We start from the raw sequence: 57,671 nt of genomic DNA, 5'->3' as shown, positions 1-57,671 counted from the left end.
TCTACTCTCTCTTGAGAAGCTTCTAAGGAATCAGAAGCTTTTTCTGTCGCCATCGCATTTATTGGCAGCGCCGATAATGTTAAATGACTGATCAACAATAAACCTGTGACTTTTTTACTAAATTTGTTATTCATAAGTAACTCCTTTTTCTCTATTCTTTCTCTTGTACTTTAAAGATTCATTTCACGTTTTTACCAGTCACCCTTTCTTACTCCCTCGAAAAATATCAGTCTTAGTCCTTATTGGAACAACCTATTCGAAGCAAACTCTCTAAATACCTAAATAAGAACTAAAATATGATGTTTTTTTGACGAAAGTTTATTGCTTTTGACGAGGTTAAATTTAACATGGTTGAACATCAATAGATAAATCAAGATTTGCAAACCTGTATGAATAAATTGATTTTCATTTTCTTTTCAAATAAGGCATTTTGAAAGTTTGTGCAAAAAAAAGCGTTATAAAAAAAGACGATTCCTTATTCTTTAAAAAGGATCGTCCATTTTTGTTATTACCTGAAACCACTTAACTCATTAAGATGGATACAAGGTTTCTGCCTACTAATTCTTCTTAGTATCAGAAACATTGTTAACAACAGTTCTCTTCAACAGAATGCTTCTTTTCTATAAAAAATGTCCCAAAAAAAGCAAAATAAAAGAAATTCGTTGTAATTTTACACATCTTCTAAAAAAATTCATTTTTCCTTGGTATAATAAGTAGAGATCTGCGTATCATTAGATTTACGTTGCCCGTTAGTGAAGTTTCAGGCAACGTTTCTTTTTGGGGGATAGCTATATGGAAGATAAGCAAATTTTTGAGAAGCGGTGGCTATTAGCTACCAGTGAACAACGGGAGAAATACCATGCCTTAATTGCCTCTTACCCTTCAATAGAGTGGACTTTTAAAGAAAAAAGCTACCTTTTGTGGCTTTGCCAACTAGATAATGACACATTCAAATCCTTTAAAGCGATTTTTGCTAAACTGGCAAATGAACAGTAAGAGTTTTCGTGGATCAAGCTACTTCATCTCATAAGCGTCCATCTTTTTTTTAAGAGGAGTGAAGGAAATTCCTTCCTTGCTTATTAAGAGAAAAAAGCCACAACCATTTTTCTCAACGGTTGTGGCTTTTTAGCTTAATAGGTATTCTGCTTTCATGAGCATTTCTGCTAGCAATAGCTTCACTGATTGCATTCAAAGTATACACTTGACTTAACTTGGGGTTGCACTTAATGCTTGCCCCAACTGAGGATCGATTTTTTCAATCACTCTTAGCCAATCTTGATGATCCGGGATTGTTTTAAGTAAGAGATAGTCCGTGGATAAGATGAACTCTGATAGGTATTCACTATAATTCGTTACCACGAGATCGATAGCATTTTCCTTCAAATAGGCAGTCGTCAATTCATTGATTTTTGGGAAAAACACGTAATGATCATTGCCAACATAGCGCAAAAAGCGTGCGCGGATAGCGTGACAGGTGTAAAGGTCGCCTTCTAATGTCAATGCGATTCGGTTGACCTTTTGATAATAGAGTTCCTTGAGCGCCTCACTATACAAGGTAAGCGCTGCACAGATATCAGACAGGTACTCCTTACTGACCCCAAGAATTGCTTGATTCTGCTTCAAAAATACAAGATTTTTTTGATAGGCGACGTAGCTATGCTTTAGGGGCTCATTTTTTACTTCCGTCAGCAAGCGATTCAAAATGGGCGCTAGTTGATCATTGATTTTCTTAGATAACAAAAAGGCGTGAATCATCGTCTCGATTAGTTGGGGATCATTAAATGGGATGCCCCATTCTTGAACAAAGTGTTGACTTAGCGCCTCTAGTTCAGGATAAAGTGCAAACGATGCAATGAACTGCTGTTCTTTTACGGGCTCAGTCAATGTACGCTTCATCACCGTGACTAGATAAAGCCACACCAATTCTTCTTGTGGTAGTCTTACCTGGTAAAGGGCTTCGATTTTAGGTGCTAAGTCTTTCATTACGGTAAATGCCGTGTGGTCTTTGACTATCTCAGCCAAATGAGTAGGAAGTTGGATGGTCTTTCCAGACTGATAACGCTTGATTGTAATATACAAACTATAATAAAAATCACTAGGAGCAACACCCGTGTTCACCACATCAGTTGGCACTTCTGAAAACGTCTCACTGACTACCGCAATCAGCTCTTTAGGTGGAAGCAGAGTATGAGGAGTAACATCTGATTCATAATAAAAATCTTTGAAAAATTTACGAATATTCGCTTCTGCTCCACTCAAATTAACTGGTTGTAGCACCAACTCTAAACCATACTTTCTCAACGTGAGGGAAGCACTATTCAAATAACGCCGCATCGTGCTTTCTGATACATACAAGCGCTGTGCCCACTCTTCAACAGAACAAAGTTCACCATGAAAGATTGCTTCTAAAATTTGATACATACCTTCTTTTGCAACCAGCGCTCTTTTTTTGGTCAAGTATACTTTTGGGTTCGTTTCCATAAAATGATAACCATTAGCCACATGCACAAACTTGGCTGCATCCTGCAAATAGGCTTTCAGTTCCTTGATATCAGAGCTGATCGTCCGTTGAGTTACATCAAGTTTGTTCGCAAAGCTTGCGATTGAACAAGTACGTTCACGCTCAAACGCATTTAAAATTTGAAGCCAGCGAACGGTCGTTTTGTTCAGCATAAAACTTAACTGCAATTCTCTCATGTTCCCCTCCTTGTAAGCGATAGTTTGTCTAACGATTTTCTTTCAAAATGTCTTAACTCTAAAAATGATTGGCTAACACATGCCTCGAAAAAGGTGTTGCACCAGTGTGTAACTTTCAGAATCTGTTGCATCGAAAGGAGTCAAACGGAGCTCTTATAGGTTTATCTACCTCATTCAGATGATTTCCTGAATCACTGTGTTTCCTAACATCTCAAGCGTTGTTTCCATAGCGACTGAGAACTGCCTCGTTCAACGCCGCAGGTTTCCTCTCTATAGTACATTATTTGCTTACAGAAAAAAACTACCCTTTTTCTTTTATTCATAATACGTTGGTTTTAGGTTGTATACTTAAGTGAACAAACGAGGTATTCTCTAGGTAGACTTATTTTTAAATGGAGGAAATTGTATGTCAAATATGGTTTATGGATACGCTCGCGTATCTACAAGACAGCAGGATCTTTCTCGTCAACTAGACTTGCTTGAACGATATGAATGCCACAAAATTTATACTGAAAAAATTAGCGGCATTCGCACAAATCGACCGGAATTAAACAAACTAAAAAAGCGAGTGAAAGAAAATGACAAAATTATTATTGAAAGCTTTTCACGGCTTGGTCGGAGCACCAAAGACTTGATTGATCTCGTCTATTTTTTCGAAAGAAAAGGAGTAAAAGTGATTAGTATCAAAGAAAATTTTGATACACAGACCCCTCAAGGAAAACTGATGATGACGGTTTTCCAAGCCTTCAGTCAATTTGAACGAGACATTATTGTGGAGCGAACCAAAGAAGGGCTAGATTCTGCTAGAGCCAGAGGAAATATTGGTGGGCGTCCACGAATCGACCCTAAACTGATTCAGTACGCCCTGAATCTTTATCAGAAGGAAGGTCGAACTGTCGTTGATATTTGTGCCCAAACTGGAATAAAACGATCGACTTTCTATCGCTATCTTCGTTTAGAAAACAACAACCACCTTTCATGAATAGGTGCTCTGATTTTGCTAATGACCCTAGATTCCCCGTAACAAAAAGCACAAGACGGATCTTGCTGATTTGTTTGATCCTTCAAAGATAACATCTTAAGTTAGCTTTGAGGGACACTTACAGTTCTTCGTCCGGTGCTTTTTTTCGTCTAGCAGATTGTTTCCTTTATTCTTCTTCATTGCTTTTTCTTTTGCTCTCTTTTCTAGAAGAACTTCCGATTATTTGTCCTCTCCCGAACCTAAGCTAAGATGCACCGAAACAGGCACCGTTCTTTTCGAAGGGCATTTATTCGTTAATTGAAGGGTGATTTACGTATAAGTAGCGCTTGTTACATCTGGTTCTATTAAGTTTCAAAGGATAAAGCTTCTTGATTGACGTAGAGTATTATATAATCTACTTAAAACCAACGTAATTTACATTCGGCACTGATTGCTTCCATAAGATTTTAAAAGAGGTGGTGATATCAATGTTAGAAAATTTATCAATCAATTTGCATCGAGACAAGTCATTTTCCCGTCAAGTAAAAATTTTACAGATGCTAAATGCAGCACCAACCGGTTATCATCCACAAGAATTGGCAACCTTGCTGGGTCTATCTATGCCGACAATCACGAAAGAACTCAATGTTTTAAGCGATAGCTTGCCAGAAGAACTGATTAAAATCAACTTTTCTGAAAGTAACATCGTTTCAATCAAGTATGCACCAAATGCCTCAATCAATTTAGCGATTCAGCTTTTAAGTATGGAAACACTCGAGTTTAAAATCATGTCGAGTATCATTGATAACAAAAAATACTCCATTCATCGAGCAACGATCGAATTTGGCTATTCTCGTAGTCACTTGTTGCGAACCATCAGCTACATGAACAAGTCTTTACAAACCTATTCTGTGACGATCGCTACGAATCAACTTGACTTTATTGGTACTGAAGCCGATATTCGTTTTTGTCTGTTTGTCTTTTTCTCCGCTTATGGTGACAGCACGATTTTAGATAAAGATAGCCCGGCAGATGCACGTCTTCTGGTCCAAAAAGCCAAGGAAGCCAACAAGAAAGAGTTACATTACAGTCATTATCGACTGGCCCTGTGGTTAAGTATCGCCAAACGCAGATGGCGCTATTCTTACTTTTTGAACTTGCCGCCTTCTTTAGAGCGTAACCTATTGGAAAAAGAACGCTTTAGCATTTTCTCGCACGTATTGATCGAGTATTATTTAAAAAAATACCGGATCATTCACTTACCAAAACAAGAACTACTTTGGCTCTTCCTCACTACACTCCACTGTCTGTCTTATAGTACATTGGATGTTACTGAAGAAGATGCAGCCAAATATATTTTTCACCATACAGAAAAACCGGAAATCATTGCGGAAATTGGTCTGTTTTTAAAAAAAGGCCAACAGCCTATTTCCTCTGCAGTCTCTCAGAAAATCATCTCTTATCTAGTGAACCTCCGCTTGTTATCGATGATTTCTGCCAATTATGAATTTGCTGATCCACAAATCAAAACCTTTGTTGAATCGACCTTTAAGACAGAGTACCTCGCTTGGAATAAGTGGTTGAAACAATTCAATGACCAAAGCGCCTTCTTCTCCTTTACTCACTTGGAGCATATCGCAGTCACATTGACCTTATTAAGCGAACTGGCACCTAGTACTCCGCTAAAAAAACAACGTAAAGTGGCCTTTGCTTTTCAAGGTGGCGCTGGATTGGATGCTTTCTTAGCCGCATCAGCGGAGCTATTCAAAAATGATCAGACTGAAGTCAGTTACTTTTTCGAAGTGACTCCTGATACCCATGAATTGATCCATCAGGAAATTGATTTGATCGTCAGCAATTTTGACTTACACTTGAAAAGTAATCCCCACTTTCAGCAATTGCGAATTTCGAATGTACCAAGTCTATCTGACTGGATGATCATTCATAAAACGATTGAACAATTGGTTCAGCCAAAGATCATCCCCGATTATTTACCGTAAGGAAACTGACGGCGCTTTACTAAAGCCAGCCGCCAGTTTCCTTCTTTCATTTGGAAGTTCAAGAAGCAAGTGCTGCTGCCCCCTCTTCGCTTGCGTTTTACCTACAGGAAAAGCAAAAACCCGGTTCCTCACATTCCTTTGTATCAGTAACTTATCGATGTGTCGCTCCTGGTATCTCATCACTAGAAGCCATCTAAGTAGTCGCTGGTTCCATCGCCTGCCTTTTTTAATGGAAACAACCTCTCACTTATTTCTAGGATTCGTTATAGTAACGGTCACCAAAAATAAAAAGACTTACCCCTGAATACTACACATATTTGAAAGAACTTTTATATCTATTTTTTTGATTTACGATAAAAAAAAGAAATTATTTCACTTTCCTTTTTTTGTATAATTTGAGAAAAGAAAGGGGAACAAATGTGGATTTTATCAAAGAGCTGCAATCCTTTAAAACGATCGTCGAAGAAGGGACTTTTACGAAGGCTGCTGCCAAACTAAACTATGCCCAATCAACGGTTACCAATCATATCAAAAAGTTAGAAACAGAGTTAGAAGTGGCGTTATTTTTAGAAGGGAAAAGCAATGTACTAACATTGGAAGGCGAATTGTTGAAGCAGGAAGTCCCTGGACTGATCGCCCAATGGGAGCAGGTAAAAGAACAGTTGCACAACGCTTCAAGTACGATCGACTCATCTATACGGATGGGGATCGTTCAGCCCTATGACATTTCCATTTTGCCAGAACTGCTCCATATGTTTGCTCAGCAATACCCAAAAGTGAAATTCGAGATTCTTGTGGGAACCACCATGGAATTAGCCAAGGCAGTAAAAGAAAATCGTATTGATGTCGCACTATGCTCACTTCCTCACGAGGGGAATTTTGTTTACGAAGAATTGTTCCAAGAAGAGCTTTGCTGCATCACATCGATCCACAACCCGTTAACGATCAATAAACTAGCTGATTTCGAAGGCTGCCACTTCTATCGTTTTAACGATGACAGCCTAGCACATAAAAAAGTTGAAAGCTATCTTGCCAGTTGCGTGCCATCGATCCATTGGGAATATGTCAACAATATCAGTACGATTCCTTACTTGATCGAACAAACTGGTTATTGCAGTTTAGTGCCTCGCTCTATCGTTGATCAGACCCGCGCTGGAATAAAAATCTTAGCGAATCCTTTAGCAAATACACGTATGTCGATCGGATTGCTTTCAAAAAAATCCCTAATGCATTCTCCCAGTATTACAAAAGAATTTGTCTTTGAATTAAAAAAACGTTTGCTCTAGTTATCTAAAGGAGATTATGTATTATTGACTTTTTATGCACGTTTGCTTTTTATTGAATCAAGTGTAGTTATTTTGAAAGGATCAACACTGTAGAAAAGAAACAAGCTGTACAATGTCTAATGGAATCAAAGACGTTGTACAGCAAGGTTTTGGATATTTCTGACTCTCATAAAATGATGAAATCATAGCTTTTTCTCAATTCTAATCTGTGTTATCATTTTACTTTTTTTATACAAATTGATACGATTATTCATACCATTGATAAGAATCTGAAAAGAAAGGCTACTCTTAAATTTCAGAATTTTTCACCGATTGTAAAAAACAGAAACTCTCTTTTGTCCTTTCCAAAGTATACTCTACTTCGGAAAGACACAATGAACAAAAATGCTGGACGTGTAAACCGCTCGACTGTATTTTTCAGTAGCAGGTAGCTATTGCACAACGAGCCTATTTTTGCAATTGTCTGAAAAGATAGACGCTGAGAAAAGGAGGAGAAAACCATGTTTATCGTTGAAGCGATCTTCAGCTTTCTAAGAGACACATTAGGTGTGATCCTAGCCATTCTCTTAGGGACACTTTGTTTGTCGATGGTGGTCAATCTGATCGTGATCGTTGTAAAAAACACCTATACAAAATTCAAAAAAAATTATTGATCAATTGCTATCTTCCATAGATAGCTTTTTTGCTCTTCTAGGTTTCTTTTTTTCCTTTGTAATATCTTTTTTCAAACTCAATCCAAGACTTGCTGAATTCATGGTTGGAAAAGGCGCTTTTTAATCCTGAGCGTTGTTTAAAGCGGAAAACTTCTTCGCGATCCATCCCTAATTCCTTGGCAATTCGTTCATCCGTCCAGTCATTAGCGACCAATTGCTGCACGATATTTCCCATCTTCTCGATGCCATGGGTACCGCGGGCCCGATTGTGACGAATCGTTGAAGCAATGCGATTCTCAAAAGGCTTATCGATCACCGTGACCGGAACGCTTGGCAACGCCAAGCGCTCTTTTGCTACGATATACCGATGAAACCCGTCAATCAAAATATACTGGTCTTGCTCTTTATCGTGGTAGCAAACCAATGGTTGCGTAAAGCCATCTTCTCGAATCGACAGTTCCAACAAATCCATTTCTGGAGCAGCCACGGTGTTGGGATTATACGTATTCGCGTGAATCTTGTTGACTGGGATCAGCTTCGCCGCTAACACTGGAAAATCGATATCGCTCATGAGGGACTACACTCCTTTTTAGAAATGAATAATTTTTTGTTTGTCGATAGACCGCAAACCCTTTTGACTCCAAAAGGGCAATTTCACTAGGCTGATTAGTAGAAGCGAGAATCTCTGCTTCTGGGTAGTTGCGGGTGATATCCACCAACATTTTCCGTAAAAGAAACTTTTTAAATTGAGCAGCTGGATCTTTTTCATAAAATTCTCCTAGCTCCACTTTGTTGGCGCCTTTTTCATAATAAGAAAAAGCGGTCACTCGTTTTTCATCATCAAGAATCACGTACCAGTAACAGTTCTCATCATTGACTAAGTACGGAAATTGTTGCTGATACACTCGCTCTGCAAAGAAAGCTCCCATCAATTGATAGAATTGGCTTTTCTTATACGGTGGAAAAAATAAAACCAATCGTTCGTTCACAAAACCCTTCCTCTCTACGGACCCATTCGTCCATCGTTAGGTGATTTTTTTCGTTAGATACTCGTATTTGGCATTCAATTTTTTCAACTGATACTTGGGTAAATGCTCGATCCCCAACGCCGCCCCAAAATCCACCGCCAACTCATACAATTCAGACTCATCTTTTTTCGTCAAACTGTATTGTCGCGTGCTCAAGGAAAAATCATTTTTTTCTAACGCACGAGCGATCCCTTTCCAGTCATGCCAGAGTACTTCGTTTTTTAGCCACTCCTTACGTTTGGTCACATCGGGAATGTCTTCCACTTCGATTCCGTGCTTCTCTCGATAATGATCAATCAAAATCGTGATTTTGCGATAATAATGATCCTGTAATTTCTTTGAATAAAGTCCAATTGATTCCAGTAAAAAGACCGCATACTCTTGCCAAGTCATATGACTGGGTTTTCTCGTATTGTAATGCGCCAGCAATCCTGTCTGGGCATACAAGCGACCAAAATTGGCTCCTGACACACGATTTACGACGCGCTCCCACGTTTCCGGTTCCACCAAAGCATATTGGTACAAGCCTTTTCGTTGCTGCATGCCGTAAGGCTGACAGATCCGCATTTGATGGATCGGAACACCATGATCATACAACTTTTCATAAAAGCCATTGATCGGCCAGTCAAAACGAGCATAGGCTCCCCACACATCTTCGGTCTTCCAATCATAGATGGGGTAAAAATTGACGACCATTGAATCTGCTACTTGCCGTTTGATCCAGCATTGCTTCCGAAAGTTATACTTTGGCGATGTGATTGATCGATACCGATACAGACTTTCTTGTGTCCGAATACCTACACCGCAAGCAACGGGCTCAAAGCCATGGTGACTTGCGTACCAATGAGCAAAGTTTCGCAAGAACTTATCAGGATTCATATTTGCACTCTGATAAATCTCCATCAATGATTCATCTAAATCACCAAGTGAAATCGCATCTTTTGGCATTGGCTGTACCCACTTCTCCCGTTCTTGTTCATCCCACATCAGCCATTGTGGCTGAAATACGCTGGTATTGTTGTCCTCGTAAAAGGGTAAGCAAAAATGGTAAGTTTGATTGATACTTGGTAACGCTTTGATTTTTTCCATGAATACTCGTGTAGCATCATAATTTGCCTCTATATCTAAAATCAGCAGATCGAAGGTTTTCTTTTTTTGTCGGGCGACTTGATCGGCCAACTGGATCATAGCACCACTGTCTTTTCCGCCACTGAACGAAAAGTACACATGGGGAAACGTATCAAAAATATATTCCAGACGATTCATCGCCGCTTCCAGCACATTTTCCTTACAATATTTCTTCATAAAAGCTCATGTCCTCATTTTATTTGTCCTTTTTTTGAATAAGTATTACATTCTAGTATAAAGTTTCACTTGGCTTCTTACAAGGACTTAAGGGAGATTTTGCATGCGATACATGCAACTAATTGGTAACTATCATTGCAGCATGCTCCTCATTCCTCCCGACTATTCCCAGTAATCAAGAAAAAAAGTGGGGGAAAACAGCAAGCCCCCCTTCTGAAACAAGTTCAATTGCTTTTCTTGATTCATTCGGTCAAAAGAGTTTGGAGGACTTTATCAATACGCTTCATTTGTTTTTCATTGAAGTTTGAAAGCCATACTTGATCCGTAAGCAAGCGTTTCTTTTCATGCTGAAGGTCTTTGTGTCGACTGGCTTCCTTGATATTTTCAATCATCTTCAAGAAATTGCTAATTTTTTCTTCTTTAGGCAGTAGTACATATTCTTGCTTGATTGCTTCAAACTTGTTTTCATGATCGATCACCAGAAGTTGCGTGATCAAATCGTGGGCGATCCACCGATGATAGGAGTTTTTATGGGTATGCAACGCCCAGATCCGTTCCCACTCATCATAAATCAACTCAGGGTTTTTAATGGCTACTTCTTTAATGATCAAATAACTATTAAAATACTCATTGATATGGTTTTGACCATCAACGACATTCTCCACTAGTTTCTCCCTTACCTTTCGATCATCGATCGCCGTTTGCACAAACGGTTGGGGATCAAAGGATGTTGTCTGGAAATGACGCGCGATTTCTTGGTAGTCCATGCTTTCACCTTCTTTAAAAATTATCAGATTATTTTTCAGGTTTGAACCTCTATATGTATTTTAACAGAATTCAAGTATGAAAAAAGTGGCTTTTGGATTCCCTCTTCTTACATCAATCATCAATTCTGCTCATACAGATAGACTAACGTCTTTTCGAATATCATTCTTTTTGGAAAAACAGTTAGGAAGAACCATCTTGATTCTTTATCCACTAACACATCTATTGATTTCTTTCGTTCGTCTATTGGGCTCTCGCAAGCTTCCTTTTGTATCCTCTTCCGAAAGTGGTCCTCCACAAGAGAACGTGTTGACAACTGCTTTTTCGATAAGCACCCTATTTCAATGACATAAAAAAGGAAGTCCCGTCTTCGGAACTTCCTGCGTTTCTTTTCTCTTTAAAGACTATTTCACGCATAGTTGCGAGATGCTGGATCACGCGTCCTTTCTCCGAATACCTCGGCTGGTAGGCATTTTGATCCATTGTTCTGGCGGACGCTTTCTGATTTTTTTTGGTGCAAACATCAGTTGAACAGTTCTTTTGACAAAGTTATTTCGGTATACGTTTTCCATAACTTGCACGCCCTTTTCAATTGATTTAGGAAGTGGTGACGCCGATCCTTCTTCCTATCTTTATTATAAGCCCCAAACCGTCACAAAACAAACAATTCAGCTGCTGCTCTCGCCCTTTCGTTTAGCTAAAATCTGTGAACACTCCTTAAATAAAAGGTATATTTTCTTGAATAATGTTCAACAATTCACCGCATATTTATTGAAAAAAATAATGGAAAATTGCAGAAAAAGCTTGAATCTGCTCGAAACAAACGCCAAAGGACTGTATTTTTGAATGAAAAATCGTTTCACTTTACTTTTTCTTAAATTTTAATTATTATTCTTTTGAAATAAGATTAATGAAGGAGATAAAAACATGGAAAAATACCAAGTGTTCCCTGGTCAAAACTATCAGGCAAATGTTATTGGCTTTACCGGTTTACAAGAAGTTAGTGTGATTCATGTTTACGAAAATACTGCAACTGTTCTAATCAAAGAAACAGCTGAAACTGGTGTTGCCAAGCTATGTAATTTTCTTGTTGGTACAACACAATTAGTTAGTTGATTCTCTTTTATTAACCAAAACATGGGGAGCCATTTGCCCTCCAACATGTTATAGGAAAACGATCTAAAATTCGCCTTTTGAATGATTGGCTTTTTCCTATTCATCAATTACATTAGTATTTTTATTTATCTACTCAATATCTCTCTACTTTATATATAAATAGTGTTAGAATGAACAAAAGGAAACGTATCAGGCTTCCCCCAAGAGAATCTTCCCCAAGTACTCTTGTCTGATACGTTTCCTATTTTTGTGGCGAAAAAGCCACAGACCAATGGTAGCCCTTTACTCTGTGAAAAGCAAGCATTCAAAATTGATTTTTTCTTTCCTGTCTCATTTCCACTTACTCAGTCTTCCTTTCATAACAAGAAAGAACACGACACGATAAAAATGGTGTTCTCTTTTTGTTCTATTTTTATAACAATGATTATTCACGAATGATAAGTTCATATGGCAGAATAATCTGCTCTTGTTTTCTTTCTCGAAACAAGCGAAACGCCTCTTTCCCACACCGATCCAGATGAAATTCAACGGAAGGAAAGTGCAGCATTTGACTGATGAGGAGGTTTTCTTGTCCAATCACGATGGGTGCTGTCCCGTGAGGGTATTGATTTAAGATCATCGCTGCGATCTCGTCCCCATTTGTGATCACCCCATCGATTCCTCGTTCCTTAAAAAAGGCGGCTGCGGGAATTCCATCTTGTGCTTTGATGCAATCCCAATAAATATCTGCTTCAGAAAAATTAGGAAACAGCTCCTTGGCTTTTGCGATGGTGTTGACTGAATTGCAGCTGAGGCGTTTGCTGCGCCCTAACGTCAACCCCAAGCGTTTTACGCCTTGTTCCTTCAAATAATTGATACTGGCTGTCACAGAGCCGACCAAATCGATCGCAACGAAAGGAACGGCAGTACCGGTCGAATTTTCACAAAAAACAATCGGTCCTTTTTCCATGTAGGGATAAAACGTCTCGATATGATTTGCCCGAGTGATGACGATCAAGCCATCAAATCCCTTTGCAGCGAATTCTTCTAGATACTCTAATTCCAATTTCCGATCAAAATTGGTCGGCAATAACGTCACTTTGTATTTTTGGGCAAAGGCTTCTTCCATAATGCCATTTAAGATCCCATCAAAGAAGGCGTGATTGACAAACGGTACGATGACTCCAATATTATAGGTTTTCCCCGAGCTAAGTTTTTGGGCGATTTTATTCGGTTTGTAATCCAGCTCTTCCATCACCGCCAAAATCGCTGCTCGCTTTTGCTCATCAACATAAGGATGGCCATTGATCACACGAGAAACTGTCGTGATCGAAAAACCAGTAATTTTCGCTATATCGCGAATCGTTGCCATTTCTTTCATTCCTATCTGATTGTTTTGCTAGTGACCTAAGTTTACCATAGAAAATTAGTTGTACCACTTTCGACAAATTTTCTGAAAAGGTCCCTTGGTTGATTGTAAGGTATGAAACGAGTTTCATAGCAAGAGACAAACTCCTTTTAAATAAAAATTTATTTAAAAACAAAAACTGACTGCCTAGCACGCTATAAGAGCTGCTTAAGCAATCAGTTTTTCCTACCATTTACTGAATCATTTCTTTTGACAAGCTTTTACGTTTCTTCGTATATCTTCGCATCAGCAGCTCGATGCCCTTATCCGCAAAGCGTTGCATGTAGGCGGAAAAATTCAACAAGGCAATCAAGAGAATGAGGTTGAGATAGCTAGTATTGCCTAGGTTAAAGAGGTCGCGACCGACGATCAAAGCAGCAAAGTACAAGATCTGAGTGCTGAAAAAAATCATCGTTCGATAGCTGTTGATCGCTGGATAGACTTTTTTCTGGATCAAGCGATAGTTCCAAGCAGTAAAAATAATGCTCATGATCGATAGAGCTTTACTGCTGCTGTTGAACCAATAGCCAAAGTTGATGATCAGCAAAGTTCCTACCGTAATCGACAAGGCTGTTGGAAAAGCATTTTTGAAAATCGTCGTCATAAAGTCCCCTTTGATCCGATTGAAGTCTGGTTCAAAGTTTAAAAAGAAGGTCGGAATGCCGACAAAGCAGGCATTGATGATCGTTAATTGGATCGGCTCAAAAGGATACGTCGTTCCTGATAGCAACGTCCCCATAGTGATCATGATGGAGAATAAGACTTGCACTAGTACCAATGAACCAGAGCGAGTAATGTTATTGATCACTCGGCGACCTTCATCCATGACTGATGGCAAAGCATCAAATTGATTTTCCAAAAGCACCAGATTTGACACTTGACGCGCAGCATCAACACCAGAAGCCATCGCGATGGAGCAGTCGGCTTCTTTTAGTGCCAAAACATCGTTGACGCCATCGCCAGTCATCGCGACAGTATGCCCTTGTTCTTTCAAGTAGAGCACCATTTCTTTCTTTTGCTGAGGCGTCACTCGACCAAAAATCTGATAGTTGCTGACAGCTTCTTTTAATTCGGTCGCTGTTAATTTTGACACATCGATAAAATCAGCTGCCCCTGGTAGATTGACTTTTTTCGCGATTTGACTGACTGTCACTGGATCATCGCCAGAGATGATCTTGCATTGGATTGCCTGTGAACGAAAATACTCCAAGGTTTCTTTGGCATCTTCCCGAATCGTGTCTGACAGCAAATAAAAGCCCAGCGGTTCAATATCTGTCGGCAGTCCTGCCTCCTCATAGCCTTGCGTACTGTGAGCCAAAACGATCACTCGGTAGCCTTCTTCTGCCAGCTGCCTTTCCTGTTTTAAGACAGCTTCATGGTTGGTTCCTAGTAAAATCGACGCAGCTCCGATGAAATAAGTGCCTTGCCCTTCAAACGTGACACAACTGAATTTGCGGTCAGATGAAAAGGGAACGACTTGCTGCATCTGGTACGTCGTTTTTTTGGGGAAAAAGGTTCGCAGCGCCATTGCCGTTGGGTTCTGATCGGGTAGCTGCGCCATTAAGTTACCGGTGATTTCTGCCAGCGGTGTGTCCGATTGAAAGGAAATCGTCTTTTCCACCGTCATCTTGCCTTCGGTGATCGTACCGGTTTTATCTAAGCAAAGCACATCGACCCGTGCTAAGGCATCAATACAGTTCAATTCCTGCACCATCACTTTTTTGCGCGCCAGATAGACAGCACTGATGGTCAATGTGACACTCGTTAATAAAAACAAACCTTCGGGGAACATCCCCACAGCTGCCGCCACCGTCCGTAAGATGGCGGTGTTAAAAGTTGCATGAGAGAAATAGAACTGCTTGACGAACAAGAGAGTACATAGCGGCACCAAAATCAGACTGATCCAACGAATGATTTTGTTTAAACTGCCTTGGATCAAGTATTTTTGTCGTTTGATAGTTTTGGCTTCTTTGTTGATTTTTGCGATATAGTTGTCAGCGCCTACGTGGATCACTTGGCATAACGCTTCGCCAGCAGTGATAAAACTACCAGAAAACAACTCGTCTGCCGGCTGTTTGTGGATCGTATCCATTTCACCAGTCAGCAAGGATTCATTGACTTCTAAAGACCCTTGAATGACTTTGGCATCCGTCGGCACTTGGTCCCCGCTTTTCAGTCGTAACACATCATCCATTACGAGTTTGTGGATCGGCAAATTCTCCAGCTTGCCATCTCGATAGACATCCGCTTTTGCCACTTTTAGCAGTGCCAGCTTATCCAGGGTTCGTTTAGAACGAACTTCTTGAAAGAGATTGATAATCACATTGCTGAAGACAACAAAGACGAACAACCCGTTTTGATAAGAACCCGTCAAACAGACGAGAAAGAATAGGACACAGTTGATCAAATTGAAAAAGGTAAAGATATTGGTAAAAAGGATTTTCGGGTACGTATTCGTCGTATCCTTTTTTGTCTTATTGACTTGACCGCGCTGCACCCGCGCCTTGACTTCTCCTGACGTCAAGCCAATGGTTTGGTTGTTTTTGATGATCCTCACCCTTTCTATTCTTAGTCATTTACTTTTATTTTGCTGAATATTCAGCAAACTTGCATCGGACTTGGGAATGGTTTTGCGTTTTTTATAAAACAGATTGGCGGCGATTGCGTAAGATACGCCATCGACTGCCGGCTTTTTTTCGTAAAAAAACAAGTGCTGTCTAAAATATAGCATACCCTTTTACGAATTGGCGTTTCATTTTTGTCACCTTCGCGTCACTTTAGGAATTAAAATAACAGTTTATTCCTTAACCTGAACTGACTAGACAATAAGCTATCATAGGCTTTCCAGGTGGTTTCTTGCGATGACACAAAACAAAAAAACAGCTGATCTTCACAGAACAACTGTTTAACAATTCTTTAAGTTAGCTTTTTCTAGCAGCTATTAGCAGCATCATTGGTCGGCGCATTTCGTCTTTCATTCCCGGTACTTCCAGTAATTCTTCTGGTGGTTGTGGCTCGATCACCTTTTCTAAAATAAAGCCGTTTTGCAATAAGGTCATTAAATAGGTTGTCAGAGTACGATGGTATTTCGTCACTGTTTCACCTAAAAATCGCGCTTGCCGCTTGCCTTCATAATAGTAATGATCGACTGGAAAATGCTGGATTTCCCCCTGCCTATCATACTGCCAATCTTGCGATCCTTCCGCCGTATAAACCGGATGCTCCACCGAAAATACCAGCACACCACCAGGTTTCAGCCAGACCGATATACTTTTGATCAATGTTTCGAACGTTGCCACATAGTGAAACGCCAATGAACTTAAAACAACGTCTATTGAGGCTGGAGGAAGTGTCACTTCTTCCATTGCGACACATTGATACGTTATTTTCGGATCAGGGTGCCTTTTCTTGGCCTCCTCGAGCATCCGTTGAGAAATGTCAGTTCCTAGTACTGCTGCCGCTCCATGGTCTACAGCATATTGGCAATGCCATCCATACCCGCAGCCTAAATCAAGTACCTGCTTTTTTTCGAAATCAGGCAACATTTTTTCTAGCGTCTGCCATTCCCCAGCTCCTTGCAGGCCTTTTTGCGAACGAGTCATTTCACTGTATTTCGTAAAAAACGTTTGGTCATCATATTTGTTTTCTTTCATCATTTATTCCTCCCATGTAAATCATTTTTTGCTGGTCTTGATCTACATGGGCTTAGGCAATTTTTTGGGAAATAATGCCACCACACATCTGCTTTTTCCTCCTTGCTCTGATTAACGCCATCATAGCACGATTTTCAGTCTCTCACAATTGATAGCAAGCCGCTGGCGCTTCTTTGCCATTGTTTCTCAATGAACCGTTTTTTTATGTACAGCAAAAAATCACACTATAAAAAGGGTGTGATTTTCCTGTTCGATTCATTCATTTCTCTGTTGATCAATACAGTGCTTCTTTTTTCCATTTTCGGATTTTCGTTCTGAAATTGGTAAACGGCGCTACTGTATTGATATGGATCCATTTATAGACTGGCCACTGTGCTTTGGTGGTTGCCCAATCCCGTTGCCCTGCTTCAAACAATTCCTGATCGGATAAGCCTTCGATCCACTGGCAAAGGGCCGTCACTTTTTGGTCTAAGAGCTCTTGCTGCTGTGCTAAGGTCAAACTGCCGTATGTCTGATAAAAAGATTGATACAATCCGCCAAGGTTGTTCCATTTGTACCCTTCAGCAGGTGTGTGAACGCTCATCCCTTGCTGTTCCTGTGCTTCCCATGACAATAACAAACTGACCCAGCCGATTTGGTAAGACAAGTTTTCTGAAGGGGTCTTGTCGACACTTGCTATCCGTTGATTTCGCAAGGCTTCAGGAATTTCATCAAATTCTTGGCGAAATTTTTGGTAACGTTCTGTAATCTCTTGGATCAGCGCTGCTTTGCTTTCATATTGTCTCATTGTTTGTCCTCCTATTCAGGAAAATAGCTGCTCTTTGTCGCTTTCAACAATGGCGATAAAAATCGTTACTTCGCCGTCTGGCGCATATTGTTCAAAATCAAAGGAATACTTGCGCTGCAGCTGCTGGTTTTCTTCCTCAGACCAGATTTGACGCCAAGTGGTCAAAATGCCCTGCGCATCGCGCCGATCGATCGGATACTTTTTCCAAGTATATTTTTCTGTATCAAAGTCTGCTTGCTCCGTTTCTTCGAAACAAAGCGAAACGGCATAGTCTCCTTGATAGTTTGACTCATACTCGTGGTAAACGCAAGCGATGACCGTTCCTTTTTCTGCGGCTTTCTTGACCGCCTCGCTGTTTTTCTCCCATAAGCCAGTGATTTTTGCTTGAATCGCTGGATCAGTAAAATTATTGGTTCTTTCCGTTGCCATTATCGAAAATTTCATTGGAGTTCCTCCTTCTTTGTCTTTATGATACGATAGAAACCTAGACACCTTGTGTCAGTGTTTTATCATCTTTTTATAAAAGGAGTAAACCAAGTGAGCACGACACGCCTATTCGGCCTTATCTACCACCTGTTGAATCATGAAAAAGCAACCACTTCTGAATTAGCCAAACAATTTGAAGTCTCGACTCGCACCATCACCAGAGATATCAATACCCTAAGCAGTATTGGCGTGCCCATCTATACCGAAACGGGTCGAAATGGCGGCGTTTATTTGTTAAGCAGTTTTGTGTTGGATAAAGTGTTATTATCAGAGGAAGAACGGAAAAACCTGCTTTTGGCGTTGAAAGGGATTCGCCAGCTGACGCCACAGATCAGTGGGCAATCGCTGGCAAAACTGCAATCCTTGTTTAAACAGCCCGATGCTGATTGGCTAGAAGTGGATTTTTCCACTTGGCATCGGCGAGAAAACGGCAACGACACGTTTGATTTATTAAAAAAGAGTATTTTAACAAACCACGTGATCACCTTTGACTATATCAGTAAACAGGGACTGCAAAAACGCATCTGCCAGCCTTATAAATTGCTTTTTCGCTCGCAAGCATGGTATCTGCAAGCCTTCGACCAGCAAAAGAATGCCTTTCGGACATTTAAAATCAGCCGCATGAGTCAGGTCCACGTCACTGACCAGCATTTTTTTCCGGTCACTGCGCCTGATTCTGCCATTGAATTGACTGTTACCACCTATCCTGCTCGTCTATTCTTTCAAGCCGACGTTCTTTATCGGGTATATGATGAGTTCGATCATCAGGATATTACTTTGACGGAGGAAGGCACTGCTGTGGTAACCGTTGATTTACCCGAGGAAAGCTGGGTGGTGCCCTATTTGTTATCCTTTGGGAAAAGCCTACGCATTTTAAGTCCCCCTCGATTAAAGAATCGTTACCAAGAAGAAGTTGCTGCGATTTATGCCAACTTGTCTGAGAACGAGGGTGCGAACTGATTTTTTAAGAAAAGGATCCCTAGTTGAAAGGAGTGTTTGATTTGAAAGAAGTGATCGTAGACTATGGCGGGGTTTCGCTAGCCCGCCTTTGCCAGCAGTTGGAAGAACAGCAGATTCACTTAAACGCGTATGCCAACCAGCTCTTGCGCCATCCCCACCTCTCCCTTAGTGCCGATAAACAGCGTACTACTTGTGTGATTGTTTCCCTTAAAGAACTGGGACTCACACAAGGTGGGGCTTTGACGGAGATTTTTGCAGCTGCACCTTCTTATGGACTGACCGATTGTACCTTGGAAATGGCCTTACACTTTCGCCTCAGTTATCATCAACTGGCAAATAGCACCGGACTGAAATCCCAAGGAAAAGCGCCAGCTGCCGCAATCACGATCGCTTCTATGCCTTTGGAGAAAACCGACGATTTCCCCAAAGGATTCTACATTCGCCGCATCAATGGTTGTGACTGGTTGCGAGGCTATACTTGCGATGGACTCTACCAGTTTGCACAGGATGACCTGTTTTTGTTTAAACGACGAGACCCGTTGTCAGAGACCTTCAACTGAAGGGGAAACAAATAGTTACCAATCAAACGTCCCCATTTCCCCTTACTGCAATCATTCTGCAAGATAGGGAGAATCCAAAAGGACAAAAGGAGAAACAGATGAACTTAATCCCAATGAAAGACAGCGACTATGCTGCTTACTTAACCAATGCTGTTTTAGAATACGCCAATGACAAAGTCCAAGCAGGCACATGGGCCAAAGACGAGGCTCTCACCCTAGCCAAAGAGAGTTTTGCTTCTTTGCTTCCTCAAGGACCTGCTACCGAGAACAATCACTTGTTTTCCTTATTACCAGCTGATTTTAGTGAACCGATCGGAGTGATTTGGGTCAACACAGCTGCCCAGAAAGCCTTCATCTATGACTTTATTATCGAGGAAGACCAGCGAGGAAAAGGCTATGGTTCCAAAGCCTTACAGGCTTTGGAAAAGTGGGCGGTCCAGCAAGGCATCACTGAGATCGGCTTGCACGTTTTTGCTCATAATCAATCTGCGTATCAGCTATACAAAAAAATGGGCTATCTGGAAACAGATATTACGATGGTTCGACGTTTCGCTGAATGAGTGGTGTTGAATAGGCCCGATCATTAGAACAAAAAAATTGATTGATCAGTGCCGGAGCCAAACAAAAAGAAACGACAGAAAATCGTCGTTTCTTTTTTCTATTTACAGAAAACCACTCTTTCAGATAGGGAATGGTTTTTTCAGTAGCATCGCCATTGTCGAGCCTTCTTCGCTATAAGGACTGCCTTTGACATCACCGAATATCTCACAAATATCAAAACCGGCAACCCTAGCTTCTTTTATCAATGCATCTTTTGTAAAATAGGTCGTCCATAAATAATAATTTATGACCTCATCTTCTGCTAAAATCGTTGTTTGCTCCAGCAAGACGTGATCAGGATATTTCCATCGTTGATTCAGCACAAGATGGGGCTCCCCCCGCCAAAACCCTTCTGATTCGTGACTTTCCCAGGTCTGCTCTTCATTAAGCGTTAAAAACTGTGCAATCGTAAATACATCGAACAAAAATTTGCCACCCGGTTTTAGATGCGCCAGCACATTTTTTAGCAGTAGTTTGCGTTCCTCTGGGTTTAAGGCACCATAGTCGCAATAAATCAAGGTAATAAAATCAAATTGCTGAGGTAACGCCATCTCCAAATAATTATCAAATAGATAGGTAATATTTAATTGCCGCTTACTCGCGGAATCTCTCGCATAGGCGATGGACCGTCTGGAGTAATCAACGCCTGTCACTTCATAGCCCAGCGCTGCAAATTTTTCCGCATAGATCCCTGGCCCACAACCGATATCAAGAAGTTGCGTCTGTTTTTCTGGCGGCACAAGGCGACTGATCCATCGAACGGATTCGTCGATAAAGTCAACCTTTCTACTCGCTCCCTCAAAATCAGGATCCAAATGAGCCTTTAACATTTGCTTGGAAATATACGCATCGTCCCAAAACGCCTCTGCCATTTTTTTATAGAGCGGTGGCCGCTCGATTGCTTTTCTCAATTTTTGGTACATCTTCTTTTCCCCTTTCAAAATAATTGAAAAACAAAAAAGACCGCAGATTTCACTCTGCGGTCAACCTTCAAACGATGAAGATCAAAAAGCGAAGAGTAAAATAAAATCAATGATAGGCACTTCAAATAAAACTGCATGCAGTCAATTTTTTGCCTATGAAATTGATTTTATTTACTCTTTTCCAGTCCTACCCCTGTTAACGAAGGAATAACAGCAGATAGGCCGGAGCCATCACCTTTTTCTCTTGTTTTTCTGCCTTTAGTTTAGAAGGCGCTAGTCGATTTGTCAATGGGAATCGCCTGCTTTCCTTCGATAAAAGAAGTTCTTACTGCAATTCACACCTTGCCTAACAAAAAAACTGCATCAAACTACGTCTCTGCTTACTGTCGCCTGCTGATTTTTTCAACAGGAAGCTGGATCTCAGTCAGCCCTTCCTCTTCACTTTCTTTATTCCAAATGCCATCAATATAGCTTTCACGAAAAGGCACTTTGATTCGATAGCCGTTGTTTTCAACAAACTGGATAACTGCAGCATAGGCTCCATTATGGACCGTACAAACTGCTTCTAGTACTTCTTCTATCTGGCCTGAAGGTCAAATCACTATCTTGGGATGTATAAGAAACAGCCCCTCCTCACTTTATCTCCACCAATCCTATTGGTCAAAAATAGTACGACCAGCGGTATTCCACTACCAAAAAGGTCAGTTGATCAATTGTTTTGCGTCCATTGATTTCTTTTGACAGCCCAGCAACCTCAATCATTTTCCATAGCAATCGCCCCTTTCTACTAACGCATACTGTCTCCTCTTGAGGGAGAGTCAATAGTAAGGTCGCTTTTTTTCATGACGAACAAACTCATGCTCATTGGTTAGCCAAACGCGGCTTTTTCTTTTTTGTACCTATTCGCAACAACATTTAAATCACAATTAACTATTTTTAATTCCTGACCTTGTTTTTTTCTTCTATCTCCACTATATTTGTGGGTAACCCTATTTATTTCTATGTAGAGAGGATGTCTCCCTTGAATTATCCCTTATTAAATGAACAAATGCCTCAAACCATCATTCGTGTTTGGCGGTTGCGAAGGATTACGTCACTGATTATTTTCAGCCTGCTTTTCGCTGCTTCTTTCTGGTTTCTAGCCACGCAAAACTGGCTGCATTTCTGGGTGATCACCCTTTGGTCAAGCTTATTGGCGCTGACTTTGATCAGCCATCTGCTTTCTTTTGTGCTGATGAGCTACCGTTACAAATTCCATCGCTACGAGATCCAAGAAAATGATATCGCCATTCAACACGGCTATCTATTCCGCAGCACCACGTATATTCCGATCCGCCGAATCCAGCATATCGAAACAGACCAAGGGATCTTTTTGCGAAAATACTCCTTAGTCTCCTTGCAGATCCATACGGCTGCCACCAACCACACCATTGAAGGCCTACCAGTGGCGCAAGCCGAACGCTTGCGAGAAACCATTATGACTTTAGTCGAGGTGGTCAAAGATGATCTATGAAAAACAACGACTGCCGTTGCTGTGCATTGGCCTTTACTGGTTTAAAAATTGCAAAAATTTTCTGGTACTAGCGTTTCTGCTTGTATTCAAATTATTCAACGACGCCCCTTCTTTTCCGATGATTCTGGGCGGTATTCTGCTATTTTTACTGGTCTGTCTGATTTTTGCGGTACTGTCTTACACCCGCTTTACCTTTCGAATCGACCAAACGAGTGTACTAGTCAACAAAGGACTCTTTATCCAAAAGCAAACGATTTTGCCGTTTGAACGCATCCAAACGATTCAAGAGAATCATTACTTTTATTTACGTCCGTTTAAACTAGCTGAAGTGAAGTTGGAAAGCGCCGCAAGTTCGAATGGCGAAGCCGAAATTCTTTTCCCTGCATTGCCGCTGGCTCTCATTGCCTCCATCAAAGCGTCAAAAAAAGCGGCTGCGACACCACAACAGCCGACTACCCAAGCAGTTAGTGGAGAAGAAACAACCCACGATTACGCTACTATTTTTTCGGGTGAGGAAACAGCAAATCCGCCGTTAGAAACATTCACTTTGAAATTCAAGGAGATTTTCTTGTTTTCTATCACTGATTTTTCTGTTTTTACCTTGGTTCTAGTTATCGGCTACAACGTGATCGACAACATTCCCAATCTCTTTGCCTATGCATCGGAATTGCAACAACTCGGCCTTTTATTAGGTGCTGCGCTTTTGCTGGGGCTGCTGATTTTGTTTTTCTTCCTTGCGATCGCTAGAAATCTTTTCCGTTATTATGGTTTTACGGTGGAAACGAACCAGCAACAGCTGCTGATCACGCAAGGCTTGTTTTCTAAACGACACCAAACGATTCCCCTCGCTAGGATCCAAGGGCTAAGTGTCGAACAAAATCTTTATCGCCGAATCTTTCATCTAAGCTCCGTCAAGTTACTGCTGGCTGCTGGCAGTTCTTCAGAAAGCGATGATACGGTCTATCTGTTCCCCATTTTGAAAGAGGCGCAGCTGACCGAAACATTGGCCCGCTTTTTACCTGAATGGTCGTTTCAACAAACCGCTCTAGTGAAAAATCCGCGACCCAACTTTTGGTACTTTTGCCGTTGGCCGCTGCTGATCGGACTGCTTGCTGTAGGAATCTCCGCCTTCTTTTTCTGGTGGTTAGCGCTGATTTTCTTCGTGTTCTTTGGCTCCTTCGTGTTATCAAGTATTTGGCGGGGCAAAATACAAGGCTATCAATTTTTAGACAATCACGTCTTGTTGTGCCAAACGATTCGCGGTCTTACGAAGGTGACCGCTTATCTGAAGAAAAATAAAATCCAAGATTTCACCGTCACCACCACGTATTGGCAGCACAAAAAAGGGCTTGGCAAGTCACAGCTGACCATCAAAACCGAAGATACTCTCACCGAAAGTAAGCTATTCTACTTTCCATTAACCGAAGCAGAAAAGTTACGGCGCTGGTTTTTGTCTTAGTTCACACAAAAAAAGCGTCAAACAGCATGACTGACGCGCTGTTTGACGCTTTTTTTACAAGATCCGAAAGGAATGAAAAGGAAGCATCAACCATTGATTCGTTGATGCTTCCTTTTTCTATCCCTTGACCTTCCCCTCGACGATTTGCTGCTTGATTGAAGCAGCATCTAAGCCATATTCTTTTTGCAGGAAGTCGGGTGTGCCGACTTGGCCAAATCGTTCATTGACACCAATGCGCTTTAAAGGGACAGTACTGCCAGTTTCAGCAAGCACTTCGGCGACGGCACTCCCTAGTCCACCGGTGATAGAATGATTTTCGATGGTGATGACTTGCCGTTTCCCCTGAACTTCACGGATGATCATTTCTTTATCGATCGGTTTGATGGTAAACATATCGATCACTTCACAGCTGATTCCTACTTCTGCTAATTCTTCTGCCACTTGCAGTGTTTCAGAAACCAATTGGCCGCAGGCAATCAACAACAGTTCATCGCCTGGTCTTAAAACATTGCCTTTTCCTAGTTCAAAGGTCGAGCCTTTTTCATAAATCGTAGGAACCGCTTTCCGATTGCCTCGTACGTAATGAATGCCTGATAATTGGCTAAAAGTTTTTATGATCCACGCCATTTGGACTTCATCCGCTGCATCGCAGACGATCGACTGGGGAATCATTCGCATCAAAGCCACATCTTCCCATGTCGTATGGGTGCCGCCGTTGTGCCCGACTGCAAACCCTGGATCAGAACCGTAAACATTGATCGTATTGCCGCCATAGCCGCCAGAAATAAACAACTGATCGAATACCCGACGCGTCGCAAATGGCCCAAAGGTGTGGATAAAAGGTGTATAGCCAGTTAAACTCAAGCCAGCCGCAACGCCAACCATATTGGCTTCCGCGATCCCCATGTTGACAAAGCGTTGGGGATGTTTGTTGGCAATCGTTGTCCAGCCACTGGCAGAGCCAAGGTCGGCATCCAACGCAACTAGCTGGTTATTTTCATCCATGAGTTCCACCAATGTGTCAACGACACATGTTCGCAGCTCTTTACCAGCAGCAGTGGTTTTGCTTAATGTAAACATGCCTTAGCGTCCTCCTTCGATTTTTATCGTCAATTCTTTGATTGCCGCTTCTGCCGCTTGATTGATTTCATCCGTGGTAAACTTCACGGAGTGATTGGCATCTAATTCTTCAAAGAAAGGAATGCCTTGTCCTTTCACGCTGTCCAAGACAATGCAAACCGCTTGGTCTTCGATCGCTTTGCAGCGCTCGATTGCCTCATCAATGGCTTGCATGTCTGCTCCTGGAACTTTTTCTGTATAAAAGCCAAAAGCAGTCATCTTCTGCTGAATGTCAAAGGGATCAAGAATGTCTTTGGTTGGCCCATCTAGCTGTTTTTTATTGTCATCAATAATGACGATACAGTGATTCAGTTTGAAGTGGGCAATGTATTGGAAGGCTTCCCAGCACTGTCCTTCATTTAGTTCGCCATCCCCGACGATCAAATAAACAAAATTGTCCTTGCCTGCCAAGCGCAGACCCGTCGCGATCCCAGCAGCCATGGAAGTCCCCTGCCCCAGTGAACCTGTGGTGGCATCAACCCCTGGCGTTTTCCAGCGATCCGGATGGGAAGGCAGTCTCGTGCCGCCCTCATTGATCGTCCATAACCACGACCGATCAAAATAGCCCGTATTTGCTAATGCACTATACAGTGCGGCGCCAGCATGCCCTTTTGATAAAACGAGTCGATCACGATCCGCCCACTGTGGATCTTGTGGATTGATCCGCAGCTGTTTGCCGTACAAAACGGCCAATAGTTCAACAATTGAAAAGGAACCGCCCAGATGGCCTTGCCCCATTTTCTTGATGCTGCAAAGGGTATCTAAACGAATCTTTGCCGCTAAACTTTCGAGTTCGTGGTATTCTTGTTCACTGATTGCCACTATTTATCCCTCCATCCTCTATTTATTCAGAAACAGATTTTGCTCGGCTGTTTTTCTTTAAAATCGTCAATCCGATCAAGACCGCGACTACCGCAATTATCCCTGAGAAGATGGCGATTTGACCGCCCATATTGGCTAAGTTTCCTAGGAAGATCCCTGCAACTCCATAGTCGGTATCAGAGAAAGTTGAGCCTTGGAACCCAAGATCCCCCATGACTGGCATCAACAAGATCGGCATGAAGCTGATAATGATCCCATGAATAAAGGAACCAATGACGGCGCCTCGCACACCACCCGTTGCATTGCCGTAAACACCGGCCGTTGCGCCACAGAAGAAATGGGGCACGACACCTGGAATAATAACGGTTGTTCCTGTGAAGACCATGATGATCAAACTAACGATCCCACCGACAAAACTGGTTAGAAAACCAATCAGAACAGCATTTGGCGCATAAGGAAAGACGATCGGGCAATCCAATGCAGGAATCGCATTAGGAACAAGCTTTTCGGAAATTCCTTTAAAGGCTGGTACAATCTCTGCCAAAATCAGACGGACACCAGCTAAAATCACAAAGACACCAGCGGCAAACGAACCGGCTTGCTGCAACGAATAAATGATCGAGTTCGTGCCATTGCTAAGATTTTCTGTAATAAATTCACTCCCAGCAAAAATTGCTACGATCACGTATACAACAGCCATCGTAATCGTGATACTAACAATAGAGTCCCGCAAGAAAGACAGGCCTTTCGGAAAATTGATGTCTTCGGTAGATTTTTCCTTATTGCCGACGTATTTCCCAATCAACCCGCTCAATGCGTAGCCGAAGTTCCCCGTATGCCCCAATGCGACGGAATCATTTTTAGTAATTTCTCGAGTAAACGGTTGTGCGATCGCTGGGAAAATCGTGTTACAGATCCCTAACGCTAAGCCGCCAAATAAAACTAGATTAAAAGTATTCATTCCAGTAACGCTCAAAATCACCGCAATCATGCAAGCCATATACAATGTGGCATGTCCAGTCAAATAAATGTATTTGAAGCGAGTGATACGGGCAATCAAAATATTGAAGGCCATGCCGGCTAACATAATAAGTGCGGTATAGGTGCCGTAAGTCGTCAAAGCCAGCGCAACGATCGCTTCGTTATTAGGAACGACCCCTTGCATGTTAAAGGCTGCTTGGAACATCTCCCCAAATGGCGCCAGAGAGCTTTCGATCACCCCAGCCCCGGCAGTGACCACGAGAAACCCAACAAATGTTTTGATGCCCCCTTTGACGATCGTGGCAATGTCTTTTTTCTGCAGCATATTCCCCAAAACAGCGATCAGCGCAACTAAGATCGCTGGGGTACTCGCGATATCAACAAGAATATCTAAAAATTCGTTCATGACTGTCTACTCCTTTTTATAGTAATCCTTTTTCCTGACAAACGGCTTGAACCTTTTGCTTCAATTCATCGAGATCGATAATACTGTCTAACACCACGATCTCACCTAGATGCTGCGCACTATCGGCTAAATCGCCGCCAACGAAGAAAACATCCGCCATATCGGGTGCGGCACTTCCTAAATCATAATGGGACACTTCCACACCTGAGACACCCAATTCATTTAAAACAGAATTGATATTCATCTCCACCATAAAACTTGATCCTAATCCTGACCCACACACTGCTGCAAATTTCATTTTTCATCTTCTCCTTCTCTGATCACTTCAATTATTTGATCCGCATTGGTTGCGGAAAGTAACGCAGTTAGTTTTTCACTATTCGACAAAATTTTGGTTAAACTCGCTAGCGCTTTTAGATGGAGCTCATTGTCAACCGCCGCCAAACATATAAACACGTGAATAGGGTGTTGCGGATCATTATTCAAAAGCACTGGTTCTTTGACTCTTAATAACGACATCCCGATCGCATTGACCCCATCTTCTGGGCGCGCATGGGGCAAAGCGATGCCTTTTCCAATATGGATAAAAGGACCGTGATCCACCACTTTATTGATCATGGCGGTTATATACTGTTCCTCAATTTTATTGGTCTTTTTTAATGGCGCAGCAGCTTCTCGAATGGCTTCCTGCCAAGTCAGCGGCACCTCGGTAAATTGGATGGTTTCTGCTGTTAATAAATCTGATAACATCGGACGTTGGTCTTCCCTTCTATTCAATTCTCGATTGATTTTTCTTTGCAAAATTTTTCTCAGCTTTTGCTTACTGATGCCTGCTTTTAAATCAACATAGGGCAAAATCACTTCTAAAACATCGTCAATAGAATGCAAGCCAGTTTTTGAAGGAAAGAATGCCGCTTGTACGTTTCTAACCAGTTCATCCTTCTCAATGGGCGTCATAATCGGATTGATCACATAACAGGGTCGTTTGGTTTTGATCGGGGCACTAGAAAAAATCAGATCAATCTCTTCATTGAAGCGAACATTTTCATACTCTTCGATCGAACGAGCCGGCATAAAATGGATCTGGGGAAACAGTTCCTTTAATTCTGATTCCAAAATCAAGGATGAACTGATGCCACTTGGGCAGACGACTAATGCATTCAATTGGAAGTAATCGCGTTTGGCCTTTTGTTTACTGATTTCTCCACCAAACAAAATCGTAAAATAACCGATTTCTTCATCAGGGATCGTACCGACTAGGTCTTCTAAGGAACCCAGTGCTCGTCTCGTCAGTTCAAACAACTCATTGTATTGCAGCTTGATTTCTTCAATCAGTACATTCTCCAGTGGAAAACCGTAGCGGATTCGAAAATACGCCGGGACAAGATGATAGAATGTGTTCATCAAAAGGGTGCGATAGTCCACAAACTCGATAGCTGCCAGCCGTTCCATTTCATGAATGATCTTACTGGCACATTCCAATAAAAACTCTAATGAAGTATCTTCGATATCTCCTTGCAGAATCGTTTTCAACAGGATCGTTACATAAAGTTCTTCTGTTTTCCGATCTTTGATGGCAGGAAATTCTGCTAAAAACTGCTGACTAACTTGATGGACATGCAGCGAGTGTAGCAGCGATGTTTCTGTCTCCGCTAAAGAAACAGACGTTTCTACCATCCGAAAGGATAAATAATTAAGAAAATAAAGCATTTCTTCGAAGCGGCTCGGTACGATCACTAGATTGAAGGCAGTCAATGTTGCGGACAAACGATCTCTTATTTGAATATATATCGTTTTATTCTGCTCATAGATTCCCTCAAATAAAAGCAAATTCCCATTTTTCGTATTGGATAACGCACTGACTTTTCGAAAAGCAAGAGCGCGAATCTGATATTCCTCTCCCTCTAGATAAAAGCCATATTTTCGAGAGTACAATAGTTGAATCTTGAAAGCTGCAAGTTCCTCTCTGATCCCCTTTACATCCTTCAAAATCGTATTTTTACTGACATAGAACAGCTCTTGAAACTGGTAGACGGATAAGTCTTTCACTGCTGAAAAAGTCAGAAGATAAATCATGGACCGCCGCTCTTCTTCCGAAAAAAACAAGGTGTTCTTCTGGACATCGAAAAGAATTTCCGGCCATTTTCGTTGAATCAGCGAAGGAATCAAAACTTCTCCCTCATGCATCGTGATTCGTTGATTCAACCGCTGTTCAGTGATTTGATTGATCTTGGCAATCTCCGCCAGAAATTCCTCATCCCTCCACTTCGTCAACTGAAGAAACGCCTCAATATTTGGTTCTGAAAACAGATACGTCAATTTGAAATGAATCATATTTGCTACCCCCACCTAAACTATAGCTTGCACAAAATGAAATCGCCATCATTTCTCGGTACAACTGAAACTCCGTTTTTTTAAAACGATGGACCGAAGAAGAGATTTCAAGGATTACCATAACATCCAATAAAGTATTCGAGAAGGTTTTATTGATAAAAGCAAATGATAAAAAATACAACATTAAAAAAAGCGAATCATTTACTGATTCGCTTAGATAATGATGCTATTTGTTGTTTTATTATTGAAACTATCAGAATCATGAAGGACAATCGTCTTTTTTCCAATATACTTTTTTAAAGTTATTTTCTAATACCTAAAAATACTTATCTTAATGAATGATGGAAAATAGGCTTCTCTATCTACTCACTTATACTCACAGGAATCGTTGTTTCCGTTTCTTGCACCTCTGCGGTTTCATTTTTCACTTGCTGCTTTTCCAATATTTTGAAAAATGGCATATAAATAAAATATGAAATGAAAATCGATACAAAAGACCAAACGGCTGCTCCAATACTACCATTAGTAGCTAAATAAGGACCAATAATAGGAGGAATAGTCCATGGAACTTGAATAACAATCGGTCCTACTATACCAATATTCATTAAGATATACGTACCGATACATAGGACCATAGGCGTTGCTATAAACGGAATAAGCATTACAGGATTCATCACAATAGGCAAACCAAAAATAACCGGTTCATTGATACAAAAAATAGCTGACGGCAAAGATAATCGTCCAATCGACTTATACATCTTACTTCTGGAGTGGAGCATATTTAACACTAGACCGAGTGTTGCTCCAGTTCCGCCTAAACACATAAAGACAATCCAAAATCCATCGGCAAAAACATGAGGTACTTCTGCACCACTTTGAAAAGCTGCCGTATTATCAGCAAGATAACTTAGGAAAACAGGGGTCGCAATTCCAGACAAAACATTGTCTCCGTGGATTCCACATATCCATAGCAAACAAACGAGAAGTGTGTATAACAGCATGCCTGGGAGTGTTCCCATCCCTTGCATTAAAGGTTGGAAAACAATAGTAATGATTTCATTGATATCAACTCCTAATAAAGTTCTGACGATCCATATAACGGTCAGAATAAATGCCCCTGGGATTAACGTTGCAAAAGAGGTTGCTACAGTGGGCGGCACACCCTCTGGCATTTTTATTACAATATTGTGAGTGACAAACCATTTAAAAGCATGAGTAACAAAGACCCCAACAATGATCGCGGTAAACATACCACTAGCACCAAAATTAGCCAAATTTATCGTCCAGTCATCGTTTAATGTTGCTAGAAGAAAGCCGATAGTTGTGAGCATCGAATTAGAAATAGCATCAACACCAAACTCTTTTCCTAAATGATAGCCTATACCAATGGCAGATATCAATCCAAGGATTCCGAACGTAACATTGACTGGTGCATTCAACTGCGGCCCCCAATTTGACACAAAATCCATCCATGACTGTATTGGAAAGTTACCAATGATTAGGAAGATACTTCCAACAATAGTAAAAGGAATCGTCATGGAAATCCCATTTCTTATAGCAACTAAGTGTTTACTATTGCCTATTTTCAGCAATATAGGCAATACCTTGTTCTCAATGACCTGCATCTTTTTTCCTCCTTTTAGTTCACGACTTCCTTATCAACCACCAATACAGGATCTTTGTGCAACCATAGAGAAGTAACTGGACACTCTTTTGTAATCGTACCGCATAGAAATTGTTGTATCGCAGATTTCTTTTTTGCTCCACTAGCTTGTACGATCATTGTTCCAGATTGTAATAATTGTCCTATACCTAACGTAATTCCTTTCGTACGATCAACTTTCTCATCTGAAAAATATTTTTTCCCAACACTTTGGGTTGATTCGTCTAAGTTCACTATATGAGCTTTATCTTCGAAGGACGAACCAGGCTCATTAAAACCTAAGTGCCCATTTACTCCAACCCCAAGCAAACTCAGTGTTAATCCTCCATTCTCCTCGATAAATTTATCAGCTTTTTTGCATTCCTCATTTAAATCATCGGCTAAAGGATCAAATGTGTGAAGTTGCTTTAGGTCAATAGGAACCCGATTGAATAAGTTTCTTTTTAAATAGGATAGACAACTGCCTTCATTTTTCGGATCGATTCCAACCCATTCATCTAGTTCAATAAACTTTGCCTGGGATAAATCTATTTCTTTGTTGATTGCTGCTTCTGCAATGATGTTAAGCGTTCCTACGGGTGTATCACCACCTGCAAAGCAATATAACCCATTTGGCTTTTCTTTTAAGACATCTAAAATGAGTTTTGCACAGATCTTACTGACTTCTTGGTAATTTGCCTCAACATAGTATTTTACTTTCATTGTCATTCTCCTTTAAAAAAATTCGGCAGATATTCTTTGTGTGCTAAAAGCATTTCATCAAGTAGTTGCTTTGCTGTCCTATCACTTGTAACTAAGGGATTGATCGTCATCGCCAATAAAGCAGTGTTATAGTCTCCCGTAACAGCTGCTTGGGCCGCTATACGTTCAAAAGACTTAATTTGTTGAACTAGTCCTTTGATAGGAATAGGTAATTCACCTGTAGTCAAAGGGATCGGTCCTTGTTTTGTAATCAAACAATTTACTTCAACCGCTGAATCACAATCGATATCACTGATGGCACCATTATTTCTTGTATTGACCGTTTGAATATCACGTTTGTCATTATAGATGGAATTAATTAAATTACATGCTGCTTCACTATAATAAGCGCCCCCACGTTCTGACAATTGAGGTGGTTTGATTGCTAGATGTTCATCTTTATAAAGTTCAAACAACTCATGTTCGATTTTCTGCACAACTTCTGCACGAGTTCCTTCTTTCTCTGCTGATCGTTTTTGCTCAGACAACATAGTAGCTGTTTGATAGTAATACCTTAAATAGCCGATGGGAATCATGCCAAGTGTTCGGAAAAAATTTGGTTCCCATTCTAAATCAGCAATGTTTTTCAGACCAACTGCATCGCCAGTATCTTGCGTCATCAATGTAAGTACTTTTTGGGTCACATCAATCCCTTTATGATAAATCTTTTTCGCAAAAACCATATGATTTAGCCCAGTAAATTCAACATATAATTCTTCTTTGGGTACTTTTAATGTTTCTGCAATGCCACGTTCTATTCCAATTGGTCCATTACACAAACCTACTACTCTACGCATATTGCTATGGCGTAAGACAGCTTCTGTCACCATGCCAGCTGGATTAGTGAAGTTGATCAGCCATGCTTCTGGGCAAAGGCGCTCCATGTCTTTCACTATTTCTAAGATAACAGGAATCGTGCGTAATCCTTTAAAAAGCCCTCCTGGACCATTCGTTTCTTGTCCAATCGTGTCATATGTTAAAGGAATTCTCTCGTCTTTCGCTCGCGCTTCCAAAAGACCTACACGAAATTGCGTCGTAACGAAGTCCGCATCCTTTAATGCCGCTTCACGATCAAGAGTCATATAAATTTTCATTGGAAGGTTCGCTTTTTTTACCATACGTTTAGCAAGTTCCCCAACTATTTCTAATTTCTCTCTTCCTTGTTCAATATCCACAAGCCATAATTCTGAAATCGGTAATTCAGCATATCGTTTAATAAATCCTTCTATCAATTCTGGTGTATAACTTGATCCACCGCCAATTGTTGCAATTTTTATTCCTTTATTCATCCTGAAACACTCCTTTAACTTAACTACATGGTCAGTATAGATTATTTTTATCCCCTTAAATACCGCTTTTAAGTAAACGGTTACAAAAACAGACGATTGACACCGGTTACAATTTGTAACAGGAGGGGATTACTATGTTGTTTCTTGACTATCAACCAGACTTAAATGAAACGGATATTGAGGTATATAAAGCAATTATTTCAGAGGTAAATGCAGTTGCTTCCATGAGTATTCGAGAATTAGCTGAGAAAAGTCATACGAGTACTGCCAGCGTATTACGCTTTTGTAAAAAATTTCGCTGTACCGGTTTTTCTGAATTTAAAATTTACCTTAGTGCGTATCTCGAATCTCTTAAAGAAGAAAAAGAGGTAAAAACACTTGATTTTGAGAGTGAACTCTTGAATTTTTTAGCACGAACACAAGACAAATTCTTTGAAGATAAATTTGATGAGGCAGTTCACTTATTGATGGAAAAAGAGCTGATTATTTTTATTGGCGTAGGCTCCTCAAATGTTGTTGCTGAATATGGTTCTCTTTATTTCTCGTCACTATTTAACATGGCGATTCGCATTGAAGATCCTAGTAATTATCCTATTAATTACCTATCCACTGAGTTAGCAAAAAAAATGTGTATCGTCGCTTTATCCGTTTCCGGCGAGACCACAGAAATCATTCAATATTTAAATCATTTGATTCTATCAGAAAGCTCAGTAATAGGAATTACCAGTAGCTCTAATTCAACACTTTCTAAATTAGCTGATATTTCAATAACCTATAATATTTCGCTAGAAAAAATTAATGAAGCTGATATTACAACCCAGATACCGGCAATGTATATTATTGAAAAGTTAGCCAAAACCGTGAGAAATAGAATGGAAACTCAATAGATTTGTATAAAAAAATTCTTGCTAATAAATTCTTCAGGTAATTCTTTCCGTCTAAACACAAGTTCACCGACCGATATTTCCACAAAAAAAGAGACTCACATACATCTATGTGGTCTCTTTTTGTTATATAGATTTGTTCAGTTTATTTGTTTCACTTACCTTTGGTTTGAGACGACTTCAAAAAATCTTGTGAAGTTTCCTCTTCTCAATCATTTGCCTCTTCATTTCCTATTGTTGAGGTAACTTTTTCATCGATACGTAAAAATGGTAAGTAGATAAAAACACTCACAGCAATGATCGCAATTTGTAAGACTGATGCTCGCCAATCGCCACCAGTTGCTAAAAATCCAGATATGACGGGAGGAGTGGTCCAAGGTATCTGCACGACTACATGATTGATCAAACCAACAGCTGTCGCAAAATATGCAACTGTTAGGGAAAAAATCGGCGCCAATACAAATGGAATAATCAAACTAATATTGAAAACAATTGGTAAACCAAAAATGATTGGTTCACTGATATTAAAAAGTGCTGGAGTTACGGATAATTTTGCAAAGTCTTTGTAATCTTTACGACGACTAAAGATAAAAATAGCAATTAGCAAAGCAATAGTATTTCCTGATCCTCCCATAACAGCAAACGTATCTTTAAATGCCATGTTTATGATATGTGGAATATCTTCTCTATTCGCATAAGCAGCCATATTCTCTTGCATATTTTGAATCAAGAACGGATCGAGAAGTGAACCTGATATCACTGCTTGATGAATTCCAAACCCAAAAAAGAGATTTGCAATTGAGGTAATTAAGAGGAACCCTGGTAAACCTGTCGTTACCCTACTTAAAGGCCCAGTGATTAGAGTAGTAATCAACGAATTAACATCCATATTGAATAATTGATTGACAGCAAATGAACCAATTGCGAAGGTAGTCACAGTAATCATGATTGGAATAAGGACGTTAAAAGACTTCAACACAGCTGGAGGGATATTTCCTGACAATTGAATTTGTAACTTTTTATTATTAGATAACTTAATAAAGAGTTCCGTAGCAGCTAAGCCCACAAAAATTCCAACGAACATTCCTGATGCACCAGTATGAGTGACAGGAATAACCCCACCTACTTCCAGCGCTTCTTGACTTCCTTCTGGTGTAAACATCGTCATCATAGGGGTGAGAACAATAAACGTTGAAATAGCGACTAGAACAGCAGCAATATGATTTGTATAATTTCTGCTAACACACATATGATAAGAAACTGCCGCAACAACTAATAGTGTCGTTATACTTAGCGTTCCATTACTGATGGAAGTCCCGATCTCTTGAATCGTCGTTAATGTTGCTGGATCAATAATATTTCCCATAAATCCTGTTGGCTCTAAAATAACATAGTTGATCAATGTAACAAATCCCGCCAACATCATAAAAGGCATAAAAGTGGCGAAAGCATCCCTTAGTGTTCGAAGATGAATCTGGTTCCCTAACCTTGTGGCTATTATTCCGAACTTTTCAAAAATAGCATCTTTTTTACTCATAATTCCAATCAGTCTCCTTCTTTAGTTGTAAGCGATTGCTTATGGGATGATCATACACCAGCTCTTCTAAAAAGTAAATATCTTTATTTAAAATTATATATCTTTTTTTGAAAGTCAAAAAAAGACCAACGAAATTCGTTAGTCTTCACTTCTCAACAAAAACTGCTTCAAAAATAAAATCTTTGTATAAATGTCTCGAAAGAGAATATTCAAACGGTATACCAGAAGACAATGACACCACTTTGTCTACCTCTATCATAAACTCGCCTGGTTTTACAGAAAGAATTTCCGCATCGAAATCATTTGCCACATCCCCTTTGATCCAAATATGGGAAGATTTAATCTCTAGACCAAGCTCATTTGTAATGTAGCCATATACAGAACGTTTCAAATGCTTTGGTTCTAACCCCGGTATAACAGAAAGTGGCATAAACGTTTGCTCAATAGAATAAGGCTGTTCATCAATAAAACGACTTCTAATAATATTATAGACATACTCTTTTTGATTTATTTCTAAAATTTCTGCCACTTCATTCGATGGCAACTCAATTGAGAACGTATGGATTTCAGAAGTCACATGTTCTTCCCCTACTAAATCAAAAAGACCTTCATTTGGTCCAAACACTTTCGAATTATCAATTGGTCTGCGTAGAACTTCCGTTCCAAATCCACTACGTGTTCGTAAAACTCCCTCTGATACTAGCATATCAATACCTTTCTTCACAGTGAGCTTACTTGTTTGATACTCATGCGCAAGTTCATCGCCCGTAGGTAATTTTTCACCGATTTGATAGGTTCCATTGGCAATTTTTTTCTTTACCTCCGTATAAACCTCCATATATTTTGGCTGTTTCTTCATAACTTACTCCCTCATACTCATCTCTATTACTTATACTTTAACATAAAAATTGTCTTTTTACAGCTAAAACCATACCCACCATAAAAAGATATATATTTTTAATAAAAAGTATTTATTTATATCAAAAGCAATGTTACACTGTTAAAAACGAACAGGAGGAAACGATAATGTCAATACATACTCAGTTAACATTTCCAGATGACTTTTGGTGGGGATCCGCTTGGTCAGCAGAACAATCTGAAGGGCGTGGAGAAACAGGAAAAGCAGAGACCGTATGGGATCGGTGGTTTCACGAAGAACCTCATCGTTTTTATAAACGAATTGGACCTAGTATTACGACAGACCATATCCATCGTTACCACGAAGATATTCAATTGATGAAACAAACCGGGCACAATTCATTTCGGGTGTCTATCTCATGGGCACGAATGTTTCCAAATGATGGGGTTGGTAAAGCGAACGAGAAAGCGATAGCCTATTATCGAGATCTTTTTACCGAAATGAAAAATAATAATATCAAAGTTTTTGCGAATCTCTATCATTTTGACATGCCAGCAAAATTACAAGATAAAGGGGGATGGGAATCACGTGAAGTTGTTGAAGCTTATGTAAATTTTGCTGATACCTGTTTTCTAGCGTTTGGCGACTTAGTTTATCATTGGTTCACCTTTAACGAACCTTTGGGGCCAATCTTGGGCTCTTATTTAGAAGATTTTCACTATCCAAATCTCATTGATTTTAAACGTGGTGCTCAAGCAGCGTTCTTTACCATATTAGCCCATGCAAAAGCCATTCAAACTTTTAAAAAATACCAGCTATCTAGCAAAATCGGAGTAATTCTCAATTTGAGTCCGACTTTCCCAAGAAGCCAAAATTCAGCAGATAAAAAAGCAGCAGAAATTGCGGATCTTTTTTATACTCGTAGTTTCTTAGATCCCATGGTCAAAGGAGTATTTCCAGAAAAACTAGTCTCTTTGCTGGAGGAATATGACCAATTACCCGTTGATTTCAATGACACAGACCTAAAAATTATTGAAGAGAATACCGCGCAGATACTTGGTCTAAACTACTATGAACCACGCCGTGTCAAAGCAAGAACTTCTGCCGTTAATTTAGAAAGTCCATTCTTACCAGAATGGTTCTTTGAACCGCATATTATGCCTGGTCGTCGAATGAATGAATATCGTGGATGGGAAATCTATGAAAAAGGAATTTATGATTTATGTATGGACATCAAAAATAACTATGGAAATATTGAATCCTTTATCTCAGAAAACGGTATGGGTGTTGCTAATGAAGAACGGTTCATGGATGAAAATGGACAGGTGATTGATGACTATCGCATTGAATTTATCCAAGATCATCTCGCCTATTTATGGAAAGCAATTCAAGATGGCTGTAATATAAAAGGGTATCATCTATGGACATTCATTGATTGTTGGTCATGGATCAATGCATATAAAAACCGCTACGGCTTAGTTTCTTTAGATTTAGCCACACAGAAACGTACAATAAAGAAAAGTGGCTTGTTTTACAAGGAACTAAGTAAGCAAAACGGTTTTTCCTACGATCTCGAGCGATTGGTAGATCAGCATTCACGAATATGATCGATAGTGATCTGTATAGAAGAAACCTGTTGCCACAACTCCTCTCTAGCACCTTTTAAGAAGGCGACAGGGTTTTATTAGTAAAAAAATAACCGTTTCCTTGCTAAAGTCGACGGTTATTTTTTTGTTATTTTTCACTGTGGCTAGGATACGAAAGAGCAGCACGGCAATAAATGTACCAGAATTTATCTGGAACTTATTAGCCGCTAGTTTCGATAATAATGCTTCCCTTTTCTTTAAACATTGCATTCGTTTTTAGATGTTCGAACACTTTTCAAAAATGACTACATCGAACACCTTATTCCAATTGAGAATAAGGTTTTTCCTATGTCGCTTGTCGATTTTGTTTGAGAATATCCTTGTTAAAAGTTGAAAAATCACTCTCTTCTTGCTATACTAACTATGTAAAGAGGAGTTGTTGCCACAACTCCCCTGCAGCGCCATTTAAGACGGCGACAGGTTTTTAAACTTAGAAGATAACCGTTTCCCTGTTAAAGTCGACGGTTATTTTTTTTTGTCATTTTTCACTGCGGCTAGGATACCAAAGATCAGCATGGCGGTAAATGTACCAAAACTGATCATTAGCCCGATTGCTTCCGCTGCGGACAAAAAGGCTTCTCCTTTCTGAAGAGTTAGTACTTACATTCATAAGCACCACCACCTTTCAAAGATAGCCACCGTCACAAACTTTACTGCAGTCAAATGGTACCATACTTCCATCAAAGAAACTTCCAAATGCCAAGGATTTATCATTATTTTTTTCACGGCGCATGGTTCATTTGCTTTGATTCATTCCATAGAATCGTCAAAATATATCGCTGTTCTCTCTTCAAGCCTGATCCGCTCATTCCCGACCTCCTCCAGCCGTTTTTCTCAGTCCCAATCAAGTGTCTTCCATCAAAAAAATAGTCAAAAAGTCAATATCGTTCTATTCGCCAAAAAACACTTTTGTTATAGTTACAAAAAGGAGGTTTCAGATGAGAAACGAACGACAAATTATTCAAGATAGCACCCTTGGTGTAGAGGCCTTATTGTTTAACGGTATCCAGCAAGAGTTTCCTAACCATTGGCATGAATATTACGTGATTGGCTTGATGGAAGCTGGCACGCGCAAATTCACCTGTCAGAATACTTGCTATATTGTTGAAGCGGGCGATTTGATTTTGATTCCACCAAAAGCTGCCCATAGCTGCCAGCAACTCACGGAAGAGAAACTGGTTTACCGCAACATCCACTTAACACCAGAGAATATGACGGCGCAGGTGCAAAAAATTTTCAACACTCGATTGACACCCCACTTTCCTGAACCAGTCATTCGTCAAGTAAAAGAAAAAGAGGAATTCCATGCGGTGCACCAACTATTGCTGTCAGATCAGGGCGATGAATTTGAGAAACAAGAACGCTTTACTTGTCTCCTTCACGACCTGCTTGTTCAGTATGCGGATTTCACCCAAAAACAGACAGAGACGACTACAAATAAAGCTGCTGTAGCGAAAGCCTATATTGATCAGCACTATGCCGAAAAATTATCACTGAGTGAATTAAGTGACGTTCTTGGAATGAATCAGTATGTCTTGATTCGGCAGTTCACGAAAGCGTATGGCCTGTCTCCGTTTCAATATTTAAGTACTGTGCGCATCAGTGCTGCCAAGAAAAAACTGGAAGCTCAAGAGGCGATTGCAGAAGTCGCTTTTCTGACCGGTTTTAGCGATCAAAGCCATTTTACCCGTATCTTTAAAAGCTTGATTGGCGTCACCCCAAAAGCTTACCAAACAATTTATCAAGAAGATGGAGTGAATATGAATGAATAACCAAGAAAAATGCGTCATGATTATCGATGAACAATTACCGATTGGATTAGTCGCGAACACTGCGGCGATCTTAGGTGTTACTTTGGGAAAACTGTATCCAGAAGGAATCGGAGAAGACATCTATGATTCGACTGGTAACAAACATTTAGGGATCGTCAATTTTCCGATTCCTATCTTGAAAACAAACAAAGAACAATTGCAGACCATTCGCGAATCGATTAGCCAACAGTCAGACCAAGATGTCACTATTATTGACTTTTCCGATGTCGCCCAAATTACTAATTCCTATGAGCAATACCGCCAAACCCTCGAGTCGATTGCTCCAGAAAAACTGGCTTATTTTGGTATTTGTCTAAAAGGCAAGAAAAAGCTTATTAATAAAGTTGCTGGGAGTTTGCCGTTGTATCGGTGAAATCGCTAGTGAAAAGGCAGCCGTCTAAAATTTCCTTTTGTTTCTGACAGTTCTTCTTCACAAAAACACTGTTCATCTGATAGCCTAACAATTTTCATTTACAATAATCCATGGAGATAGCCTAACCGGTGGAATTTCGTCGACTAAATTCTACCGGTTAGGCTATCTCTTTTTTTACAAAAAAAATGTTAGTAGAAAATCCCTAGATTTTCCACCAACACTAAATATTCTAGACCTATTTTCCTTCGTTTTCTATTCTTACGAGTAGCCACTGAAAAACATCTTATTCTTTGTGATAAATATTCAACCCCACTTCAGTATCTTCCACACAAGTGTTCGCTGGTGCTTTAGCAATAAGATAAAGAAAGTAAAAGTCTCCCACGCAACTAGCGGCATGAACGGAAGCGATCCAAGTAAAAAGAGACACGGTCAACCAACCAAAAAAGTAAAAAAGAAAAATCCCCACAGAAATGCCAATGAATGGCGCCAATAAAATGATGGCAAATTTTCCTTTTGAATAAAAGGAATGGGGACTCGTGGCATATGCTACTCCATTTTTGAACCCAAACTTTACCTTCCCTTTGGGGTCAAAAAGCTTGAAGAAGGCACCGTGGATCAATTCATGAAGGATGATGAGAACAATATACGTACCCATTAAGATCAAAAGTCCGATGAAAAAAGGGGGTTCATTAGTTGCTCCGTGACCAGCTACTGTTAAAAATGTAAAAAAGACATAGAAAAAAATCAAGGCAGGGATTGCTGCGAGATTCAATCTCTTTATTGTTTTTTGATCATCCATCAAATTGATTTGTTTGAGTAATTTCATCGCTGTTCTCCTTTTTATTTTCGACATTTTTCTTAGTACATGATTTCTTTGAATTCCCTTTACCCAGCCAACAAGAGCAGCAAACACAAAACCAGTGCCGTTAAAACGAATAGGAAATTGATCGTTTCTGGCGCACCTTCAATTCTTCTCTTTAGTGGTGGAGGACGAAAACTTGGATTCATGCTTTTCGTTTGGTAGTCCACGCTGCTTGATAAAAAGCTGTCGGAAGGGATCATAAACACCAAAAGAACGCCATAAATAATGGATGCTGGAATCAGGAGTGAGCATTTGGCTAGGTAACCAATCAGCAGACTCGCGATCAAAGGAATAGCTACGTACAAAGCACTTTGGTACAGTGTTCGCCGAATTGGTTTCATAGGGAAGTCTCCTTAGTAGTCATCGTTACACACATCACAAAATAATTTTATTTACTTATCAAATAAATATACCATTACTATCAAAGGGTGTAAACACGCCAGAAAACCATTTCGATGCTGCCAAGTGCGGCTGCCCAATGCTAGGTGCAAAAAAAGAAGTGGTTTCTCTCCACTTCTTAAAAAGTACTCTACTTATTTTTTCTCTTCGCTTAACCTCTAAAAATAATCGGTAAACCATTTGGTAAACCGTTATACTTGCCAAATTGCTCCCTCTCTTCCTTTTGACAAAGATATGACTCTGGAAAAAGAAACCTATGATCCTTGTCTCTCTATTAAAACTTCTTCTGAAAAGCAAACGTCTCAAGAAAAAATAATCGTGCGATTTCTGCCTTTCCTTTTCGCTTCATACAAAGCTTGATCGGCTTGGTAGAAGGTTTCTGAAATGTCTAAGGCTGGCTCGGCTTTTGAAATTCCTGCTGAAAAATAAAGAGTCAGTTGAGCTGCATCTAAATTCAACTGTTCCTTCCTTAAGAATGAATGGAACTCTTCAATGATATTTTTTACTTCACTTAAAGTATGTCCTCTAAACAAGACTAAGAACTCTTCGCCCCCGTATCGATAGACCTCCACTAAAGACGGATCTTCGATTTTTTGGTCAAGAAAAGTCGTCAGTTTTTCAGCGAAAAACGTCAAGGCTTGGTTACCGATTTGATGTCCATAGTGATCATTGATCTGCTTGAAATGATCCAAATCCAACATCCCTACAATTAGTTGATTCTTTTCAATTAACGTTAGCTTGGAGATGTCCTCGTTTAGACTGCGAAAATTTTTTATCTTGGTCAACTCATCATAATTGCGTTCAATGATTTTTGTGTTGATTTTTTCGAGAAAGTTTTTTTGGTTATGAAGATAATACTTCCACAAAAAGAGAATGATCCCTGAGCCAATCCCTAGAAATACAACATCGCCAAAGCCAATTTCTCGGCGATAAAAAAGTCCTGAGTCGACCATTGGCGAACCAACAGTCACAAGAATTGAAAATAGATAAAAAAAGGTGTGATTTGCTTTACCGTAAAATATTTTCTTTAGTGAGTAGGTCACGATTAAAATGGCATAATTTAAACCGATAATAAAGAACATAGCTTGCCAATCAAATTTATTGATCAATGCAAAAAAAGTTAGCAAAATAACAGGGACCAGCCCAACTAAATAGATTTTTTCTTTGAGGACGCCAAAATAATAAATAAAGATCGGAATCGTATATTCATACGCAACATAACCAATACTATTTAAAGAAAATGATATAATAAAGTAGACTTGCGAAATAAACAGAACAATGCCGATCAGAATTTTAAACGAAAGACGCAAGTTTAATTCTTTAAAATTTTTGATAAACAGATCATACGATATAAGCAAGCTCACGACTAAAATAGCATACATCGCAGTATAAATCAGATGGATAATCATACGACTCCTTCTTTCTTTGCTTATTCTTCTTAAGAATATCTCGCCTATTATTGAAGGTAACGCTTCTTTCTAGCAGATCATAGACGAGCATGCGAGCGATTCATGGAAAGGATCAGGAACATTCTCCCTTCATGAAACCAAAATTAAAGCTACTCCAGAAAGGAGCAGAAACCAATGGCTGAAAAAATTGAACAAGAACTCTTATCGATATTTCCCCAATTATACTTTGATGCCCAGCCTATCTTTCAAATGAAACAAGATAGTCAGAAAGTGATTGGCTACGAGTTATTATTGCGAAGTACCGAAAGAAATAGGTTTCCCCTTTCTTTCTTCCAGCAAGTGATCAAATATAAAAAACTACACACTCGCTTACTACAATGGTATCGAAATGAAATTTTCAGCTTGCTTCATCCCAACGAAAATACAAAAATTAGTCTCAATATCCACCCGCAACAACTTAGTTATCCAGAAACCTTTCTGATGTTAGCAGACTTAGCCCCTTACCATAATCGTATTTTGATTGAGATCACCGAAGACGATACGGAACCTTCCATCGCCTGTGATCCCAAATCCTTTCTTATGAACAAAATCAACCAAATAAAACAGATGCACTTTTCTGTCGCATTGGATGATGTAGGGACGGGCATTCATTCCCTGACGAATATTGCGCCAATGCTGGACAAAATCGACGTGATCAAATTTTCGCCTATCTCATTGCGCGTGCTGCCCCAAAAAGAGATTTTCTTTTTGATCGACTTCTGGCGCAATATTGCCAGTAACCGCCAGCTCCAATTTATCGTTGAAGGAGTGGAAACCTCCGATATTCACGAGTATTTGCTTGAAGAAGAGATTTTTCTTCAACAAGGGTTTTACTTGGATAAACCTGCCCCCGCGGATCAATTAAAGCGGAAAAATTAGTCATCGCGTCGTTTATTTTTCTCACTATATGCGATAAAAAATAAACGATTATTAAAAAAATGAACAGATGCCCTTCAAATATAACACAAATAATTTTATTTGCAGAATTTTTGCTGGTTCGGCATCGTTTTAACGGTGATTTTACATGAGAGGGAGTAGAAATCAAAGTAAAGACCTTTTTTAGATAGGTGAATAGACAAAAAGCATTCAAGAAGTCAATTCCTGAATGCTTTTTGTCTAACCACTCTTTTTTCGATACACCCCTTCTATTTCAATCGCTCACCTTCACTAATTGCAAAAGTATTAATAATAGTCATCACTTCTTACCTACTCGTCTTGCTAGAAGTGATTCCTATCATTCCCCTCCTTGATTCATCTCACATTGAAAACCAGAGAATGCTTCGCTTTTGTTCCTAGATTGTAACCACACAGTTCTTTCAGATAAAATCGGTAATCATTTTCAACGATTCGAATGATCTCGTCATCGGAAAAATCGTCAAATCGCATCATTTCTGTGACTAAAACCAGTTTGGCATCGATTCCCAGAATATCTGGGGTGATCGCCCAAAATGTTTCTGGAGAAATCTCTGCTACCAATTGATCAAGTAACGTTAATTGCTTTTCTACATAAGAGGCTAAGGCACCATTTTCACGATTGGAATCCGTAAATTTCTTTTGAAATCCATCAAGATATTCTATCTTTGAAGTAAATACAGTCATGCTTCTTTGCTCCTTTCTTTGAGGGGAACAAGCCCCCTTATTTTCTTCCTAAGTCTCATCCTATTCTTTCTCGTTATCTATTCACTACTTTTTCTAGCTACTGAGAAAACACCAAGGTCCAGTAGTCAATGAAGAATATCCAGCAACCCTCTGACCAGCTGCTTGTAATGCTCTTTTTGATCCTTCGCCTCATCTTCTGCCTTGATTGAAAGACTTTGCTCAATTGCTTCTTGAGGCATCAACAAATGGGTGTTCAAATTTGAGATGTACGAGACGCATTCTTCCAACAACTGATACTCTTTTTGTAGGACACTAGGTACTTTATACGTACGAAAAATGAACAAATAGCGAGCATTCGCTTTTATTTCTTCTATGTGATTATTTTCTAATAAGTAACGCATCTTATCTATTTTTTCCCCTTGGGGATAGGGGCTAGAATCTGCAGTCAGCAGATGATAGTAGTAGCCAATATATTCACTATTTATGATGGTTCTTTCAAACGCTTCTTTCTTGATCTTCATCTTCTGTATCCTTTCAAAACTATCACTGACCTCACTTATACAGCGTTTGTGGTATCACTAAGGACTGCTTACCTTTTTGATTCATTTTTTATCCGCTCTACTCTTTCATTAAAAAAGAGAAACTGTAAGTTTTCCTCACAGTTTCTCCTTTACGCTTCTAGCGATGACGATAGTTAAGGAGCGACGCTTTCACCGTGCTTCTTTTTTCTTGTCGCTGCAATGACAAACAGTACTAGGAGTGCATACCCAAGGATAATCAAACTGCTTGTGTTTGAAGAACCTGTTTGCGGTAATTTCCCTTGTCCAATTTGAGAAGCATCTGCGACGATCGTTTTCTTATTGTCATCGTCTGCTTCTTCCTCTTGCGTCACCGTTTCACCGATTCGACCAGTCACAGAGACTTGCCCTGTCGTCGCCTCGGCGACGCTGGTTTCCGATAGATCCCAGACAGTCAGAGTCAGTAACACAGCGACGAAAAGGACGATTCGTTTTCGTTTTTTCATATGATAGATCCCTTCTTTACTGGGATTTCAATTCTTAGTCTTCCTCTACATCCGGCGCAAAGCTCAAGACCAATTTGAAGCTTGGATTTGATTCTTCTGATGCATCGGTCGGTGTTGCTTCACCAGTGAAAGCAAAGCTTCCTACATTCGTACCTTGGTTGCCTTCAAGGGTGAATAATTCAGTTTCCGCTACGGTTGGTGTGCCGTTTTCAAACAACTCGATACCATTTACGTTTAACAAGTCTACTTCAGACATATTCAATGGTGTATCGACACCCGCAACAGAAGCAATTACGCCAACTGCTGAGTTATTTGTCACAGTGTAGGTAGGTGAAACGATCTCTTTGTGGCTTGATTCTTCTGTGGTGTAGAACAAAGCAGTCGTTGGAATCGTCACATTGATCCATTGGTTCAAATCTTCGGGATTTGGTCCAGGGGTTGTGTTATCGAATGATCCGATGATCCCGTTTACTTGGACATCTCCTGACGTATCGCCTTCACGTCCATCAATGGTTTGTGTCGCAAAAGCGGTGGTGCCGCTTGCGATTACTCCTGCGATTGTTGCTGTACTTAGAATGGCTGCTACAAATTTTTTCATTTTTATTTCCTCACTTTTCTTTTTTTTAATTTTTAACGATAATCGTTAATTCAGCTTCAGTGACCCCTTGTTTTTCTTTGCTTTCAGGGTCGTAAATATTGATGGTGGCTTTGGCAGGATACTCGCCTTTTGCCAATGGTGACGCCAAGGCAACATTTTCAACAAATTGATTTGGATGGATCGCACCGGAAGAATAGATGACTTCCCCGCTCGACAGTAAAGAGATATCCACGGCGATTGGGTACACATTGGTGCCCGGGTTGACGATCTCAATGGATCCCGTGCTTTGACCATCTTCAAAAATGGCTTCTGGATTGATTTGCAGGGTAAAATAATTCGCATCTGCAATTTCCTGCGCCCGTTCAGATACTCGCTGATCGGTGGCATCGCCAGACTCCGGCAACAAGTCAGCACTGATCAAAGGGACTGCTGCTTTGGATTGGTAAAAGTAGTACCCGAACCCACAGGCAAGTACTGCCAATAGCAACAACCACCAGAGCCATTTCCGTCGTTTTTTGTTTTCGGTTTGATTCGTTTGCTCCAATGGATTCACCTCCTTCACATTTGGTACGATCTTTTTTAGTCTCGTGGGACAAAGCGTAAGACGATGCGATAATTCGGTACGAGCAAGTCTTCATAATACCCGCCTTGATCGGCTTCTGCATCAACGACCCATTGCGGGTAATCCCCATAGAAATCCCCCGTTAAGGAAATCGGCACGCGACTTCTTTCTTCTAAGCGAACCAAGTGTTGTTCCTCCATCGCTTCATAGAGTTGGATCTGTGTTTCATCTGTTTTTAGGTTCAATCGCAACAGCGGGGTTGAGATATCGTCATAGCTAAGGGTTGGGTCCTCTTCTTCGCTTTCACTTTCGGCATAGTCAAGAGGATCTTCTCCCGCTTCTAATAAGACAATACTGGCACTATCATCGATCGCCAGTTGATTGACGTAGGTATCCACGGCAAGTGGCGATTGATTGCGGATCTCATACCCTTGGCTTTCAAAATTACGATTCGATTCCGCTGTGTTGTACAAGGATTCGAAGACCATTTTGGTCGGGATCGTCACCCGCATATGCTCAAGTTTCGATGTCACATCGATACCGACTATCAGCTGGTAAGCTTTATTTCCCACCTCAAGAACAGCGAAGTAGCTACCGTCTTCGTCCACTTCTCGTGTAAGATCCGTTTCTACGATGCGAAAGTCATCCGTCATATCCGCTTCCGTCAATACATTTGCGGCTTGCGCACGACTTTCTTGAAGTATCAAGGCATCTAATTCTTCTTGCGTGCTTAATTCATTAACTTTATAGCGATCTAAGGTGATATTGTATGCTTCAAAGTTCACCCCTTTGATAACGGTTTGACGAGCAGTCACATCGACATAAGTCTCAATCGAAGGTTTTGATAAGAAAATCGACACTTCTGTCTCTGTTTCCAATCGTTCATTTTCTCTTAAAGGAATGCGGAAATAGCGATACAGCTGATTTTCATCTCGATAGTCGCCCCATTCGATTCGTTCAGAGTTTTTGTCCAATTCAACGAGTTCTCCATCAGTATTTGTATAGGAGATAATTGTGACATCGGTATCCTCGTAGATGGAACCAGTAATTTCGGTCAATTGATCACTCAATGCATCGATTCGTGCAACGAGACCTTCTGGTTCTGAAAAACGAATTTTATTGAAGTTATTCTTAGAAATCACTTGGTAAATATCCGTTTGTTTTTCCAGACTCTCCAAAGAACCATCTAGTTGCTCACCACTCAGTAATCTGGAACGTGCTTCGCCATTGCCTGTGCCTCCATAAGGGAAGGTATTCCCGCCATTTCGATTGATTCGCATGATCCCAGAAATGTTGATAAATTCTTCTGTAGGTGCCTCTAAAGAAGCATTTTCCCAAACTGCTAGTTTTTGACTCGCCACATTGATTCGTAAACCGTTCGCAACCGTATTTTGTGCGGAGCGGATCAAACGCTGCAATTGCGCATTGGCTTGACCAGTTCTTGTCGTAGGGTGACTAATTTCAAACAAATTCACATTGTTTATATTCAATCGTGCATTGGCTAGTCTGAAATAAAGAACTTCAGATTTATTTCTTATGGTTTCTAACACAACCGTAGAATCTTCTTCTGCCGAAAACGAATTGCGCACATTGACTAACGGGCGATTGATAAATTCTGCTGATGTCCCCATGCCTGTTCGATTATCAGTAAGGGAAAATTCCGCTCGTTTTCCAACAGTAATATTTGCGAACGAATTCGAGTGACTGGATGACCAGTTTCCGCCTCCTTGCGTATTTAACCCTCTCGCAACCCCTTTAAAGGTCGCGTCATCATTGAGAATGAAATTAGAGGAAGTCGTGACTCTAAAGATTCCTCCAGATTGATCCACGTCAAGGGTAGCTCCTTTGCCAATCCGAACAAATGAATTACTAGCAGTCAACCATATAAAGCGGGAATCTGAAGTCGTTCGATCTCTTCTTGATGTCATGGTGGCATTGTCTTGCAATTCCACTCTTTGCGACACTTGGATTCTAGAGTAGTTTTGACTTGTTGCCGAATTTTGAATCGCCGTTGTTGTTGGCTCTGTCAAATGCACTTCAGCATGTTGCGCAAGCGTAACTGAACGAACAGTGGTGTTTCCTGTCATTCCCCTCGCTGCGTTGATTCTCGTATAGGAATTTTCGCCGAATAACAGATCCGTCGTTCCGACTCCCTGTAGAAATCGTCCCCCAGTATCAACTTCGGCTTTACTTCCTTCTTCCATCGTAAATTTCGAATTCGCCAAGGTTAAACGAAAAACGGCTCTTGCAGCTTGTCGCGTAGTATGATTGACCGTTACTTTCGCTTCACGGCCTAGTTTGATTTCTTCTCTAAACCGGAAAAAATCAACATTTGCATTACTTCGTCCAGAAACGGTGATTTCAGAGTGATCGCCCACATGCAACCGGCGAATGGTTGAAGAAGCAGCAGATGAGGTACCGCCGGTAAAGCCTTGCGCGGTTTGTAGACTGATCGTATTTTCTTCACCAATATAGATATCTGTTGTGCTGCGACCAGTAACAAATGGCCCTACTTGATTGAGTGTGATGGTTGCATTTGCTTCTGACAAAAATTGGGAAGCCGTCGACGTTGAACCCAATGCAATGAAAGGATTGGCTGCTGAAGACGTACGAGAATAATTGATCGCTGCTTTTTCTCCTAGGAAGAAACGCCTTTGCACGGAAAAAGCATTGGCTGCTGCGCTCGTTGAATGCTCAGCAATATTGATTTCAGCTCCTTCAAGCAGTTCAAATTGATCCACCATCGTTCCAGCCGTGAAGCCATGACCTAACACACCAGTAAGTTTCGTATATTTTCCTAATGTTACATGAGCCAAACTTGCGTTGACGAAAGCCCCACGCTGGTTCACAGCTATTTCTGAATAATCACCAATGGCGATTTTCCCGTTGCTTGATGCTAAGCCGATGACGACATTCGATGTACTTGCTGAAGAGGTCGTTCGCGTTCTCGGTACGTCAATTGTTGTATGACTTCCGATTTGAACCGAGGATGTTGCGAAAAAGGTTCGATACGCTTGACCAACCGTAGCATTAGCAGGTTCACTGATGGATATTTCCACCTGATCACCGATCGAAATACTGTCGACTGCTACGTTGCCATTAAACCCGTTACTATGCTGATTGTTCATTTTCACGTGGTCTTGGATCGCGATCGTGGAACTAGCCACACCAGTAAACAGCGGTCCCTGCTGAGAGATTTTGGTTTGTGTGTGCTCCCCCAAATCGATGACGGAATTTGCACTTCGAAGCTGAATAAATGCTCCAGTGGTTGTGCCCGTACGCGTTCCCTCAATGATGGTAGGCTGGTCTGCGGTACTATTTTCAACGATGAAGCTGCGTCCGACATTGATGGCGGGTGTCGTGCTGACTGTTCCGTACTCAGATAGTTTTAACTGACTACCCACTTGTAACCGTACCTCCCCTAACGTACTGGTGGAGTTTCCGGAAAGCCCTTGTCCGGTGCCAACATCTAGTGTTGCTCCTGTTGCTAAAGTCAACCGACTATCTTGATTGGCATTTGGCAGGGAAACCATGGCGCCAGATTGGCGAATCGTCGTCACGCTTTCTTGCCCAAATACAAGTGTGGCTGCTGCTCCAGTCAAATGAAAGACGGTCCCAGTATTAGCATTTGCCGCCCGTGTGACGGAAAATACTGCTTGTTCCGCAATCACTCCTTGATTTAGTTCAAAAATCGGAGTGGTATTTGTGGACCGATGGTCGATCATAAATTCCCCTTCGACGGTCAAGCGATTTGCAGTAAATAGTGTCGGAATCGATGCTGCTGCGGTCGTTAACCGATTACTGCCTTTGAAATGTAGGTGCGCTTGATTGTTATTCACCAATCGTCCAGTAGACGTTGTTAGCTCTAGTTGGGTATTTTCAAAAACGATCGTGGATTGCCCAGTTGTTTGAGCCAAACCTTGGGCCGAAGAAATCCCTTGCAGCTGAAGGCCTTGCCAAGTTAGTTGCACTGGATTGACAAATTGCATCAAATCATCCGCTGTTGCTTGAGAAATGACTGCTTGTTGCCCAGTAAACGTAACATTTGTCCGCTGAATCTCGCTGATTGGTGCAGTCAAAGTGAAAGTGCCAGAAAGAGTGAGAAGGATGGCTTGGTCATTGGCGATTTGTCCATAGTCATACAAAGTATCTTGACTATCCGTATAGGATTCTCCTAATAAAATCGCCCGCAGTTGCTCCTCACCTTCAACTGAAAGTGCCAGGATTTCGGCTTCTGTGTCCAAGGCTTCGACTTGTGGTTCTTCCTCATCATCTACCAGATCTGCCTCGTTCGTGCTTTCTTCTGGCAATGGTTCATCTACTAGCTCTTGGTCTTCTTGACTAGCTGGGGACGAATCTTCGGGAAATTCAGAGGGCGCTGAGGGTTCTTCACTGCTTTGTTCCGTTATTGTCGGAAAATCAGCTAACTCATCCGAGCTACTCGTTGACTCAAGGTCAGATGACGCGCTCGCTTCTGTAAGCGAAACAGTATCTGCCTCAACTACTTGTTGGAATGTCATTATCGTATTGATTCCAGAAGTACTTATTAGTAGTACAGCAGAAAACAACGTAATTAATTTCATCATGTCCTCCTTTCTTCAAGTATCATTCAGTAATATAAAATCTTTATAACTAGGCTACTCGCCCCCTTTTCCCATAGAATCGTCCCATAAATCTTCGTTTTTGAGAATCGAAAAAAAAAGACATTTGAAATTATCAAATGTCTTTAAAAAGTTGTTAAGTTAGGGTTTTATCAAATAACAACTACATAAGAAATCTATTCTCTTAAAAACGAAGATTTATGAGACAGAATAGCTGTAAGTGTTTCACACGTGTGCCTTACTAACACCTAGAATACCGTGGTCTCAAAACAAAAGAAAATCATTATTTTCATCAACGCCTGAAATAGATGAAAATAACAATGGTTGTCCTTTCTAAGGCTTCCTATCATTAGCTTTGTACTAAAACAGAGGTGATTGGGCTGAGCTTAATTTTCTTTCCAAATAGTCCCAATCTTGCTCATCCGGAAGTGGTTTTAGTAAGAAGTACTCTGTTTCGATATGATAGTCAGAGAGGTAGCGTGGATAATTTGTGACAACCATATCGATATGGGTCTCATTTAAGGCTTCTTTGGTCAAGTATTGTAGTGGAATAAAGGTCAAAGAATGCCGATTTCCAAATTGACGGAGCGCGCGTATCTGGATATGCTGACAAACAAAATGATCCCCTTCTAAAAGAAAATAGACTGTTTTTTTGGAAGCGTAAAAATCGAAAATCAATTCACTATATAGCGTGAGACTCACACATACATCCTCAAGATAACTTATGTTTAGAGCGAGCTTGTCACGATGTTTTTCAAGAAAATCCAAATTTTTCTGGTAAAGCTCACAATTCGAGCGCATGATTGCTTCTTTGATATCACTCATTTCTTTGTTCAAGACAGGGGTGATTTGGTGGTTGAGCTTTCTTGATAGGAAAAAGGACCGTAAGAAGGTTTGGATAGTTGCTTGCTTTTCTTGCGGTACGTCTCGTCCCCTCAAAAAGAGTGCTGTCATGTCCGCGATTTCTGATCCTCGATTGAAATGCTGATAAAATTTCTGTTCTTGTTCCTCTTGATTGAACGTTCGCTTACAAAGCGTTACTAGATAGATCCAAGCAAATTCTTCTTTTGACAATTGCAATTCGTAAATTCTTTCAATGTCTTCTTTTAAGGTACAAAGCGCAGAAAAACCACTACTCTTATAAGCAAGTTCCGCTAACTCTTCTGGAAGATCGATCGAACAACCGAGACTGGCACGCTTGATGGCGATGTAAAACGTATAGTTAAAAGCCGCAGGCGTTACCCCCGAACCTAAATCATAATCGCCTGTTTGTCCTTGCAATTTCTCAAGGATCAACTCGTGTAACTCAGGATCTGGAATCATCGTAAAGATCGTTTCAGCACCTTCATAATAAAAATCTTTGAAAAACTTCCGCAGATTTGCTTCGCGTCCTTCAATTGTTAAAGGATTGGACGTCCATTGCAAACCATAACTTTTTAATATGGGGTTACGTTGGTTAAGCAAACGGCGGAACGTACTTTCCGAGAAATGATAATGATGGGCCAATTCATCAACTTTGGCCAGCTTTCCATGGAAAATATTGCCAATGATCTCAAATAAGCATTCGTTTTTTAGTAGATTCTGTTTTCGTTTCTTGTAAATTTCGGCTTGTTTTTCCTCGAAAATAAAGCCGCTATTTCCCGAAAGCAAGGAAATACTCTCAGCAAAATATTCTTTGATATATTTAATGTCACTGGCAATCGTTCGCTGAGTCACTTGGTTTTGCTCTGCTAAATCGCCAATAGTGAAAATACGATCACGCTCTATCGTACTCAAAATTCGAAATAAGCGACTCGTCGTTCGATTACTAATAAAAGCCATCTGTAAATCTCGCATACTTTTTCTCCTTGTTTGGTGTTTTCTTTTCTTTACTATTACACAAACAAGACAAAAAACGAAATAAATATGCTCTTTTTTTATCTTTTTTATACAAAAAACGCACTTAAATTGATTTAAATTGCAAATTTAATTTCAACTATAGCTTTTGCTTCTTCTGGTATGAAAGCAGCACTCTATGTTATGGCTATGTACCATCCTCTGCAATAAAATGGTCGGTGGGCTTTAACCACAGTTACTCGCTCAGAGACCAAATAATTTTTAATTCCATCAAAAAAACCACACCTTTCTCTCTAAGAGTCAAGTGTGGTCGATAGGTTTTATTTTTCAAACAGATACTGCGCAGTAATCGATGATTGACAATTAATCAGTTGTTCTGGGGTTCCTTCGTACAAGATTTCACCACCACGTATCCCACCATCAATGCCGACATCGATCAGCCAATCCGCTGCTTTCATGACCTCAAGGTTGTGTTCGATCACGATCACCGTGTTGCCTTTTTCTACTAGTCGTTCAATGATCGCCAAGATGCTCTTGATGTCTGTCATGTGCAATCCGGTCGTTGGTTCATCCATAATGTAGATATTGCCTTTTTTGCTTAATTCTTTTGCTAACTTCAGTCGTTGGCATTCACCGCCAGACAAGGTATTTAATGGCTGTCCGAGGGTCATGTATCCTAGACCCACAGCCAAAATCTGTTTTAATTTTCTTTGGATGGCTTTTTCCTCAAAAAATTCCACCGCTTCCGTGATACTCATGGCCAGGACTTCATCGATCGACTTGCCTTTCAAGCGATACTGGTAGACTTCTTCTTTAAACCGTTTGCCGCCGCAGGCCTGACACAAAACCTCGACGGAATCCATAAAGGACAGCTCCATCTTGATAGTACCATGGCCCTTACACGTTTCACAGGCACCTTCGGAATTGTAGGAAAAAAGACCTGCTGAAACCTTGTTTTCTTGCGAAAACAACTTGCGAACGTCATTCATGATTCCTGAATAGGTTGCAGGATTAGAGCGAATATTCCCCGCCACCGCTGATTGATCGATCGTAATGGCTTCAGGGTATTCTTTGGCAAAAACACCATTTACCAAACTGCTCTTTCCAGAACCAGCGACACCGGTCACCACCGTAAATACCCCTAATGGCACCCGCAGTGCTGTATTTTTCAAGTTATGCAGCGTTGATTTTTTCGTTTCGATAAACTGATGACTCTGGCGAGGTGCTTCTTTAAAGTCCATCATCTGTCCAAATGCTTTGCCAGTCAGTGTATCTGAGCGCAGCAATCCTTCAAAGGTTCCTTCGTAGGTAATATAGCCGCCATTTTTTCCAGCTTTAGGACCAACATCGATAATATGGTCGGCTGCTTTAATGACATCTGGATCATGCTCCACTACGATGACGGTGTTTCCTTTGTCCCGTAGTTTGACTAACAATTCATTCAATCGATGGACGTCCCTTGGATGCAGCCCAATACTCGGCTCATCAAAAATGTAGATCACATCGTTCAAGCTAGAAGACAAGTGTTTGACCATTTTTACCCGCTGGCTTTCCCCACCAGAAAGGGTCGTCGTTTCACGGTCTAAGGAAACATAATCCAACCCGATATTGATTAGATCAGTGATTCTCGCTTGGATGTTTTGAAGCAGCGGTTGGACACTCTCCTCCGAGATTTCTTGAAGAACCGTCAATAGTTCATCCACTTGCATCGCCAAAACGTCCGCAATCGAATAGCCCGCGATTTTACACGCGAGTACTTGTGGATTGAATCGCTTTCCCTGACAGTCAGGACACTTCTGCTCATTCATGAAAGAAGCGATTTTCTTCTGCGTAGCAGCGGAGCTTTCATTGCCACCTTTGATATTGGAGCGATTAAAACGAGCGACTAAGCCTTCATAGGTGGAACTCATGCCTTCCATATACAAGGAATCGATTTTTTCTCCTTGGGCATACAAAAAGCGGTTCATTTCCTCTTCGCTATATTCTTCCAACGGCTTGTCATTGTCAAAAAAGCCCGTATTGGTGAAGGACTTCAGTAGCCAAGAGCCAACTTTGTAGCCAGGAAGCAGGATCGCCCCTTCGTTCAAGGACTTTTCAAGATCCAGTGCCTTTTCTAAATCTAACCCGACGATCCGCCCAATCCCTTCGCAAGTGGGACACATCCCATGAGGGTCATTGAAGGAAAAATTCCATGCAGGACCTAAATACGGTTGACCAAGACGAGAAAAAAGCAAGCGGATCAAGGGGTTGATATCCGTGATCGTCCCTAATGTGGAGCGGGAATTGCCGCCTAAACGGCTTTGATCAACTACTACCGCCATCGAAAGATTGTCGATGGCATCCGCATCGGGCTGGCTATATTTTGGCAAAAAGTTGCGGACAAATTTCGAAAAGTTCTCATTCAGCTGTCGGCCAGCTTCTTGTGCGATCGTGTCAAAGACGATCGATGACTTGCCTGAACCAGAGACACCCGTGAAAATCGTGATTTTTCTTTTGGGAATCTTCAAGTCAAAGCCCTTCAAATTGTTCTGCCTGGCGTTGTGGATCGTAATGTATTCCTGCATGCTATACCCTCCCAGATTCTATTGAATTTTTACAGTGAGCGACCATTATAGCACAAACATTCTCGCTGTTTCTCGGAATTTTGCAAAAAAACTATGTTTATTTTATGTTTTGTTCTCAATGCTGGAATAGCAAGGATAGGGGCTTATGCAATTTTTCGATAACTATTGTATAGGAAGGAATTTAGCGTGCGAACGAAGTTAGAAGACAGAGCGAAGAAGGAGTATTTTGAATGACCTTAAATTGCTAAAAGGTAAAAAACAGTCCATTTCTCCTTGCTTGCAAAGTGAAATGGACTGTTTTCATGAAATAACCTTTAACCGTTTGAAGCCGACTGTTATAGATCAGCTCAATGCAGTTGACGGAAACGTTTTGATCAATGTCACCGTTTCTTCTGCCCCATAATCCCCTTCGGCATATAAAGTAAGATACTCTTCCAACAAATAGTCAGCAAGGTCTTGGGAAGATTGCGTAAAACCAGCCTTTTCGTAAGATTTGACTGCAGCAATATTTTTTCTCGATGGTCGCATCATCAATTTTTGAATGCCGAATGTTTCATGTAAATGATCACCGAGGGTGACGATCGCATCGGTGCCAAATCCTTTGCCGCAATGAGCTTCCCGGTTCAACCAGATATCCAGTTCTGCTATGCCGTCTTTTAGATGAAACGAGGAGTAGCTAATAAAGCCAATCGGTTCACCTGCATGTAGAATCAAAAAGCCTCTGCCATTTTGCGGTTGGGCGCCAGTAAAGTAATACTCTTGATAGTCCTCAAAAAACTCTGCTTCGGTGGCGATCGGTGCATTAGGATAAGAAGGTGGTCCGGAATGATATTTTGTGGTTTCAGAGTGAAAACACCATTGATAGACCGCTTCTTTATCTTTGATTTCCGCAGGGGTTAAAGTGACTTTGTTGCCTGTTAGCATGTGGTATACTCCTTTCGTTCTTCCTAATGTTTCCCCCAATTATAGCGGAGGATGTCCCTTAAAAACAAACCGCGTTTTTTCTTTACTTGAATCGAACATCGACATTGCTTAAATTTTCATTGTTGCGCCAACAATCTTCCAATTGATTCCTCTATTTTTTCATCCTCTAAAAATTAAATTCATTTTCCCAATTAAAATCAGCAGATTCTTCTAAACTGTTCGGCCAATGATGGCACCAGGAAGGAACTCTGGGCACTTCTACTCGATCTAAACTTGGTGTGTACGGTTTGATATCTATTAGTGGCGTTTGGTCGTTTGCATCAATATAAGGAATAGAAAGAATTCCTTTCTCAACATCGACTGATAATACTTGAACAACACTTAATGCAATTGGATTTGGTCGAATGGGTGATCTCGTAGCAAATATCCCCATTTTTTCAGGCGCATGTTTATAGGGTTGCTCAGCATCCAAAATCATTCGATACTTTGCATCCGCAAAATCACTGAACCACCATACTAATTGAAGGTGACTAAATCCTTCAATCCCTGCTAAAGCTGGAATATATTCTTTCTTAAGCTTGAGCAAGCATCCTTCCTCATTGTTTTGAATGATCCCAATCGGTTGTAGTTTATATTCTGTCATTTTCTTT

52 protein-coding genes (1 of these 52 only partly in view) are annotated in these 57,671 nt (G+C 40.6%); 16 read left to right on the top strand and 36 right to left on the bottom strand.

Annotated features, from left to right (window positions below; genetic code table 11):
- Positions 1-134 carry the 5' portion of an immunoglobulin-like domain-containing protein gene (locus IGI84_RS02950; protein WP_430600729.1) on the bottom strand. 3,475 nt of this gene lie to the left of the window's left edge, so the window shows 134 of its 3,609 coding nt (coding positions 1-134); the start codon lies at positions 132-134; the stop codon falls past the left edge of the window.
- A 658-nt stretch (positions 135-792) separates the two neighbouring features.
- Between IGI84_RS02950 and IGI84_RS02945 the strand changes: the two genes are divergently transcribed.
- Complete coding sequence (locus tag IGI84_RS02945) at positions 793-996, top strand: hypothetical protein (RefSeq protein ID WP_430600728.1); 204 nt, start codon at positions 793-795, stop codon at positions 994-996.
- Between the two features lie 210 nt (positions 997-1,206).
- Here the strand turns inward: IGI84_RS02945 and IGI84_RS02940 are convergent, their stop codons facing one another.
- Positions 1,207-2,697 carry a helix-turn-helix domain-containing protein gene (locus IGI84_RS02940; protein WP_430600726.1) on the bottom strand — a complete coding sequence of 497 codons (1,491 nt, stop codon included), beginning with the start codon at positions 2,695-2,697 and terminating at the stop codon, positions 1,207-1,209.
- Positions 2,698-3,103: 406 nt separating this feature from the next.
- Here IGI84_RS02940 and IGI84_RS02935 point away from each other — a divergent pair, with 406 nt between their 5' ends.
- From IGI84_RS02935 to IGI84_RS02920, 4 genes are all read left to right on the top strand, one after another.
- Positions 3,104-3,679: a recombinase family protein gene (locus IGI84_RS02935; protein WP_081119030.1), complete on the top strand. Its 576-nt coding sequence runs from the start codon at positions 3,104-3,106 to the stop codon at positions 3,677-3,679.
- A 467-nt stretch (positions 3,680-4,146) separates the two neighbouring features.
- On the top strand, positions 4,147-5,658 hold the full coding sequence (locus tag IGI84_RS02930; RefSeq protein ID WP_430600724.1) for a helix-turn-helix domain-containing protein: 1,512 nt from the start codon (positions 4,147-4,149) through the stop codon (positions 5,656-5,658).
- 419 nt (positions 5,659-6,077) lie between these two features.
- Entirely contained in the window at positions 6,078-6,944 is an 867-nt protein-coding gene (locus IGI84_RS02925) for a LysR family transcriptional regulator (RefSeq protein WP_081119028.1), read from the top strand.
- Positions 6,945-7,444: 500 nt separating this feature from the next.
- Positions 7,445-7,597 (top strand): hypothetical protein, encoded by a 153-nt coding sequence (locus IGI84_RS02920; RefSeq protein WP_175632043.1) that lies wholly within the window; start codon positions 7,445-7,447, stop codon positions 7,595-7,597.
- Positions 7,598-7,634: 37 nt separating this feature from the next.
- Here IGI84_RS02920 and IGI84_RS02915 read toward each other — a convergent pair whose 3' ends face one another.
- From IGI84_RS02915 to IGI84_RS02900, 4 genes are all read right to left on the bottom strand, one after another.
- On the bottom strand, positions 7,635-8,168 hold the full coding sequence (locus IGI84_RS02915; protein ID WP_077453646.1) for an IbrB-like domain-containing protein: 534 nt from the start codon (positions 8,166-8,168) through the stop codon (positions 7,635-7,637).
- Positions 8,095-8,586, bottom strand: a complete 492-nt coding sequence (locus IGI84_RS02910; protein ID WP_077453647.1) for a hypothetical protein — start codon at positions 8,584-8,586, stop codon at positions 8,095-8,097. Before IGI84_RS02910 ends, IGI84_RS02915 begins: the two co-directional genes overlap by 74 nt.
- 36 nt (positions 8,587-8,622) lie before the next feature.
- Positions 8,623-9,930, bottom strand: coding sequence for a DUF3440 domain-containing protein (locus IGI84_RS02905; RefSeq protein ID WP_081119025.1), 1,308 nt, complete (start codon positions 9,928-9,930; stop codon positions 8,623-8,625).
- 242 nt (positions 9,931-10,172) lie between these two features.
- Entirely contained in the window at positions 10,173-10,697 is a 525-nt protein-coding gene (locus tag IGI84_RS02900; protein ID WP_430600722.1) for a hypothetical protein, read from the bottom strand.
- A gap of 925 nt (positions 10,698-11,622) precedes the next feature.
- On the opposite strand from IGI84_RS02900, the gene IGI84_RS02895 reads away from it, so the two are divergent.
- Positions 11,623-11,811, top strand: a complete 189-nt coding sequence (locus IGI84_RS02895) for a hypothetical protein (RefSeq protein WP_081119023.1) — start codon at positions 11,623-11,625, stop codon at positions 11,809-11,811.
- Positions 11,812-12,235: 424 nt separating this feature from the next.
- Here IGI84_RS02895 and IGI84_RS02890 read toward each other — a convergent pair whose 3' ends face one another.
- The 5 genes from IGI84_RS02890 to IGI84_RS02870 form a co-directional block, all read right to left on the bottom strand.
- The gene (locus tag IGI84_RS02890) at positions 12,236-13,162 is read right to left on the bottom strand and encodes a LacI family DNA-binding transcriptional regulator (RefSeq protein ID WP_200126231.1); all 927 of its coding nucleotides are present in this window, start codon (positions 13,160-13,162) and stop codon (positions 12,236-12,238) included.
- 229 nt (positions 13,163-13,391) lie between these two features.
- Positions 13,392-15,755, bottom strand: coding sequence for an HAD-IC family P-type ATPase (locus IGI84_RS02885; RefSeq protein ID WP_430600720.1), 2,364 nt, complete (start codon positions 15,753-15,755; stop codon positions 13,392-13,394).
- Between the two features lie 364 nt (positions 15,756-16,119).
- Positions 16,120-16,851 (bottom strand): class I SAM-dependent methyltransferase, encoded by a 732-nt coding sequence (locus IGI84_RS02880; protein WP_288308460.1) that lies wholly within the window; start codon positions 16,849-16,851, stop codon positions 16,120-16,122.
- A 274-nt stretch (positions 16,852-17,125) separates the two neighbouring features.
- Positions 17,126-17,638, bottom strand: coding sequence for a ClbS/DfsB family four-helix bundle protein (locus IGI84_RS02875; RefSeq protein ID WP_430600719.1), 513 nt, complete (start codon positions 17,636-17,638; stop codon positions 17,126-17,128).
- A 15-nt stretch (positions 17,639-17,653) separates the two neighbouring features.
- Positions 17,654-18,082 carry an effector binding domain-containing protein gene (locus IGI84_RS02870; protein ID WP_430600718.1) on the bottom strand — a complete coding sequence of 143 codons (429 nt, stop codon included), beginning with the start codon at positions 18,080-18,082 and terminating at the stop codon, positions 17,654-17,656.
- A gap of 93 nt (positions 18,083-18,175) precedes the next feature.
- Here IGI84_RS02870 and IGI84_RS02865 point away from each other — a divergent pair, with 93 nt between their 5' ends.
- The 3 genes from IGI84_RS02865 to IGI84_RS02855 all read left to right on the top strand — a co-directional run bounded on the left by IGI84_RS02865 (position 18,176) and on the right by IGI84_RS02855 (position 20,204).
- Positions 18,176-19,084 (top strand): helix-turn-helix transcriptional regulator, encoded by a 909-nt coding sequence (locus tag IGI84_RS02865; RefSeq protein WP_430600716.1) that lies wholly within the window; start codon positions 18,176-18,178, stop codon positions 19,082-19,084.
- Positions 19,085-19,134: 50 nt separating this feature from the next.
- Complete coding sequence (locus IGI84_RS02860; RefSeq protein WP_430600952.1) at positions 19,135-19,644, top strand: helicase; 510 nt, start codon at positions 19,135-19,137, stop codon at positions 19,642-19,644.
- A gap of 98 nt (positions 19,645-19,742) precedes the next feature.
- The gene (locus IGI84_RS02855; protein ID WP_081119013.1) at positions 19,743-20,204 is read left to right on the top strand and encodes a GNAT family N-acetyltransferase; all 462 of its coding nucleotides are present in this window, start codon (positions 19,743-19,745) and stop codon (positions 20,202-20,204) included.
- Between the two features lie 120 nt (positions 20,205-20,324).
- Here the strand turns inward: IGI84_RS02855 and IGI84_RS02850 are convergent, their stop codons facing one another.
- Positions 20,325-21,167, bottom strand: coding sequence for a class I SAM-dependent methyltransferase (locus IGI84_RS02850; RefSeq protein ID WP_430600715.1), 843 nt, complete (start codon positions 21,165-21,167; stop codon positions 20,325-20,327).
- A gap of 1,021 nt (positions 21,168-22,188) precedes the next feature.
- On the opposite strand from IGI84_RS02850, the gene IGI84_RS02845 reads away from it, so the two are divergent.
- Positions 22,189-22,680 (top strand): PH domain-containing protein, encoded by a 492-nt coding sequence (locus IGI84_RS02845; RefSeq protein WP_430600714.1) that lies wholly within the window; start codon positions 22,189-22,191, stop codon positions 22,678-22,680.
- Positions 22,670-24,139 (top strand): PH domain-containing protein, encoded by a 1,470-nt coding sequence (locus tag IGI84_RS02840; protein WP_430600713.1) that lies wholly within the window; start codon positions 22,670-22,672, stop codon positions 24,137-24,139. The genes IGI84_RS02845 and IGI84_RS02840 overlap by 11 nt, the downstream gene beginning before the upstream one ends.
- A 117-nt stretch (positions 24,140-24,256) precedes the next feature.
- Here IGI84_RS02840 and IGI84_RS02835 read toward each other — a convergent pair whose 3' ends face one another.
- The 8 genes from IGI84_RS02835 to IGI84_RS02800 form a co-directional block, all read right to left on the bottom strand.
- On the bottom strand, positions 24,257-25,219 hold the full coding sequence (locus IGI84_RS02835) for a transketolase family protein (protein WP_142973924.1): 963 nt from the start codon (positions 25,217-25,219) through the stop codon (positions 24,257-24,259).
- Positions 25,220-25,222: 3 nt separating this feature from the next.
- Positions 25,223-26,080 (bottom strand): transketolase, encoded by an 858-nt coding sequence (locus IGI84_RS02830; protein ID WP_420682089.1) that lies wholly within the window; start codon positions 26,078-26,080, stop codon positions 25,223-25,225.
- 22 nt (positions 26,081-26,102) lie between these two features.
- On the bottom strand, positions 26,103-27,467 hold the full coding sequence (locus tag IGI84_RS02825; protein ID WP_430600712.1) for a PTS ascorbate transporter subunit IIC: 1,365 nt from the start codon (positions 27,465-27,467) through the stop codon (positions 26,103-26,105).
- Positions 27,468-27,483: 16 nt separating this feature from the next.
- Complete coding sequence (locus tag IGI84_RS02820; RefSeq protein ID WP_005227537.1) at positions 27,484-27,765, bottom strand: PTS sugar transporter subunit IIB; 282 nt, start codon at positions 27,763-27,765, stop codon at positions 27,484-27,486.
- The gene (locus tag IGI84_RS02815; RefSeq protein WP_430600711.1) at positions 27,762-29,801 is read right to left on the bottom strand and encodes a BglG family transcription antiterminator; all 2,040 of its coding nucleotides are present in this window, start codon (positions 29,799-29,801) and stop codon (positions 27,762-27,764) included. Before IGI84_RS02815 ends, IGI84_RS02820 begins: the two co-directional genes overlap by 4 nt.
- Before the next feature lie 362 nt (positions 29,802-30,163).
- Complete coding sequence (locus tag IGI84_RS02810) at positions 30,164-31,426, bottom strand: PTS sugar transporter subunit IIC (protein WP_142424087.1); 1,263 nt, start codon at positions 31,424-31,426, stop codon at positions 30,164-30,166.
- Positions 31,427-31,440: 14 nt separating this feature from the next.
- Positions 31,441-32,166 carry a glucosamine-6-phosphate deaminase gene (locus IGI84_RS02805; RefSeq protein WP_139960420.1) on the bottom strand — a complete coding sequence of 242 codons (726 nt, stop codon included), beginning with the start codon at positions 32,164-32,166 and terminating at the stop codon, positions 31,441-31,443.
- A gap of 2 nt (positions 32,167-32,168) precedes the next feature.
- Positions 32,169-33,494, bottom strand: coding sequence for a 6-phospho-beta-glucosidase (locus tag IGI84_RS02800; RefSeq protein ID WP_244351225.1), 1,326 nt, complete (start codon positions 33,492-33,494; stop codon positions 32,169-32,171).
- Positions 33,495-33,628: 134 nt separating this feature from the next.
- Between IGI84_RS02800 and IGI84_RS02795 the strand changes: the two genes are divergently transcribed.
- A complete protein-coding gene (locus IGI84_RS02795; protein ID WP_430600709.1) occupies positions 33,629-34,381 on the top strand; it encodes a MurR/RpiR family transcriptional regulator in 753 nt (250 codons plus the stop codon).
- Between the two features lie 205 nt (positions 34,382-34,586).
- Here IGI84_RS02795 and IGI84_RS02790 read toward each other — a convergent pair whose 3' ends face one another.
- Both IGI84_RS02790 and IGI84_RS02785 read right to left on the bottom strand, forming a co-directional pair.
- Positions 34,587-35,915 carry a PTS sugar transporter subunit IIC gene (locus tag IGI84_RS02790; RefSeq protein WP_005227522.1) on the bottom strand — a complete coding sequence of 443 codons (1,329 nt, stop codon included), beginning with the start codon at positions 35,913-35,915 and terminating at the stop codon, positions 34,587-34,589.
- 145 nt (positions 35,916-36,060) lie between these two features.
- Positions 36,061-36,774 (bottom strand): GntR family transcriptional regulator, encoded by a 714-nt coding sequence (locus IGI84_RS02785; protein ID WP_016611336.1) that lies wholly within the window; start codon positions 36,772-36,774, stop codon positions 36,061-36,063.
- A gap of 167 nt (positions 36,775-36,941) precedes the next feature.
- Between IGI84_RS02785 and IGI84_RS02780 the strand changes: the two genes are divergently transcribed.
- The gene (locus IGI84_RS02780) at positions 36,942-38,381 is read left to right on the top strand and encodes a glycoside hydrolase family 1 protein (RefSeq protein ID WP_200126130.1); all 1,440 of its coding nucleotides are present in this window, start codon (positions 36,942-36,944) and stop codon (positions 38,379-38,381) included.
- Between the two features lie 504 nt (positions 38,382-38,885).
- Here the strand turns inward: IGI84_RS02780 and IGI84_RS02775 are convergent.
- Positions 38,886-38,990 (bottom strand): putative holin-like toxin, encoded by a 105-nt coding sequence (locus tag IGI84_RS02775; protein ID WP_420682082.1) that lies wholly within the window; start codon positions 38,988-38,990, stop codon positions 38,886-38,888.
- Positions 38,991-39,358: 368 nt separating this feature from the next.
- On the opposite strand from IGI84_RS02775, the gene IGI84_RS02770 reads away from it, so the two are divergent.
- Together IGI84_RS02770 and IGI84_RS02765 are read left to right on the top strand one after the other, a co-directional pair.
- Positions 39,359-40,192, top strand: a complete 834-nt coding sequence (locus IGI84_RS02770) for a helix-turn-helix domain-containing protein (protein ID WP_077453667.1) — start codon at positions 39,359-39,361, stop codon at positions 40,190-40,192.
- On the top strand, positions 40,185-40,604 hold the full coding sequence (locus IGI84_RS02765; protein WP_077453668.1) for a DUF2000 domain-containing protein: 420 nt from the start codon (positions 40,185-40,187) through the stop codon (positions 40,602-40,604). Before IGI84_RS02770 ends, IGI84_RS02765 begins: the two co-directional genes overlap by 8 nt.
- Positions 40,605-40,887: 283 nt before the next feature.
- Here IGI84_RS02765 and IGI84_RS02760 read toward each other — a convergent pair whose 3' ends face one another.
- The 3 genes from IGI84_RS02760 to IGI84_RS02750 all read right to left on the bottom strand — a co-directional run bounded on the left by IGI84_RS02760 (position 40,888) and on the right by IGI84_RS02750 (position 43,274).
- Entirely contained in the window at positions 40,888-41,430 is a 543-nt protein-coding gene (locus tag IGI84_RS02760) for a DUF3267 domain-containing protein (protein ID WP_430600707.1), read from the bottom strand.
- 59 nt (positions 41,431-41,489) lie between these two features.
- A complete protein-coding gene (locus tag IGI84_RS02755; RefSeq protein WP_077453670.1) occupies positions 41,490-41,807 on the bottom strand; it encodes a hypothetical protein in 318 nt (105 codons plus the stop codon).
- Between the two features lie 360 nt (positions 41,808-42,167).
- Complete coding sequence (locus tag IGI84_RS02750) at positions 42,168-43,274, bottom strand: GGDEF domain-containing protein (protein ID WP_430600705.1); 1,107 nt, start codon at positions 43,272-43,274, stop codon at positions 42,168-42,170.
- A 174-nt stretch (positions 43,275-43,448) separates the two neighbouring features.
- Here IGI84_RS02750 and IGI84_RS02745 point away from each other — a divergent pair, with 174 nt between their 5' ends.
- Entirely contained in the window at positions 43,449-44,192 is a 744-nt protein-coding gene (locus tag IGI84_RS02745; protein WP_081118999.1) for an EAL domain-containing protein, read from the top strand.
- Between the two features lie 372 nt (positions 44,193-44,564).
- Here IGI84_RS02745 and IGI84_RS02740 read toward each other — a convergent pair whose 3' ends face one another.
- The 10 genes from IGI84_RS02740 to IGI84_RS02695 all read right to left on the bottom strand — a co-directional run bounded on the left by IGI84_RS02740 (position 44,565) and on the right by IGI84_RS02695 (position 57,664).
- On the bottom strand, positions 44,565-44,912 hold the full coding sequence (locus IGI84_RS02740) for a DUF7006 family protein (protein WP_081118998.1): 348 nt from the start codon (positions 44,910-44,912) through the stop codon (positions 44,565-44,567).
- A gap of 125 nt (positions 44,913-45,037) precedes the next feature.
- Positions 45,038-45,433 (bottom strand): hypothetical protein, encoded by a 396-nt coding sequence (locus IGI84_RS02735; protein ID WP_200126139.1) that lies wholly within the window; start codon positions 45,431-45,433, stop codon positions 45,038-45,040.
- A 173-nt stretch (positions 45,434-45,606) separates the two neighbouring features.
- Positions 45,607-45,936: an LPXTG cell wall anchor domain-containing protein gene (locus tag IGI84_RS02730; RefSeq protein ID WP_081118996.1), complete on the bottom strand. Its 330-nt coding sequence runs from the start codon at positions 45,934-45,936 to the stop codon at positions 45,607-45,609.
- A gap of 34 nt (positions 45,937-45,970) precedes the next feature.
- A complete protein-coding gene (locus IGI84_RS02725; RefSeq protein WP_081118995.1) occupies positions 45,971-46,534 on the bottom strand; it encodes a hypothetical protein in 564 nt (187 codons plus the stop codon).
- A gap of 25 nt (positions 46,535-46,559) precedes the next feature.
- Complete coding sequence (locus IGI84_RS02720; protein ID WP_430600704.1) at positions 46,560-47,078, bottom strand: hypothetical protein; 519 nt, start codon at positions 47,076-47,078, stop codon at positions 46,560-46,562.
- A 35-nt stretch (positions 47,079-47,113) separates the two neighbouring features.
- Positions 47,114-51,682, bottom strand: a complete 4,569-nt coding sequence (locus tag IGI84_RS02715) for a hypothetical protein (protein ID WP_430600703.1) — start codon at positions 51,680-51,682, stop codon at positions 47,114-47,116.
- Between the two features lie 375 nt (positions 51,683-52,057).
- A complete protein-coding gene (locus tag IGI84_RS02710; RefSeq protein ID WP_430600702.1) occupies positions 52,058-53,533 on the bottom strand; it encodes a helix-turn-helix domain-containing protein in 1,476 nt (491 codons plus the stop codon).
- Between the two features lie 320 nt (positions 53,534-53,853).
- Positions 53,854-56,097, bottom strand: coding sequence for an ATP-binding cassette domain-containing protein (locus tag IGI84_RS02705; RefSeq protein WP_430600701.1), 2,244 nt, complete (start codon positions 56,095-56,097; stop codon positions 53,854-53,856).
- A 342-nt stretch (positions 56,098-56,439) separates the two neighbouring features.
- Positions 56,440-57,021 (bottom strand): GNAT family N-acetyltransferase, encoded by a 582-nt coding sequence (locus tag IGI84_RS02700; RefSeq protein WP_430600699.1) that lies wholly within the window; start codon positions 57,019-57,021, stop codon positions 56,440-56,442.
- Positions 57,022-57,187: 166 nt separating this feature from the next.
- Positions 57,188-57,664: an SAM-dependent methyltransferase gene (locus IGI84_RS02695; RefSeq protein WP_081118989.1), complete on the bottom strand. Its 477-nt coding sequence runs from the start codon at positions 57,662-57,664 to the stop codon at positions 57,188-57,190.
- Between the last annotated feature and the right edge of the window lie 7 nt (positions 57,665-57,671).

It is taken from the genome of Enterococcus sp. DIV0008, from assembly GCF_050542615.1.
Classification (GTDB): domain Bacteria; phylum Bacillota; class Bacilli; order Lactobacillales; family Enterococcaceae; genus Enterococcus_D; species Enterococcus_D innesii.
This window is presented reverse-complemented; position numbering and strand designations above follow the sequence as displayed.

Coding starts and splice junctions, on each gene's coding strand:
- IGI84_RS02945 (WP_430600728.1), top strand. CDS start 793: ATGGAAGATAAGCAAATTTTTGAGAAGCGGTGGCTATTAGCTACCAGT.
- IGI84_RS02940 (WP_430600726.1), bottom strand. CDS start 2,697: ATGAGAGAATTGCAGTTAAGTTTTATGCTGAACAAAACGACCGTTCGC.
- IGI84_RS02935 (WP_081119030.1), top strand. CDS start 3,104: ATGTCAAATATGGTTTATGGATACGCTCGCGTATCTACAAGACAGCAG.
- IGI84_RS02930 (WP_430600724.1), top strand. CDS start 4,147: ATGTTAGAAAATTTATCAATCAATTTGCATCGAGACAAGTCATTTTCC.
- IGI84_RS02920 (WP_175632043.1), top strand. CDS start 7,445: ATGTTTATCGTTGAAGCGATCTTCAGCTTTCTAAGAGACACATTAGGT.
- IGI84_RS02915 (WP_077453646.1), bottom strand. CDS start 8,168: ATGAGCGATATCGATTTTCCAGTGTTAGCGGCGAAGCTGATCCCAGTC.
- IGI84_RS02905 (WP_081119025.1), bottom strand. CDS start 9,930: ATGAAGAAATATTGTAAGGAAAATGTGCTGGAAGCGGCGATGAATCGT.
- IGI84_RS02900 (WP_430600722.1), bottom strand. CDS start 10,697: ATGGACTACCAAGAAATCGCGCGTCATTTCCAGACAACATCCTTTGAT.
- IGI84_RS02895 (WP_081119023.1), top strand. CDS start 11,623: ATGGAAAAATACCAAGTGTTCCCTGGTCAAAACTATCAGGCAAATGTT.
- IGI84_RS02890 (WP_200126231.1), bottom strand. CDS start 13,162: ATGGCAACGATTCGCGATATAGCGAAAATTACTGGTTTTTCGATCACG.
- IGI84_RS02880 (WP_288308460.1), bottom strand. CDS start 16,851: ATGAAAGAAAACAAATATGATGACCAAACGTTTTTTACGAAATACAGT.
- IGI84_RS02875 (WP_430600719.1), bottom strand. CDS start 17,638: ATGAGACAATATGAAAGCAAAGCAGCGCTGATCCAAGAGATTACAGAA.
- IGI84_RS02870 (WP_430600718.1), bottom strand. CDS start 18,082: ATGAAATTTTCGATAATGGCAACGGAAAGAACCAATAATTTTACTGAT.
- IGI84_RS02855 (WP_081119013.1), top strand. CDS start 19,743: ATGAACTTAATCCCAATGAAAGACAGCGACTATGCTGCTTACTTAACC.
- IGI84_RS02850 (WP_430600715.1), bottom strand. CDS start 21,167: ATGTACCAAAAATTGAGAAAAGCAATCGAGCGGCCACCGCTCTATAAA.
- IGI84_RS02840 (WP_430600713.1), top strand. CDS start 22,670: ATGATCTATGAAAAACAACGACTGCCGTTGCTGTGCATTGGCCTTTAC.
- IGI84_RS02835 (WP_142973924.1), bottom strand. CDS start 25,219: ATGTTTACATTAAGCAAAACCACTGCTGCTGGTAAAGAGCTGCGAACA.
- IGI84_RS02825 (WP_430600712.1), bottom strand. CDS start 27,467: ATGAACGAATTTTTAGATATTCTTGTTGATATCGCGAGTACCCCAGCG.
- IGI84_RS02820 (WP_005227537.1), bottom strand. CDS start 27,765: ATGAAATTTGCAGCAGTGTGTGGGTCAGGATTAGGATCAAGTTTTATG.
- IGI84_RS02815 (WP_430600711.1), bottom strand. CDS start 29,801: ATGATTCATTTCAAATTGACGTATCTGTTTTCAGAACCAAATATTGAG.
- IGI84_RS02810 (WP_142424087.1), bottom strand. CDS start 31,426: ATGCAGGTCATTGAGAACAAGGTATTGCCTATATTGCTGAAAATAGGC.
- IGI84_RS02805 (WP_139960420.1), bottom strand. CDS start 32,166: ATGAAAGTAAAATACTATGTTGAGGCAAATTACCAAGAAGTCAGTAAG.
- IGI84_RS02800 (WP_244351225.1), bottom strand. CDS start 33,494: ATGAATAAAGGAATAAAAATTGCAACAATTGGCGGTGGATCAAGTTAT.
- IGI84_RS02795 (WP_430600709.1), top strand. CDS start 33,629: ATGTTGTTTCTTGACTATCAACCAGACTTAAATGAAACGGATATTGAG.
- IGI84_RS02790 (WP_005227522.1), bottom strand. CDS start 35,915: ATGAGTAAAAAAGATGCTATTTTTGAAAAGTTCGGAATAATAGCCACA.
- IGI84_RS02785 (WP_016611336.1), bottom strand. CDS start 36,774: ATGAAGAAACAGCCAAAATATATGGAGGTTTATACGGAGGTAAAGAAA.
- IGI84_RS02780 (WP_200126130.1), top strand. CDS start 36,942: ATGTCAATACATACTCAGTTAACATTTCCAGATGACTTTTGGTGGGGA.
- IGI84_RS02770 (WP_077453667.1), top strand. CDS start 39,359: ATGAGAAACGAACGACAAATTATTCAAGATAGCACCCTTGGTGTAGAG.
- IGI84_RS02765 (WP_077453668.1), top strand. CDS start 40,185: ATGAATAACCAAGAAAAATGCGTCATGATTATCGATGAACAATTACCG.
- IGI84_RS02760 (WP_430600707.1), bottom strand. CDS start 41,430: ATGAAATTACTCAAACAAATCAATTTGATGGATGATCAAAAAACAATA.
- IGI84_RS02755 (WP_077453670.1), bottom strand. CDS start 41,807: ATGAAACCAATTCGGCGAACACTGTACCAAAGTGCTTTGTACGTAGCT.
- IGI84_RS02750 (WP_430600705.1), bottom strand. CDS start 43,274: ATGATTATCCATCTGATTTATACTGCGATGTATGCTATTTTAGTCGTG.
- IGI84_RS02745 (WP_081118999.1), top strand. CDS start 43,449: ATGGCTGAAAAAATTGAACAAGAACTCTTATCGATATTTCCCCAATTA.
- IGI84_RS02740 (WP_081118998.1), bottom strand. CDS start 44,912: ATGACTGTATTTACTTCAAAGATAGAATATCTTGATGGATTTCAAAAG.
- IGI84_RS02735 (WP_200126139.1), bottom strand. CDS start 45,433: ATGAAGATCAAGAAAGAAGCGTTTGAAAGAACCATCATAAATAGTGAA.
- IGI84_RS02730 (WP_081118996.1), bottom strand. CDS start 45,936: ATGAAAAAACGAAAACGAATCGTCCTTTTCGTCGCTGTGTTACTGACT.
- IGI84_RS02725 (WP_081118995.1), bottom strand. CDS start 46,534: ATGAAAAAATTTGTAGCAGCCATTCTAAGTACAGCAACAATCGCAGGA.
- IGI84_RS02715 (WP_430600703.1), bottom strand. CDS start 51,682: ATGATGAAATTAATTACGTTGTTTTCTGCTGTACTACTAATAAGTACT.
- IGI84_RS02710 (WP_430600702.1), bottom strand. CDS start 53,533: ATGCGAGATTTACAGATGGCTTTTATTAGTAATCGAACGACGAGTCGC.
- IGI84_RS02705 (WP_430600701.1), bottom strand. CDS start 56,097: ATGCAGGAATACATTACGATCCACAACGCCAGGCAGAACAATTTGAAG.
- IGI84_RS02700 (WP_430600699.1), bottom strand. CDS start 57,021: ATGCTAACAGGCAACAAAGTCACTTTAACCCCTGCGGAAATCAAAGAT.
- IGI84_RS02695 (WP_081118989.1), bottom strand. CDS start 57,664: ATGACAGAATATAAACTACAACCGATTGGGATCATTCAAAACAATGAG.